Below are 57,671 nucleotides of genomic sequence, written 5' to 3'. Positions count from 1 at the left end.
TACATCATAAAATCTTTTCGCCCCACCTCGGAGAGAATATCCGTATTGTTCATAAACATGGGGACGACATAAAAGAATTATATAACACAACAGATATTTGCCTTTCTTCATTTAAGCACCATGAATATTGGGATTTCGCAATGGGAATGAAAAACTTCGAATATATCGCATATGGGAAGCCAATAATTGCGACAAGTAATACAGAAATCGGAGATTTCGTTACCAAAAATGATATCGGATGGACAATTTCGGACAATGCTGAAGAGGCTAGAACACTGTTCTCAAAATTATTAAAAGAACCCGAAAGCATTGCTCATAAAAAAGTAAATGTAGAAAAAATACAAAAAGAAAATCGCTGGATAAACAGAGCCAAGTCAGTTGTTAGGGCTTTAAATGGATAGCTTAAAATGAAGATATTAATCTTAGGAGATGCAAACTCCTCACATACGATCAAGTGGGTTAAGGGGCTTTCTGCCAATGGGGTGGAAATCGGGCTCTGGAGTATTTCAAAGCCCGCAACAGGCATCTATGAAAATATAAAGGATATAAAACTCTCATATGCAGGAAAGAGAATTAGACGGAACCGGGTCTTTTCTAAATTAACATATCTAACAGCTCTTCCTCAACTGAAAAAGTTTGCAAACTCTTTTAAACCTGATATTATTCACGCTCACTATGCCAGCAGCTATGGTCTGTTAGGATCACTCTTAAATTTTCATCCACTAATAACTTCGGTATGGGGTGGGGACGTTTATGATTTCCCTCGGAAGAATATTCTCTTTAGAGAACTGATCAAATATAACTTAAGAAAGGCAGATAAACTTCTCTCAACAAGCCATGCAATGGCTAGAGAAACTCAAAAGCTCACCTCAAAAAGGATTACTGTTACACCATTTGGAATAGACTTAGATGTTTTTAAGCCGCTGACCTTGAAAAGGGAAGAAACAAACATATTTACCATTGGCACTGTTAAAACATTAGAAGAAAAGTATGGTATTCGATATCTAATAGAGGCATTTTACCAACTAAAAAAGAAGTTTCCACATAAAGAATTAAGATTATTGATTGTCGGAGGAGGAAGCCAGGAAAATGAACTAAAGACTATGACCCAAAATTTGGGGATCAGTAATTTTTGCTCATTTACAGGAGCTGTTCCTTTTAGAGAAGTCCCTTATTATCACAATTTAATGGACATTAGCGTTTTCTTATCTATACTTGACAGTGAAAGTTTTGGAGTATCAGTTCTAGAGGCTTCATCAGTTGAAAAAGCCGTTGTCGTAAGCAATGTTGGCGGCTTACCAGAAGTGGTTGAAGATGGCACGACAGGATTAGTAGTTCCTGCTAAAAATGCAATTGCCGCAGCAGAAGCCATGGAAAAACTCATCTTAAATAGTGAATTAAGGGTTCAAATGGGTAAATCTGGGCGTAAGAGAGTAGAGCAACATTATAACTGGAAGGATTGCATATTGCAAATGAAAAATATATATAAAGAATTACTGTTATTAAATAAATAATCATGAAAATTATAACTGTACTTGGCGCACGGCCTCAGTTTGTAAAAGCAGCCGTTGTAAGTAGAGAAATTAAGGGGCATCAAAATATAGATGAGGTAATTCTTCATACGGGACAACACTTTGACTCAAAAATGAGCGATGTATTCTTTGAAGATCTTCAAATACCACATCCCAATTACAATTTAGCCATTAATAATATGGGGCATGGTGCAATGACAGGAAGAATGCTGGAAAAGATAGAAGAAATTCTTTTAAAAGAAGTACCTGATTGGGTCCTCGTATATGGCGATACAAATTCTACCATAGCCGGTGCTTTAGCTGCTAGCAAGTTACATATTAAGTTAGCTCATGTTGAATCAGGGCTAAGAAGTTTTAATATGAAGATGCCCGAAGAAATTAATAGAATCCTGACAGATAGAATAAGTGATAAATTGTTTTGCCCAACCCAAACAGCAGTAGAAAATTTGACTAAAGAAGGTTTTGAAAATGACAAAATTCGATTCGTGGGAGATGTAATGCTTGATGCTGTTCATTTTTATAGAGAGTTTGCCAAAAAACCATTAGTTGATCTTCCCCATAAATTCGCATTATGTACTTTACATAGAGCGGAGAATACCGATGATGCAAATAAATTAAATAATATTATAAAATCTCTAAATGAGATAAGTAATAAGCTTCCCATCATATTACCATTACATCCAAGAACAAGGAACAAGCTTTCTGATATCATAATAGATAAAAACATAATAGTCATTGACCCAGTAGGTTATTTTGAAATGCTGTACTTATTAGAACATGCAGAGCTGGTTTTTACCGATAGTGGAGGATTACAAAAGGAAGCTTTCTGGTTTAAACGCTTCTGCATTACTTTAAGAGAAGAAACTGAATGGGTAGAATTAGTCCAGCAGGGCTGTAATATCTGTGTAGGTGCGGAGCCGAAAAAAATCTTAGAAGCATTTAACCATTTTATTGAAAATAAACATAGCATAAACTATGACAAGTCACTATATGGCGATGGTAATGCAGGAAAGTTAATTATACAAGAATTAATAAATTCTCAATAGTTAAATTCAAAGTTTAATCGTCGGTAACGATAAATTCATATGGGAAAAAATATCTGGATTGTCAACCACTATGCAATCCCCCCCTATCTCCCTGGAGGGACTCGACATTACGATTTAAGTAAACGACTTGTGGAATTGGGGTATTCTGTAACAATCTTCTCTTCTAGCTTCCATTATCAAAAATTAAGAGATTTTAAAACATATAAAGATCAACAGTACTTTATAAAAGAACAATTAGATGGTGTAGAATTCATTTGGTTTAAGACAAGATCATATACTAAAAACAATTACAAGCGTGTATTAAACATGCTTTCTTTTGTACATCAATTCAAAAAATTCATAAATAATAAGCAGTATTCCAATAGCCCAGATATAATTATAGGGTCTTCCGTTCATCTATTTGCAGTGAGCGCAGCAGCAAAAGCCGCATCTAAGTTAAACGCAAGGTTTTATATGGAGGTAAGAGATATTTGGCCACAAACACTCATTGATCTAGGTGTATCGAAATGGCATCCATTAGTTCAGTGGCTTGGGAGAATAGAAAGAAAAATGTATAAAAAAGCGGAAAAAATCATTGTCTTATTACCAAGAGCCAAAGAACATATCCTAAAATTTGGAATACCTGCTCAAAAAATAACTTATATTCCTAATGGAGTTGATATCAAACCATATTCAGAAAATGATCTACCTTGTAATGAAAATAAAATTTTTACAATTGTATATGCAGGAGTTATAGGGCTAGCCAATAATTTAATAATTGCTGTTGAAACTGCAAAACTATTTCAAGATAAAGGCGAGCCAATTCATTTTAAAATTGTGGGTGAAGGGCAGGAAAAAAAGAAATTAATGAATTTGGCTAATAAGTATAAATTAAACAATATAGAGTTTGTCGGCGCTATCCCGAAAGCAGAAATTAAGTCGGTCTTACAAAGTGCTAATGCTTTATATTTTAACCTCATCGATTCTCCTGTTTTTAAATATGGCCTGAGTTCTAATAAGCTTTTTGACTATTTAGCATCTAAAAAGCCAATAATTTTTTCGTGTAAAGCTGGAAATAACCCCGTAGAAGAAGCAAAAGCCGGATTGACAATAGAACCCAATTCTTCAGAATCCCTATATAAGGCAATTAAGAAATTAAAATCCTACTCAAAGGATGAATTAATCCAAATGGGCGAAAACGGTTATAATTTTATAAAAGAACATCATTCAATGGAGGTGCTTACGAAGGATCTCGTTTCCGTGCTTGAGTAGCTTCTTCGATATTATAAACGATTGAAGAAAGCCTAAGATTATGTACGAAAATTGTTTTAAGCGTATACTGGATTGTATAATCTCAACTTTACTATTTATCTTCTTTTTTCCCCTATTCCTCTTAATAGCGGTGATATTATTCTTTTCCCTTAAAGGAAGTCCGTTCTTTACACAATTTCGCCCTGGAATAGAAGGGAAAATTTTTAAGCTTATTAAATTTAAAACTATGAATGACAGGAAGGATGCTCAAGGTGAGCTGCTTCCTGATATTGATCGTCTAACTCCTATAGGCAAATTCATACGTAAAACCTCATTAGACGAAATTCCTCAGTTATTGAACGTAATAAAAGGAGATATGAGTATAGTAGGTCCTCGTCCCTTATTAGTCGAATATCTCCCTTTATATAACAACTTTCAAAAGAGAAGGCATGAAGTAAGGCCGGGTATTACAGGACTGGCCCAAATAAACGGACGGAATGCTATTACGTGGAAAGAAAAATTTGAATATGATGTTTGGTATGTAGATCATATTTCACTGGCCTTAGATGCTAAAATTTTAATTGCTACCTTCTCAAAGGTATTTAAGTCTGAAGGAATTAGCCAGAAAGGACATGCAACAATGTCTAAGTTTACCGGAAATTGACGATATGGACCAATATCATAAGAACTCGAAAAAAAAAATGTTAAATGCCGAAGTATGCCTATACGGCGCCGGTGGGCATGCTAAGGTCGTTATAGATGTCCTCAAATCTACTAATAAAAAGATCATAGGGCTAATTGATGATAATGTATCCAATAGTTCCTTATGGGGCTATCCTATATATAGATCTATTAAAGACCTGAGGTCAACAATCGATTATTCGCTTATAATTTCAATTGGCAATAATCAGGTGAGAAAAAGAATCGCAGAGAACCTGACTGGCCTTTTTTTTATCAATGCCGCTCATATTAGCGCAGCTCTGTCTGATTCATGCATTGTGAAAGAAGGTACCGTAATCATGCCTAATGTAAGTGTAAATGCGGACGCCAAAATTGGAAGACATGTTATTCTAAACACAAATAGCTCAATAGACCATGACTGCATAATAGAGGATTTCGTCCATTTGTCTCCAAATGTTGCACTCTCCGGAAAAGTATATGTAGGCGAAGGTACACATATAGGAACAGGGGCCTCAGTCATCCCAGAGGTCAAGATTGGAAGGTGGACAACTATCGGTGCTGGAACAGTTATCATTCGAGATATTCCCGACTATGCAATAGTAGTCGGGAATCCAGGAAAAATAATTAACTTTTCAAAACCCAATACAAGCCAATAACGATAAGTTAAGTTAAAAATATTATATGCTTCAAAAAATATGGCTCTCTTCTCCTCATATGGGAGGGCGTGAATTTGAATATGTGAAGGAAGCTTTTGATACCAATTGGATCGCTCCTCTGGGCCCTAATGTAAATGGCTTTGAAAAAGATTTGGAAGCCTTTTTGGAAAATGACAGCAAGGCAGCAGCATTAAGCAGCGGCACTGCTTCATTACATTTGGCTTTAATTCTTTTAGATGTCAAACGAGGGGATGAAGTCATCTGTCAATCCCTAACTTTTTCGGCTAGTGCCAATCCTATTATTTATCAGGGTGCTACGCCAATATTTGTAGATAGTGAAGCAGATACCTGGAATATGTCCCCTGAACTTCTGGAAATCGCTATCAAAGATCGTTTAAAAAAAGGCAAAAAACCTAAAGCTATCATTCCTGTTCATCTATATGGGATGCCCTGCAAGATGCATGAGTTAATGAGCATAGCTCAAAAATACGATATTCCCATTATCGAAGATGCAGCAGAGGCTTTAGGTTCCAAGTATGAAAACCAGCCCCTTGGAACATTTGGCATAATGAGTATTCTATCTTTTAATGGTAATAAAATTATTACTACTTCAGGAGGGGGGGCACTAATATCAAAGAAACAGTCCTTAATAGATACGGCTCGTTTTCTGGCTACCCAGGCAAGAGATGCAGCCCCACATTATGAGCATTCTCACATTGGCTACAATTATCGTATGAGTAATATATGCGCGGGTATAGGAAGAGGCCAAATGGAAGTACTTGATTTGCGTGTCAAGCAAAGACGTGAGAACTTCGATAAATACCGTGAAATATTAAAAGATTTACCTGGCATATCTTTTTTATCCGAACCAGACGGCTTCTTTAGCAATCGCTGGCTGACAACAATATTGGTAAATCCGCATCAATCAGGGGGGATTACAAGAGAAGATATTCGTTTAGAGTTAGAAAAAAATAATATTGAATCCCGACCATTATGGAAACCTATGCATTTACAACCAATATTTAAAGATGCTCCGTTTTACGGGGATGGAACAAGTGAACAATTATTTGATCGAGGTCTTTGTTTACCTTCCGCATCCAATTTAAGTGTTTCGGACCAGAAAAACATAACAGATATTATTCAGAGAATTTTCAAGAAAAGTTCTTTAAGTTAGTATCAATGCATTAAGAAATAATATACTATTTTATTTGATAATTCAACCAATTACTGCGTCCGATTGTAGTTTATCATATAGAAGAATGAGACCATATCTATTTCCATCTGAAGACTATAATCAAAATTTTATGAAAAAGTGGAGGCTACTTATAAGCATTTTAACAGCTGTCGTCCTAGGCATATCAATATGGTTCTTCCTTCATCAGAATTCGGCAAACCCTCCCAGTAATATTTCAGGAGAAACTCACTTTAATCAAAAAGAAGAAAATTCAACTATTACAATAAAAGATAAGTATACGCATCAGGCGGTCTCTTTTGAAAGAGTAGAGAAATGGTACGATAATACCCCCATGAATGATGAAAAAATTGATGGTATTCTATACATAAAACAAGGAAACAGCTATTATAAACGAATGTTTTCCGGACCTGTACATGTAAAGTGGTTTGGCGCCAAAGGAGATGGGGTCACTGACGACACATATGCGATTCAAAAGGCGTTCGATTCCTTTTCGAAAGAAATCTACTTTGATTCAGGAACATACCTAACGCGAAAAAATGAAACTCTAACTGGTTTTCCCAATCAAGATCAACCTTGTCTATTGTTAAGAAAAAAAAATAGATTGGTTATAGAAGGAAACAATGCGGTACTCAAGGTACAAGAACATGCGCAAGGGATATTGGAACTCCAAGAATGCTCAAATGTGATAATAAAAAATTTAAAGGTTATCGGGCCGGGGAATTTTCCAAAGTTAGATGGGAGAACCGGAAGAGGAGAAAAAGGTATTGAAAATGCAGGTTATGCCACTGTCGGATATTGGGGATATTATAAAAACAATTGTAAAAATACAACTAAAGAGAGCCGGGGAGGATTTAACAGGAGATTTCCTCAGTTTGGAGGGGGGATAGCCTCAACCTGGGGGAAATGGAATGGGGGATTTATTGGAAATGTAGCCTACGGCATCTTAATCCATAATGCATGTCAAAAAGATACCTTAATGAACTGTTATGCCAGAGGGTTTAATTATGTGGGCATAGGCGTAGGACATAATGGGGACTATTTTCCTAAAAATCTGAACTATCCGTACTGTAAGAATATTGTATTTGAAAATTGTGCCGCTGATGGAAATTATGGGGCAGGATTCCACTCCATGGCTGTTGATGGATTTAATTTAACAGGAGGAAGCAGCACAAACTCAGGCCACCCCAACTCAACCCCATTAGATCAGGTTTGCGATCCGGGTTATGGATATACATCTAGAAGCTCCCCACATTATACTTTGAATGGTACAATTAGGGGAGTAACATTCAGAAATAATAAGAGGAAGGGTATAGATGCGCATTCAGGAGAAAAATTGACATTTATAAATAACAATGTTTCGGGAAGTCCGGTTTGTGGAATATTTGCTGCTTGGTCTAGTAGTACAGAAAAAACTATAGGAACACAAATCATTGGGAACACAGTAGAACATTGTGGATTTGGCCCAGGTAGCTTAGGGGCGATTTATGTAGGGGCTCATGGAGAATCACCTAAAACGGACAGAAACATTGACGCTCTAATTGAAAAAAATACAATTAGAGATTATAGTGGATCGGGTATAAGGGTGAGATATGGCAATAATGCTATTGTAAGAAACAATAGAATAGAAAACTCAATAAAAGGTAATTCCCCAAATTTGAGTTGTATCCTAATAGTAGGAAAAAACAAAACGGATAATGTTAATAATATATCTGTATATGATAATGTAATTATAGATCAAACCGCCAATATGCCTAGAGGAATACAGGCATCTTTTGCTGATAATTCAAAGATTTTAGGCAATACAATTGAATTCGGTAAGGATATAAATGTTGGTTTATATACTACGCAATGTAAAAGGGTTGATATTACTAATAATAAAGTGAATCTGAGAGGAAAGGGATTACCTATATCTGTTTCCCAAACTACAGGCAAAACCTTTTCAAATATTGGGAAGGGAGGAAAATAGCATCCTAGAGAACTATTAATAACGACTTTTATATCTTAAATTTTCGTTTCCGGAATCTCTACTCTTCTCTAAGAATCGAATCAATTGTCTTTACTAATCCTTGTTTCAAGGAATAATGTGCCCTATACTTACATTGAGTCACAAACTTACTTTTATATTGTGTAGTTGCACAAAACTTCCTTACCCTGATTGAGCTTATCGAAAATTTCTTACCCGTTATCCTGGCTAAAATATCAAATATCACACCACCAAAATATCCGATAAAATAGGGTATTCTTACAGCCGACAGCTTTTTCCCCAGTGATCGCTCAGTGACATTTACAAACTCATTCATGTTCAAATCCGGCTTATCTACATAATTGAATACCTGATATCCTGACATATCAGTATCAATACAATACTTTAAAAATCCGGTTATATTTTCCACATAGGCCATGGATTTCCTATTCCTTCCATCCCCGATCATCAGAAATCTACCTGAGATAATCTGCTTCAATAAGTTATATACATTCCCCCGATTTCCGGGACCAAAAACAACGGTAGGTCGCAGTATAATTAAAGTACGATTGTCAGGATCTGAAAAATACCACTTCCTAAGCGCCTCTTCTGCCTGCCATTTACTTTTACCATAATCATTAAAGGGAGCCGGAGGATAATCCTCGTCAGGATTAGGTTTGTTCAGACCATAAATGGCAACGGAACTGGTAAAAATAATCTTATTGGTTCCTCGCTCCTCCATTACATCAAGGACATTTCCAGTACCGCGGACATTTACATCATAATAAAGGGAAGATGGGGTAACATCGTCCCGGTGTTCCGCAGCCAAAAGGACGCACCAATCGGCTGGTTGTAGCTTCTCAGCAAGCTGCTCCTTATTTCTGATATCAGCAATCTGGGTGATATTAGCATTAGGTGAAGAGTGTGCTTTATCTATGTTTATTAATTGATAAGTTACGTCCTTCGAAAGGATAGAGATCAGGTTAGTGCCAATAAAGCCAGATCCACCTATAATTGAAATTTTCATCTTTACTGATTAGAAGTCGCAAATAAACCAGCTTTACGCTTAATAATAGCCGAAAAGGCGTAATGAATAAAATAATAAATACTACGTGTTAACCCTATCTTTTCAACATTTCTATAAATACTCCACTGCCATCTGGCTGCTTTAAGCTTATTTGAAGATATAGAATTGCTTAAAACTCTATATTTAGCTAAACTTTTACCTACATTCATCGCGACAAATCCTTCTCTTAAAATAGATAACCATAAAATATAGTCTTCATGCCCATGTGCTATTAAATACCGCTTTCCAAGTAGTGCGACATTATAGGTAGCAGTCAGGCAGCCGATATAATTAGATTTGAGTAGCGATCTATAACCAATATATTTCGGGCCACGAATAAATTTATTTACGCTCCTTCCATGCACATTAATATACTCATAATCAGAAAAGACGATTGCACAGGAGCTATTAGCTTTATACACTTCCAATTGTTCTTGTAACTTATCTTCATTCCATATATCATCACTATCCAAAAAAGCTATAATGTCTCCTGAGGCTTTACTAATGGCTAAATTTCTCGCTAATACAGGTCCTGAATTCTGCGCTTGCTTATATAATTTGATCCTCGGATCGGTCAAAAACTTCTCTATTACAGCAACACTTCTATCGGTTGAGCAGTCATCCACGATAATCATCTCCCAGTTAGCGTATGATTGAGAGATAACAGATTGTATAGCATCAGCTATATAGTGACGAGAATTATAGCAGGGCGTAATAACAGAAACCAAATAATTCATAAATCACGCATTTATTGTATCCGGTTTGTTCCACGTAAATAGTTGCTGCAATTTAGATTCTTCATCTTCCCAAAAAGAACGTTCTCCCGACCTAAACATATTTTTCTGTATGTTGATTGCAACTCGGCTATTTTTAATATACTGATCTATGACACCTTTAGCAGTTTTAATATCATAAGGGTCAATAACAAGTCCTATTTTTCTCTCCCCTACAAATTCACCCAATTTTGATCCCTGCGAAAAAATAGCAGGTTTAAGCAGTACCATACTTTCAAAAAACTTATTTGAGATCGCATACTTAACATTATGATCTTTAACAGGATAAGCTGCCCAAATCAAATCCGCAGAAGCATAAATTTCCGGAAGATTATTATAGTCATATTTTCCAAAAAAATGTATATTATCCATTCCCTTACTATACTTTTTTAAGCTACTCTCCTCGGCTCCTTCTCCAAAAAACAATATTTCAATATCTAATTCACTTCCTATATCTATTAAAGTCTTCATGATATTAAAATACCTAATCGTACCGATGAACGCAATTTTAAACCTCTTACTCTCATAATACAGATGTTTAGGAGGGCGTGCAATAGACTTATAAGGCCGGTTTTCTATCAATATCTGGGTAGCGTTAAAAAACGAATAATGTGGAAGAAAAAATCTAGAAGCGTGAATTATTGCATGAGTACGTCTCAATGCAATTCTTTCAATAGTTTTCAATATAATCAAAAGAAAATTGCTCTCGGAAGTGGGCATATCCAGGTTTTCATAAATTAACTTCTGATGCTTCCCCTTTATCATAGAACATATCCACAACACTTCCCAATGAGATGCAATTAAATAATCAGGATTATATGTTAAATTAATCTTTCTGACGTAATTTCTAAATTCTACCAATGTAGATAGCTTTCTTCTTAAATTGCCATAAGGAGCGCACTTATTAAAAATGAAAAATTTTTCATCTCCCGGCGTTAATGCACGATTATCACGGTTCCATGCGATGTAACTAATCGCAATATTATTGTCAAGAATCGACCTTAAAGAAGCGAGAATTCTCCGGCTCCTTGTATTAATCGGATAAGTACTTTCAACCAATAAAAGCTTCATTTCCTCTCCCTAAATATTTTCCTCCAATATATCAGCAATCCGAGATGCGGCACTTCCATTACCATATGGATTATTCCCTTCTGCTTTAAACTTACCGGCAAGGCAACTACTTACCTCGTTTACTATTTTATCCGGATCAGTCCCTACTAAGCGGATAGTCCCGGACTCAAGTCCTTCAAGACGTTCCGTAACCTCCCTCATCACCAAAACGGGCTTTCCCAAACTCGGAGCTTCTTCCTGAACTCCACCAGAGTCGGTTAGAATAATATCAGATACACTCATTAAGTAAACAAAATTCTGATAGTCCATAGGAGGAATTAAATAAATATTCTTCTCCTCCCCCAGCATTTCGTTTACAATAGTAGTAACATTCGGATTAGGATGGACCGGATATACAATAGCGGTATCAGGATTTTGGATAGCAATAAAACGTAAGGCATTACAGATATTTTCAAACCCTTTTCCGAAGCTCTCTCTTCTATGGGCGGTTACCAAGATCAGTTTCGCATAATTGTAAGACACGATATCCCTTATAACAGTATTGCCGGAGAATTTACCGGATTTAATTTTATCCATGGTCCAGAGAAGAGCGTCAATAACGGTGTTGCCGGTGACAAAAACAGATCCGACAGGAACACGCTCCTGCAGCAAATTGGCCCGGTTAGATTCGGTTGGCGAAAAATGGAAAGAAGCCATTCTACTGGTCAGCTGACGATTAATCTCTTCAGGATAAGGAGAATACATGTTATGCGTACGTAATCCGGCTTCAACGTGTCCCACGGGTATCTTCATATAAAATGCAGCCAGTGTAGCTGCTGTGCTGGTTGTTGTATCGCCATGCACCAAAACCACATCCGGCCTGCTTTTCGATAAAACCTTACGCATTCCCAGAAGCGCACTAATGGTTATGTCAAACAGGTCCTGGGAATGCTTCATAATATTCAGATCATACTCGGGAACAATTTCAAACCATTCCAGGACCTGATCCAACATTTCACGATGTTGCGCCGTCACACAGACAATACAATCGAAGGAATGTTCTCTTTGCCTTAATTCATGAATTACGGGAGACATTTTTATAGCCTCAGGTCGTGTGCCGAATACAACCAATACCCTCTTTTTTCCCTTAACCATATCAAATTGAATACAATTAATCGCTTATCCTTCCCTTATATTTCCTATACATAAACAAATACAATCCTATATTAACCTTTATCAAGAGTAATCCAATTCTATCTCTATAGGAAATACACTTATTTAACAGAAATTTCTTATAAAATCTTTTCGTATCGCCGTCTGCAATAATACTTTTTGCCAGTTTATTTTTTTCAAAGTTTCCATACAGTGCAATCTGGTTAATTAATTGTAAAACATAGGTATTCAGGAAAAAAAACTGAAATTCCTGAGTTAACTGATCTGATATCAATGGAATAAGCTTCAAATCATTAATGACTGCTATGATCAGTGACTTCTTATTAAGCATGCATGGGTGAGTAGATTTCATAATTGAACCGGGACGCTGACGATAATTATAAAACGGTCGGTCCACTATGGCTATAGATTTAGCCTTAACAAGTAAAACAGTAAGCGGAATATCTTCGTACCATTTTCCGATGGAAAATTTAAAATTTTCAGATTTTAGGAATCCCAACCTAAAAATCTTGTTGCATGCAGAGGTTGGTATCTTTAGAGATAAAAGATATTTTGAAATTCTCAAAGGATCGTCAAGATAAAGCTCTTTAATATTTGCTCCCTTTATCGTTTCAACATACGAGGGATATACCTTTCTATAATTACAAATTGCCACATCAGCTTTATCCGCCGAAGCAATTGTATACATTTCCTTCAACATGTCAGCATCGATCCAATCATCACTGTCTACAAACGAAATGTATTCGCCTGTTGCATTAATGATGCCGGTATTTCTCGCTGCGCCTAATCCCTCATTGGATTGCCCAACCAACTGGATATTTACATTCTTATGTGCTACAATAAATTCGCTTACTAATCGCTCCGTGCCATCTATAGACCCATCGTTTACAACAATTATTTCTATATCACTAAGAGTTTGATTCACAATTGAATCAAGGCATTTTATTATATAAGGCTCGACATTATATGCAGGAACTACGACACTCATCTTTACCATATCGTACCCTTATTTTGAAATTATTTCCACTAAATAATTTTTATATGGCAAAAACTGGCTTTCTATAACGGCTCCGTTTTTCTGTTTACTTCCCTGTAAAAAAGTCACTCCTCGAATAAAAATAATTCCGGCGATAACAATATATATTCCAGCCTTAAAATAACGTTCTTTAACCTTTCCCAGAACAAAGGGATATAAAAAGGTTGGCCCAATTATAAACAAAACACCAATCCGTTCCACAAATATTTTAAGATCATTAAATAACAAATAGATAGCCAGATATACTAACGTACAATTAAGAAAGATATTAAAATACCGGAATTTGGAAGTCAAAAAACCTCTATGGTATAAGCAAAACAAAAATACAACCAGAAACTCTATAAAACGGGTGCTTAAGCCTGCAGCTCCATCAGATTGGAATCTATTTGCGGTTACAATGAATTTTTGAAGAACAATATTCCCACCTGTAATCAAATTTAAGAACACTTCTATCCAGTGCAATCTGCTTAACACAAATGAAAAAAGTAAAATCAGAATATAGCACAACTTTTTCGGCCTTCTATTCAGAAAAAAATATAGTGGCAGAGTTAATATTGCCGACGCATGAAATAAAAATCCCAGTAAAACACAAAAACTATATCTAAGAAAACTCCCTTCCTCAATATAGCGTAGAGAATATAAAAAGACCGCTGCCACCAGTCCTTGTCGTATATAGGAAAAATTAAGGTAATAAAAATTAAAAAGATATATTAGCAAAGTAATAAAGACATATGGTGTGTATTTCGGTAGGGACTTATAAACCAATCCTATTGACACAAAGGAAAAAGCCACAAATACCCAATGGATATTCCCTCCTGCTATTTTAATGAAGAAATTAAAAAAAGTATATCCTATTTCATAATTGTTAGACGGAGATTGTGCAAATTGTATGAGTTTAGTTACTTGTTTAGGAACATATTGAAAGAAGTGAGTATAATTTGGCCAATCCCATCCGGTTTGATATCGAAATCCGGAAACAAAAAAAAGGGAAAAAAAAGTAAAAAGAAACAAGAACAGGCTAACAGTCTTATGTTTTTTTATAAAATCATAAAAACCGCCAACAAACATTATCGTATACAAATACAGATATATCACTGAAGTAACCCTATTCTAATAGATTTCTGAGTAAGTAATGTGTTCATAAAATCTAATCGCTTCTGTTCCTTTCCCGCATAGCCAATCAGTCGTTCTACTCGTTCACGGGAAATACGATGACCTTTCCATGCATTTATAAAATTCCTTATTTTCTGAATATTCCTAGTAATCGTATCTTCAGTATTATCAATTTCTAAAACGAAGTCCTGCCCTGATAGATCAACATCCTTATAAGCAAGAATAACAGGAAGTCCAAAAGCAAGATACTCTCTTACCTTCAAAGGAGATGCTTGAGTTAAGTTATTTCTGTGAAAGGCTAACGTACCAACTCCAATATCCATTTTCGAGTATAATTCAAACAACTCATTTTTTGAAAGATATCCGTGTTGAATAAAATTGGGACGTTGCTTTTCATAATAAGGGCCGACAAGGTGAAAATTCACATCTTCTAGGTATTCTGACAACTCAAAAAGTTTATCTATTCCATGCCATATCATACCTGGAGAAGATACAAAAATTAATTGTGAAGGTGATCTTTTTCCTTCTCCTTTATGAATTCCATGCGCTGAAACTTGTCCCAAATCATATCCATTCCCTACTGTAATCCCAGGCTTATTATAAAGGGTAGTATAATACTTCGTAATCTCATCTGTCACGCCTACTATTCCTTTTATACAATCTGCTAGTCTTCTATTACCAAAACTATGCATCAATCGGACACGAGATTTAGAAGTAACCTCTAATTCCTTCTCCAATAAAGCATTGTATTCAATAATAGAGGGAAATTTAGAGAGTATTCTATCTAATCCGGGATACCAGGTTGTGCTTCTTTCATAAATTATATCCGGGGAGAATCTTCTTAATGATTTTATAACTGCGTTAACAACAAATATTTTTCGAATATAAGCTGCAAATCCCTTTTTAAAAAGCCGCGCCAATTTTGTATCAAATATTTCATAATTTTCACAATCAATTTCAAACGCTGCATCCGGAATTCTTTCAACATGTGGAATACAAAATATTTTTGCCGTATGACCATATCTGTTCCATGTAGCTACCTGCATTAAGTGCTTCTGCCTTACACCTGAATTGATCCACAAATCGATATCCGTTAAATAAGCTATTCTCATATAAAACAAAAAGTCAACCTCAAGTTATTTCATTTTTTCTACTATTATAGCTGCAGAAAACTGCAATTTAATTGCTATAAAATTCTGAAATTGCGTTCACAAACAGGAAGAATAATTGAATTAGATCCAATGGAGACCCGATTACCATTTTAATCTCTCATTACTTGTTGGTAGATCATTCTCATTAATAATATCAGCACAGCAAGAAACCCTAGCACAAATCCGCCCAGAATAATTCCCTTCAACCAGCTGAGTCTCATTTTCTCCAGTGGCAACCTCGGAGCATCCACGATCTGTATGACCGGCGTTTGCTGTACCAGGGATATCTTGGCAATATTCAGGTTCTTAACCAGCTCTCCATAGGTGGTCATTAAAATGGACTGATCCCGGGCAGCCAGTTGTGCCGGCACGGCAGTAATACTACGTGCAGGGTTCAGATTCATATCCTGCGTGGCAGCAGTCGTTACCGTCTTTTTATTCAGCAGCTGCAGTACCGAATCTGACTGTTGCTGCAGCCTGTCAACGCTTTCCTTGATTTGTTTTGTCTTGGTGTTCACGTAAAAGTCCGTAGCCTCCTTCATCAGCCGCTCGGTAAAGAGCTTCGAAAACATTTCTTCCGGACTGGTACAGGTCACTTCTATAAAGCTTAAATCCTTATCAGGCTTAACAATCTCCAGCCTGTCGTCAATGATATTCTTGTAAACAGATCGCATTACCTTATTCTGCTCCAGCGAAAACTGATCCCGTGAAAGTCCTATGGGAAAATGCACTGCTTTTAGCACAGGATCCTTCTTCAGCTTCTTCCCCAGACTGCTCCAGCTCAGGAAATTATCTGCCAGCGTGGTTTCTTTCCCGCCGAAGCTGCCGCTCGTCATCAGGGCGTTTTCAATCATCAGCCGCGACTGTAGAAACTGGATGATATTATCCCCTTGAAAAAGGCTTCCGCTGCCGGCGTTGCCCAGGTTGACTCCAAACTGGCTGGCCAGCCCCGCATAGGAAGAAAGTGTGCTGTTATCATTTTCATCGAGGACAAAGGTCAGGGAAGCTTTGTATTTTACGGGGCTCAGTACAGACCATAACAGCCCGGCCACTGCCCCCAGAATGACGACCAGGAGTATCAGCTTCCACCTGCCCAGCAGGTAACACCACCATTCTCCTACCTTTAGAAAGAGCTCTTTTAAGGATATCTCGTCGGCCTGTTTTACGGGCTTTGCAGGAGAATCTGGCTGTCCGGCTCCGTTCATGCTAAGGCTATTTCAACAGGTTGGCAATAGTGATAATAATGGCGGTCAGCGAGGCGGCTCCGCTGGTAATACCAATGATTTCCTGCGGTGTCATCCGGTTCTTCCGCTCCGGCTTTTGCGGTACGAATATCTCTGCGCCCGGTTCCAGCCGCGGATAATTCCGGAAGAAAAGGATATGGCGGGTACTTCTTACAAATCCGTTGGCGTAGACCACGTACACTCTTCCCTTTTTGGCATTCTCCGAAAAGCCGCCGCCCTGGGAAATATAGTACCGGGCATGACGGCCGGGACGATAAGCCGCGGTAACCGGGTACATCACCTCCCCGGTCACCTTCACCGTCTGCAGCTGTCGGGGGATTTTTAGCGCATCCCCTTCCTGCAGGATCAAGTCGTTCCGCTCGCCGGGATGTTCCATGATCTTATCCAGGCTGATGCCCACATAATCGTTGTAATATATCTGCTGCCGGAGGTTTTCCATCAAGGCGCTGCTGTCCGTTGCTCCCGGATTGGCCAGGGATTGCTGATATTGACCGAAACGGTTCAGCTTTTCCTGTTCGCTGATCCCCATGGCGGAGGTATCGGCGACCCGTTTGAGGGATGCGCCGGGGACATACGCCAGCGCAGTAAAGCCACCCGCCCGTTTGATGAGGTCAGATATCCGTTCGTTTTTGCGTTCCAACGTATAGGTACCGGGATAAAGCACCTCCCCTTCGATCTTGACCTGCTTTTGTTCCTCGTATCCCGGTATCTTCCTTACCATCACGATATCATAGGGATGCAGGGTAAACCGGTCGGCGCTTATTTCCAGGTCTTTTGTCGTGTTGAGCTGGAACACTTTGGCGAGCGGAGCTGTTGTGCTGTGCGGATCCAGCGAGTCGGTGATCCGCCGGGATACCTCGATATGATAAGGTGTGGCCGCCTCCGTAAAACCGCCCGCCTGCTGAATCAGCTCCTTCAGACTCATGCTGTCGGCATAGACGAAGGTACCGGGGCTGCGCACCTCTCCCGTGATCTGCACGTTGTAAGCATCCCGAAGGTCAAAGATAGAGGATACGTTTATCTGATCTTCCCGCTTTAAAGGAATATCCGGCGCCTCTCCCTTTAACACCTTTGCTACGTCAAACTCCACCACCGAGGTCGACAGGTCCGGGTTGAGCCGGGTAATATAGCCCCGGGGCAGAAAGGCGTCTTCCCGGAGACCGGCGGCATTCCGGATCAGCTGCCCGACGGTCAGTCCTTCCTTCAGGGCATAAAATCCCGGGCGATAAACGGCGCCACGGATCATGACGCGGTTAGCATAACGAGCCAGGAGCGTGTCTACCGTATACTGATCCCCGCTCCGGGGTATCGCTGTAGCAAAATCCTGTTCGGCGATATCCAGCACCTTCCGCTCCCGGTCGGTGTACCGTATCGCCCGGATACGGGCCCGGTAGGCCGTGTCGGTAAATCCACCGGCATAGGTTAGCAGGTCACTCAGGGATTCGCCCGAAAGGAGTTCATAGATGCCCGGCCGTTTTACCTGCCCTTCTATGGAAACCTGCTTCTGGTATACCGGCACGCGGATCACATCCTGGTCCTGCAACCGGACGTTCTTGCTTTGATCTCCCTTCATGAGGAAATCATACACATCCAGCTTTTCCAGCACCTTGTTGTCCCGGATCACTTCAATAGTACGGAAGGAGCCGTTGTTGGCCGGTCCTCCGGAGGCGTACAGCGCATTGAATACGGTAGCGAGGGAGGGCAGCGTATAGGTACCCGGACGGTTGATCTCTCCGGTCAGCGTCACCTGTATGCTGCGGATCTGGCCCAGACTGACCTTCAGCTTGGTATTTCCGTTGCGAATGCCGCTGTATATTGTAGCGAGCCGGGAGCGGATCCTTTCGGTCGCTTCTTCCATCGTCAGGCCGTTTACATAGATTATGCCTACATAAGGGATATTGATGCTCCCTTCATTACCGACCGTAAGCTGGTAACTGGCTTCGGAATATCCATAGATATCGATAACCATTTCATCATCCGGACCAATCCGGTAATGCTGCGGCGTGGGTATACGGAGGTTCGGCACAAAAGTCATGTTGGGGTTATTAAAGAGTTTTGCGCCGAATATCTTAGGGTTGGTCAGCGGCCCCTGTGGGACGGAATCAGCGGTCGTATCCACGGAAGGGATATAATTGCCGCCCAAGCTGTCGACCCCTACTCGCGTGCGCTCGGGGAAAGGCCGGGAAGACAACCCGTGCTGTATCCTGCCTATCCGCGCCTTTAGCTTGGCCAGCTCATCAGAAGACATGCCGCGGGCTGCCGCCATTCTCTCCGCCTGTTCGGCCGAATATCCCTTTTCTTTCATCTGCTGCAGATACTCCCTGATCTGGTCGTCGCTCAGGTCGTCTACGTGCAGGGCACTCAGATTGGCCTGTGCATTGAGGGTTTGCGCAGTCGAAGAAATAGTTCGGAAAATACCTCCGCAGATCAGGATAAAAATAATAGCGAAGCGAGGCAGATATGATTTTTGCATGTTTATTTTATCAAAGATTCTCCTGCGGGCCAACCTTGACAGAAAGCGCTTCAGATAGGGCAAACGGCCCAGTCAGGTCCTGCGCCGTATTATTGTCCTTATAAAAGAGCGCCGCCATTTTTTCCCGTTCCTTTCTGTGCTTATAACTCAGCAGGTATTTCAGTCCCAACACGGTCAGACCAGCCATCAGGAAAAGGACAAGTATGCCCCAGGTAGGGTTCTGTCCGGTCATAATAAAAGCAATGGCAATAAACAGCACATTGATGGCCAGAAGGGTCATGCTGGCCCGGGTATGGCTGAGCCCCAGGTCCAGCAGCAGGTGGTGGATATGCTGCCGGTCTGCTTTAAAGGGAGACCGGCCGTGGGCAATACGGTTGATAAATACCCGCAACGTATCGAAAACAGGCAGGATGATAATGGAGACCATCAGTACCAGGTTATTGGTCATCCCCGGGACGTCCGGCATCTGCAGTTTGCCGTTCTCCGCAAAGCGGATCGCCAGCACCGCCACCAAAAACCCGATCAGCAGAGATCCTGTATCGCCCATAAATATCTTTGAGGGAGATATATTATACCTAAGAAAGCCGAGTACTGCACCCACCATGGCAAAAGACATATATGCCGCTCCGGTCTTGTCTCTTGAAGCAAAATAAGCCCCGAAAAAACAGAAGGCCAGCAGGGCCAGTCCCCCGGCCAACCCGTCGATACCATCTATGAGGTTATAAGCATTGGTCAGAAAGATGATCCCGGTCATGCTCAGCACCATGCTTACCCCGTAAGGCAGCGCGTGTATACCGAACAGCCCGTGAAGGTCCGTCAGACGGACATTAGTATAATACACGATGATAAAAGCGGCGGCCAGCTGGGCCCCGAACTTCTTCAGCGGCACCATGCCTATCAGGTCGTCTTTCAGACCCGTGGCGAACAGGATCAGTCCCGAGGCAAATACATAGTTCCAAGAGGCCCATTGCCGGCCCGTATCGAACAGCTCCATGCAGAAAGCCCAGGCGCAGAACATGGCCACACCGCCCAGGTTCGGAGTCCGTGCAGTATGGAGCTTTCTGAATTCGTCGGGCTCGTCAAAAAGCCTTTTTCTGAAGGAGACAAAAATGACCACAGGAGTGGACAGCGTTACAACCGTATAAGCCAGACCGACAATGAGCAGATACTGTAACAGGGGTACATTTAGGTTCATAACAAAAATAGGTATATAGGGAGCGAAGTTAAGGTATTATTAACTTTTCCAACACCCGGTCATCATTTTTGTTCCTGCATGGATTTCCGCCCGTACTATCCCTCTTTTTGGGGTGTATAGCCGATTTTATTCCCGAAAAAATCGCTTTTCCCACTCTATCGAAAAGGAAGTTAGCTAATCAGATATAAATTTTAACATATATTATACTCTCTCCGGAAGCCGTTGATAAAATATTTTTATCGCCGTGCAACAGGCAGGCCTGGAAAATTGTCTATCAGAAAACAGGCGCTGCCTGTTACATCTTTGGCATTAACCTGTTTTATGAAGGAAAAGATATTCAAATGGGGGTTGCATATCCTGCCCTGCGTGGTGGGCCTGCTGGCCGGATGGCAACATATCTCCCTGCAGTATCCTCGGGAAGCGCCGGTATCCATTGCAGATAAGGGAGCGGCTCCGCAGAGTGATCTCCGGTATGTGGCGGCGTACCCTCCATTAAATGCAGATACCCTTTCTCCGGCAGAAACGCCAAAGGTTGTTTTCCCTCTATTGAATACCACATCCTCATTTTTATTTTCCCCGGCCTTGCTGAGAGACCGGGTGCTGATCAGATAGCCGTCTCATTTTTTAGGCTGTAATACGGCTACCGGAAGCTCAGCTTTTAGTCTGATCCCCAGGGAATCGATATACAGGATGGCCTTGCTGCCCTGTATAGCTACCAGCGTTCCCTCCTGTTCCCGGAAGGGGCCCGTGGTAATACTCACCTTTTCCCCCTGATGAAGCTCTACGGTGATCTCGCTTCCGGTATGCTCCATCAGGAAATGCCGGATAGCCTGTATTTCGGTATCCCGCACCACACCGGGCTTGCCTAACCACCATAGGAATCGTACCGCACCCGGGGTCATCAGTACCGGGACGCTCTCCTCCTTGTAATGATCCAGCCGTACAAAGACATAGGAGCGAAAAACCGGCAGCTTTACCTTTTTCTTCCGGTCGCTCCACTGCCGGACCTCTTCCTGTAAAGGACAGTATACTTCTATGCCCTTACGGGTAAGCAGCTCTGCTACTTTCTTCTCGTTGCGCGACTTGGTATATAAGACGTACCAGGACATATGGATTGATTTATAATGCTTTACTCCTCTTTTTCCCATAGCAGCAGGAAATGATCCCTGCCCGGATTTACCGGATACTTCGTGCTCCATTCCTGCTCTTCATAAGTCAAAAAGCGTACCTTTCGTTGAATAAGCGGTTCCGCTTTGTCCACGAGACTGCTCAGATAATGTCTGTCCACCCTCCCGACCAATATAAGATCAATGATACCGCTGTCCCTGCCGGCAGCATAGTCTCCCGTGAGATATACCCGTAATACATCCCCCAGACGCCCGATGACCTCCTCAATAATATGATCTATCCCCACATATTTCAGCAACAGCCGGTGGATATCCTTATAAAAAGGATGCTGTATATTGGCCTTATAGATTCTTTTGTTACCCTGGCTTTCAGACACCAGCATGCCGGCATCGGTAAAACGGTTCAGCTCAATCCGTACGGCATTGGAGCTTTCCTCAAATTCACCGGCCAGCCCGCGCAGATGAGCCGTGCTTCCCGGATTCAAAAACAACCGCAGCAATAATTTCAGGCGGGTACGTGAAGAAATAAGCGTGTCAAGCATGGATACAAATTACCGGGTAGTGACTGGTCCGCCTGCATTTGAATTATGGCTTCGCCGTTGTCAGTCCCGTAGGCGACCAACTTCGGGTAAAAATATTACCCGTTTATAAATCAAAAATAGGAAATAGTTACTTTTGCCCGATATTTAATGCTATGATTTCTACGCTCATCCTCGTACAGTGCCCGGATCGGACGGGATTGGTAGCCCTGATCGCCCGGGTATTGGCGGCGCATCAGCTCAATATTATTGCCATGCGGGAGTTCGTAGACGAAGCGGCAGCCCGCTTTTTCGCCCGTATCGAGTGCAGCGGGGTTTTAGCTGACGATGAACAGCTCCGGCAGGAGTTGCTGGCCCAGCTGCCCGGTGATACCACGGTCACGGTCAATCCTCCCCAGCCCAAAAGGATCGCCGTGCTGGCCACCCGGGAATACCATTGCCTGGGGGATATCCTGGTCAGTCATTTCTTTCGCACCCTCGATGCAGAGGTCGCATGCGTCATCAGTAACCACGATGATCTCCGCGCCTTCACCGAGGGTTTTTCCCGGCCCTTTCACCACGTTCCGCATGAAGACCGGTCCCGGGAGCAGTTCGAAGCAGCGTTGCTGGAAAAGTTGTCGGATTATAGCCCTGACTACATCATCCTGGCCAAGTTCATGCGCATCCTTTCCCCTGAATTCATCGCCCGGTACCCGCAGCGTATTCTCAATATCCACCACTCCTTTCTGCCTGCCTTCGCAGGTGCCCGCCCCTATCGGCAGGCCTTTGAGCGGGGTGTGAAGCTGATCGGGGCGACGGCGCATTTCGTAACCCATGAACTGGATGAAGGTCCCATCATTACCCAGCAAACCATCGCTGTAAATCATACCTTCACCGCCGCCCGGATGGTGGAAGCCGGTCGCGAAGTGGAGAAGAACGTACTGAACAAGGCCATGAGGCTGGTCTTCCGCGACCAGGTGTTCATCAGCGGCAACAAGACGATCGTGTTTGAATAGAAGTGTATTTTTGTGCCGGATAAAAAGTAACCGTCAAAAATGAAAGCAATCGTAGTAGGGACAGGATACGTGGGACTGGTGACAGGAGCCTGCCTCGCCGATGTGGGTATCCATGTCGCCTGTATCGACATAGATCAGGAAAAGATCGACAGGCTGAAGCAAGGCATACTGCCTATCTATGAGCCGGGTCTGGAAGAGATCGTTCATCGCAACGCCGAAAAAGGCCGCCTGCAGTTCAGTACCCGCCTCGATGAACATATTGCCGGGGCCGACGCCATCCTGATCGCCGTCGGTACTCCCCCGGATGAGGACGGCAGCGCCGACCTGAAGCACGTCCTGAATGTAGCGGATGAAATAGGAGAAAAGCTGCAGGATTACGCCGTGATCGCCACCAAGAGCACCGTGCCCGTGGGCACTTCCCTGAAGGTAAAAGCCGCCGTGGAAGCTGCCATGAATCGGCGGGGACAGCATATTCCTTTCGATGTGGCCTCCAATCCCGAATTCCTCAAGGAAGGGGCCGCCGTCAGGGATTTCCAGAGCCCTGACCGCGTTGTGATCGGAACCGAAAGCGAGCGGGCCCGGAGCGTCCTGGAGCAGCTCTACAAGCCTTTCCAGCTGAATCGCCACCGGGTCATCTACATGGATATCGCTTCGGCGGAAATGACCAAATATGCCGCCAATGCCATGCTGGCCACCCGCATCAGCTTTATGAACGATATCGCCAACCTCTGCGAAGCGGTGGGGGCGGATATCAACCAGGTCAGGAGCGGCATCGGCGCCGATCCCCGCATCGGCAGCAAATTCCTCTATGCCGGCGCCGGCTATGGCGGCTCCTGCTTTCCCAAAGACGTAAAGGCGCTGATCCATACCGGGCGGGAGCACGGGCAGAGACTTCGTCTCCTTGAGGCGGTGGAGGCCATCAATAACGACCAGAAACAGCTCTTGTTCAAAAAGCTGCAGGCAGCGCTGGGTAAAGATCTTCAGGGAAAACAAATCGCAGTATGGGGCCTCGCCTTCAAACCTCAGACAGATGATGTACGGGAAGCTCCTGCCCTGTCGCTTATCGACGCGCTGATAAAAGCAGGCGCAATCATACGGGCCTACGATCCCGTGGCCGTCGAAGAAGCATGTAAACATATCCCCCACCCCGTTACCTATACCCGGGATGAGTACGAGGCGCTGGAACAGGCCGACGCCCTGCTGCTGCTGACCGAATGGCCCGAATTCCGGCTACCGGACTGGGAACGGGTAAAAAGCCTGATGCGGCGGCCGCTCGTGCTCGACGGCCGCAATATCTATAATCCCGCCCAGCTTCGTCAACAGGGATTTGAATATCACGGTATCGGTATTCCTTTACGGTAAGTTAATCTCCCTTTTCCGCTTTTCTGCGCGGTTCGCCGTATATTTGTCTGCCGAAAGGCGGCAATTGGAATCATGTTGCAGCCCGGAGGTCTTATTCACATCTTTTTGTGAACAATGTGTGAATAACGATATATTTTTGTATCTTCGTCCTCTGATTTTGTTTGGAATGATTCTTGTTTGAGGGAGACGTCATTTATCTGGACGGTAAATGACACCCGAAATACATAGAGCAATCATTCTATGTATATGACGGGCTTAATTATATATTATCGAAACCCTAATATTTAATTAGCCAGTATGTTGCCAACATTGTACCAACTGAGGGTGGTCCCCCGCTGGATCATCTTCGTGATCGACCTTGCCTGCATGTACGCAGCCCTGTGCTGCGGTTTCCTGCTCCGGTTCAATTTCAACTTTCCCGAAATCTTCCGGTTCGACTGGTCCGGTATCCTTGTCGCGGTGCTGGTCGTAAACGGCATCGTTTTCACCGCGCTGCGGACCTATTCCGGCATCATCCGCCATACCAGCATGCAGGACGCCTGGCGCGTACTGATCGCCGCAGCGGCTTCCTCGGGGGTATATTCCCTGATCAACGTAGGAAAGTCCTACAATGAAGGGGACACCTTCATCCCCTATTCCGTAATCCTGATCGGTTTCTTGTGCGCTTTTGTGCTGATGCTCTTCTACCGTTTGCTCGTCAAGGTAACTTTTGACCAGCTCAACAACGGACGCAGCATCCGTACTCATGTGGTGATCTACGGGGCAGGCTATGCCGGCACCGTCACCCGGAATGTGCTGCAAAGCCAGGTCCATCAGGAGCAGCAGGTTCCCCTGGCCAAGGTGGTGGCTTTCATTGAAGACGATCCCCATAGCTGGGGAAAACAGCTGGAAGGGGTACCCATCCACCCGGCCTCGGTAAAAACGTTGAACAAGCTGCTGCGCCGCTACGGCTTCCGCCAGCTGGTCATCACCGATGAGCTGCTGAACAGCCCCCATAAAAATGCCATCGTAGACTGGTGCCTGGCCAACAAGGTAAAGGTCCAGCATATTCCGCCCATCGCGCAGTGGATACAGGGTGGCCTCCAGGCCAAACAGATCAAGGATATCCGCATCGAGGACCTGCTGAACCGCAACGTGATCCGGCTGGACAGCAAGGCGATTTCCGCCCAGCTTACCGGAAAAGCGATCCTCATCACCGGCGCCGCCGGCTCCATCGGCAGCGAGCTGGTCCGCCAGATCGTTCATTTCAAACCGCTTAAGGTCATCCTGTGCGACCAGGCCGAAAGCCCCCTGCACGACCTTGCCCTCGAAATAAAAGAGCTGGCCCCGCATGTCGAGATATGCTCCTTTCTCGGAGACATCCGCGACAACCGCCGCATCGCACAGCTGTTTGATGCCTTCCGGCCCCAGGTGGTCTTTCATGCTGCCGCCTACAAGCACGTCCCCATGATGGAGCTCACGCCGGATACGGCCGTGCTGAACAATATCATGGGCACCATCAACGTAGCGGAACGGGCGCTGGAATACGGCGCGGAAAAGTTTGTGATGGTATCCACGGATAAAGCCGTGAACCCCACCAACGTGATGGGTGCTACCAAACGTATCGCCGAGATCTATATCCAGGCGCTCAACAACTTTATCCATACCGAGGCCGGCGCCACCAGCCGGACAGCCTTCATCACCACGCGTTTTGGAAACGTGCTGGGGTCCAACGGCTCTGTGGTGCCCCACTTTAAAAGGCTGATCGAAAAGGGCGGCCCCATCACGGTGACTCATCCGGAGGTTACCCGTTACTTCATGACCATACCCGAGGCCTGCCAGCTGGTGCTGGAGGCCGGCACCATGGGCAACGGCGGGGAAGTATATGTGTTCGACATGGGCGAGCCGGTCAGGATTACAGACCTGGCCGTAAAGATGATCCAGCTGTCGGGGCTTACGCCGGAAAGGGATATCCGTATCGTCTATACCGGTCTGCGCCCCGGGGAGAAGCTTTATGAAGAGCTGCTGGCGCACGATGAAAACGTCCTCCCCACCCATCATCATAAGATCATGATCGCCCGCGTGGCGGAGTACGATTTCCTGATGGTAAAAAAGCAGATCCGCGAGCTGATCCGCCTCGCCCAGGAAGGAAAAAGCTGGAAAACGGTACAGCATATGAAGATGCTGGTACCCGAATACAAAAGCAACAACTCCGTATTCGAAGAGCTGGATGCGGCCAATGCCGGCCAACCGGCAACGGTGGTAGCCTGAACAGGTACGGCACCTGTTACGCTTGTTTTATGTTAACCTGTCTTTTTAACCGCCGGCCCGGCCCGGGGGTGACGAATACTTGATTATGCCGTTTTTTTCATCCCGGAAGACAAAAAAAAATATTGCCCATAGCCCAGTGGCGGCGGATTATGCCTTCCTGGGCACCGACCTCCATTCCCACCTGCTGCCCGGTATCGACGACGGCGCCCCGGATCCGGACGCTTCTCTTCTGCTGATCCGGGAACTCATGGCCCTGGGCTTCAACAAGCTGATCACCACCCCGCATGTTATTCACGACCTGCACCCCAATACCCGGGAAACCATCGCTGCGGCCATGGAGCGGCTGCAGGCGGTCCTGGAGCGCGAAGATATCCGCATCCCTTTCCGGGCAGCAGCCGAATATATGGCCGACGAGTATTTTGAAAAGCTGCTGGGGCAAAAAGCCCTGCTGACGCTCGACGACGAGCAGAAGGTCCTGATCGAATTTTCCACCATTGCCCCCCCGCTCGACGCCCCCCGCCTGCTGTTCGACATCCAGATGAAAGGTTACCTGCCCGTACTGGCGCATCCCGAACGTTACCGCTACTGGCATAAACATCCCTCGGAACTGGAAAGGATCAAGAATGCCGGCGCCTTCCTGCAGGTCAACCTGACCTCCCTGGCCGGTTTTCACGGCAAGTCGGTAGAAAAAACAGCCTGGTGGCTGGTGCGGCAGGGATGGGTGGACTTCCTGGCTACCGATCTCCATCACGAACGGCATCTTCAGGCCCTTCGCGCTTTCCGCAAAGACGGCGGCTGGCGCGAGCTGCAGCAACACGGCTTCCTGAATAAAATGCTGTAATCATTTAAAATGCCTTTCACCTTTCACCTTTCACCTTTCACCTTTTACCTTTTACCTTTCACCTCATCCCCCCTTTAGGGGGTTAGGGGGTTTACCTTTTACCTGACTTAGGGTGGGCTTGTTCGTAGACCTTGCGTAGCTGCTCGATGGTATTGTGGGTATAGACCTGGGTGGCCGCCAGGCTGGCGTGCCCCAGCAGCTCCTTTACGGCATTGAGGTCCGCGCCGTTGTTGGTGAGATGGGTGGCAAAAGTATGACGCATCACATGGGGACTCCGTTTTTCGAGGGTGGTCACATACCCCAGCTGCTCCCGGACCACGCGGTAAACATACTTGGGATACAGCTTCTTCCCTTTTTCATTCACCAGCAGGTACTGCGTATCTGCCTCCGGAAGGGCCGACTTCTGTTCCAGGTAGGTCCGGATATGCCCGCACAGCTCCCCGCTGACCGGGATGATCCGCTCCTTGCCGCCTTTCCCCAGCACCTTGATGGTATGTCCCGAAAAATCTACATTTCCCGTTTTTAGACCGGTCAGTTCGGAAAGCCGGATACCGGTATGGTATAAAATTTCCAGCAGCAGCCGGTGCAGGGTTCCGGTAAAAGTGGCCGGAAATTCCAGCTGGTGGAAAAGACGGTCTGTCCCCTTCCGTTCGACGAACACCGGCAGGCGCTTTCCGGCTTTCGGGGCGCTGATCTGGGTCATGGGATCGGCGTCCACTACCCCCTGCCGGAGCTGGTATTTGAAAAAAGACCGCAGCGCGGCGATCTTGCGGTTGACCGAGCGGGAAGAAAGACCTTCTGATTTCAGGGCAGCCAGCCATGACCGGATCATGACCGCGCTGATATCGCCGGGCTGATTTCCGGCCTCCATGGTTTTTAGGTAGGTAAAAAAAGTATACAGGTCGGCGGCATAAGCCGTCACCGTATGAGGAGAATAGCGTTTCTCAAACTGAAGATAAGCAAGAAAGGAGGCGATAAAAGGCGAATCCGTTTTCAAGAGAGAAAGGTTTTGGCTCCGCCCGTCGCGGAGCTTATTTCTCAATCTTGCCGCTGGCCACCTGCTGGCGGTAAACGGCCTTGAGCACCATATTGCGGTGCTTTACCGAGGGCTTGGTATAAGACTGGCGTCCACGGAGCTGCAGGAGTACTTTCGCTTTTTCAAACTTTTTCTTGTACTTCTTCAGCGCTTTGTCAATGTTTTCGCAATCTTTGGAATCAATGATCAGCATGTATCAATCCTTTTTTTGGCCTACAAAGATAAGAAAAAATACATTTCCCTAACTTTGCCCTGCCGAAAATTTTTCAAAATGTTCACAGGAATCATCGAAGCGCAGGGACAGGTCCGGCATATCGCCCGGGAAGGGGGAAACCTCACCCTGACGGTGGAGTCGCCGGTATCGGCGGAACTGCAGGTGGATCAGAGCGTGTCGCACAACGGCGTCTGTCTCACTATTACCGCCGTCAGCGGCCGTACCCACAGCACCGTTGCCGTAGCTGAAACCCTGCTCAAATCCAACCTGGGCGGGATACGGGAAGGCGATTTTATCAACCTGGAAAGGGCCATGAAGCTGCAGGAACGGGTGGACGGTCACCTCGTGCAGGGACATGTGGATACCACCGGCACCTGCCTCGGCCGGGAGGACCGGGACGGCAGCTATGAATACCGCTTCAGCTACCCGGAACGATTTGCCCGCCTGCTGATCGAAAAAGGGTCCGTCTGTCTCAACGGGGTGAGCCTCACCGTCTACGACCTCAGCGGTACCGAATTTTCGGTGAGCATCATCCCGTATACCTTCGCCCATACCAACCTGCAGCATCTGCAGGCCGGCGACAGGGTGAACCTCGAGTTCGATATGGTCGGCAAATATGTCACGCGGTCGCTGGACCTGGACAGGTCTAAAGTCTGAAGTTCCGTAGCGGGCAGACAACCTTAGACGGACTTTAAACGTAAAATGCCTTTAACCTTTCACCCTTAACCTTTCACCTTTCACCTCTACCCCCCTTTAGGGGGTCAGGGGGTTCAACCTTAACACATGAATCTGATCGAAGAACTGCGCTGGAGGGGTATGATCCAGGACATCATGCCCGGAACGGAAGAGCAACTGCAAAAAGAACCTACGGCCGGATATGTGGGCTTTGACCCCACGGCCGACAGTCTCCATATCGGCAGCCTGGTGCCCATCTTTCTGCTGGTACATCTGCAGCGGGCCGGACATACGCCTTGCCCCCTCGTCGGCGGCGCCACCGGCATGATCGGCGACCCCTCCATGAAAAGCGAGGAGCGCAAGCTGCTCAGCGAGGACGAGCTGCAGCACAACGTGGCCGGCATCCGGCGGCAGCTGGAAAAGTTTCTCGACTTCGACCCGTCCCTCCCCAACGCCGCCCGGCTTTTTAACAACTACGACTGGTTCAGGGACGTCTCCTTTATCGAATTCCTCCGCGATACCGGTAAACATATCACGGTCAACTACATGATGGCCAAAGACAGCGTGAAGAAACGGATCGAAGGGGATACCGGTATCAGCTATACGGAGTTCGCTTACCAGCTGATGCAGGGATATGACTTCTATCACCTGTATACGCAGCACAACTGCAAGCTGCAGATGGGCGGCAGCGACCAGTGGGGCAACATCACCACCGGCACCGAGCTCATCCGCCGCAAGGCCGGGGGAACAGCCTTTGCCTTTACCTGCCCCCTCGTCAAAAAGGCCGATGGCACCAAGTTCGGCAAAACCGAGAAAGGGAATATCTGGCTGGATCCGGAAAAAACCTCGCCTTACGAGTTCTACCAGTTCTGGCTAAATACCAGCGACGAGGATGCCCGGCAATGGATACGGACCTTTACCTTCCTGCCGCCGGCCGAGATCGAAACGCTTACCGCAGCGCATGAAAAAGACGCCGCAGCGCGTCTCCTGCAGAAGACGCTGGCCCGGGAGATCACCGTCTTTGTCCACGGGGAGGAAGGCTTTCAGAAGGCTGTCGCCACCACGGAAAAGCTTTTCTCCGGGCAGCAGGCGCCGGCGGAAAGTCTCTCGGCGGAAGACCTCGAAAACATGGAAGGGGTGGTCCGGTTTGCTTACCCCGCGGCCAGGCTGGATGCCGGGGTGGACATCGTTTCCTTCCTGGCCGAAACGGGCGTTTTCCCCAGCAAGGGCGAAGCCCGCCGCATGCTGCAGCACGGCGGCGTCAGCATCAACCGCAAAAAGGTGGAGGACCTGCAGCTCAGCGTTTCCTCCCCCCTGCTGCTCCACGGCAAATACCTGCTGCTGCAGAAAGGGAAGAAATCTTACTATCTCGTGGTGGCGGAGTGATTATTATCAGGTGATAGCAAGTTATTGCCGGCAAAAGAAGGCCTTGGGAGAAAAAAGCTGGACCGGTGCAACGGCTTAATATCGTACTTTTGTAAAAAGCAGGATATGAAGTACGATTATTCAGCAATGCTAAAAGCCATCATCAAGGAACGTATCCCTGAGGATGAGTATATCGTATTTTTGTTTGGCAGCAGGGCAGCTAAAAACAACAAAGGAACATCCGATATAGACATCGGCATATGGGGAAGGAAACCGCTTCCAATACGAATAAAGTCCGATCTCAAAGCCGCAATAGAAGAAAGCATTATCCCCTATTTCGTAGACATAGTGGATTTCAGCCGGGTAAACGAACAGTTTAAAAGGGAAGCATTGCAACATATCGAATTATGGAGCTCGCCGAAAAGTTTAAACGGACTCTTGAAAGCCTGATACAGGCTGTGGGGTCTTTTGCCCAAAGTCTGGACCGGAATTTTCCCGGACTGGATTCAGTTGGTACGGACTTAATTAAAAATGGAAGAATCCAAAAATTCGAGTACAGTACGGAGCTGGCATGGAAAACCAGCAAGCTTTTTGCTGAGCTTCAGTTGGGCATAATCAGCAACTCTCCCAAAGGAACTTATCGAGTTTTATTCCAGGAAAATCTAATCGATGAAGACCTGTTCCTTGCTTTGCATAAAGGTATTGAAGATCGCAACCAGCTAAGCCATATTTACCGGGAAGAGATGTATGATCTTGTTTATGCAGATCTGCCGGGCCATTTGATTGCCTTGCAACGTCTTCTGACCGTCTTGACCATAATCCCCAGCTAATGTGCAGATAAAGCGATTTGATAGCATTAATAAACAACAATGATATCTACAATGAACAGCAAACCTTCAAATAAAATAACGCCACTTGTACAATCCCTTTCCGGTATAATAACCCTTCCCGAAAATTATGATCTAAAGGAAGATTATACCAGTTACCTGATGAAGAAATATCAGGCCGATTACCCCGCGCCGGAGGCCCCTGCCCCCCTCACCAATCATCTGTCCGGAAAGGGGCCACAGGAAGCCCGTCCGTGCTGAACAGCGTGCCTACTGCCCAGGCCTTGAAGACATAACGCACCGCTACCGGATGGGGTACGGCGTCGCTGCGGACCACTACGGTCGACTTTACAACGCGGGCCGTAGCGGGATGAAATTCCTTATCAGCCCCGGCCACTTCGAAACCGTCCAGGGGCTTGCCAAAGGTGGTGAGCCCGCCGGGAATATCGCTGAAGACGATGACAGCGGAGTCTCCCGCAGTCTTTATGCCCCGGTAAGCCGGCGTTTTATAGGCGATCCCCTTTTGCCCGTAGGTGTCTCCCAGCGCCCAGTAGAGCAACCGTCTGGCAATGGTGGTCTTGTCCGGCGGGTGAATGGTGGTCTTGCTGCCCACATCCATGCTCACCACCATGCCCGAATGGGGAATGTCCTGCGAAGCCCTGTACTGCGCTTCCCGGAGCAGGGCCACGCCCTCCTGGTGGTCCGGGTAAGCCCAGGGCGCGATCTGCACAAAATAGAAGGGCAGCGTTCCTCCGCCCCAAAGCTGCCGCCAGGACTGCACCATGGCTGCCATCAGGCCCGCATAGGTCCCGGAACGGGAGCGGTTGGCCTCACCCTGGTACCACAAAAAGCCTTTGATGCCGTAGCCGGCAATGGGGTTGATCATGGCGTTAAAAAGATCGGTGGGCGAATGGGCGCTGGGCTTTGCGCCGGCGGCCGGCAGCTTCACCTGCGGAAAACCCTGCAGGCTCTGCCGGTTCATCCACGCTTCTATGGGGGTGCCGCCCCAGCTGCTTTCGATGATCCCTACCGGCACATGCAGCGTTTCCTGCAGCATTTTGGCAAACTGGAAGCCCACGGCGCTGAAACCTGCTGCCGCTTCGGGCGCAGACACGGCCCAGCTGCCGCCGGCATCCTCCAGCGGCGTATGGGAAACGGCACGCTTCAGGTGGAAGAGACGCAGCTGCGGATTGCCGGCATGCGCGATGATATCGTTGCCGTTCAGCACCGGCTGGTTGGCATATCCCTTCAGCGAAATTTCCATATTGGACTGCCCGGAGCAGACCCATACCTCGCCGATCAGCACATTGCTGACGCGGAGGGGCTCGCCGTCGCTGAAGACGATCTCATAAGGTCCTCCGGCAGCGGGGGTGGCTATCTCCGTCTTCCATTTCCCCCCAGCATCCGCACGAACGGTATAGCGGTGATGGTCCCAGGAAGTGGTGATGCTCACGGTGGCGCCTGTACGCGCCGTTCCCCAGAGGGGAACGTTGGACTGCTGCTGCAGCACCATATTATCGCCGATCACGGCGGGCAGCCTGACCGTTGCGCCGGCATGCAGCGTAAAGGCCAGCAGGGCGATGATGCCCGGAAAGCGGAATTTCATACGTCGGTTATTTTGTTTTTCCGGAGAGCGGATACCCGCCATTCAGGATACATATTTCAGGTTCTCGTCCCGCGGCGTCATCTTGGGCATGATCAGGTGCACGGCCAGCAGCAGCACCAGGTACAGCATACCCGCGCAGAGAAAGGCCACAAAATAACCGCCTTTCCCCGTGTTATCCAGCACCCGTCCCAGGCCGAGATTGGCCCCCGCGCTGGCGAGAGCGCCGATCATGCCGCCGATGCCCACCACCGAGCCGGTGGCTTTCTTGGGAAAGACGTCGGATACCAGGGTGAAGATGGTAGCCGACCAGGCCTGATGACCACCCGCGGCCAGGCCGATCAGCAGTACGGCGATCCATTCGTTGCTGGTCTGGGTGGCAAATACCACCGGCAGGATCACGATGGCGCAGATCAGCATGGTCGTCTTCCGGGAGCGGTTGATGCTCCAGCCTCTTTTGATAAAGTAAGAGGACAGCCATCCGCCGGCAATGCTGCCCGCATCGGAGATCACATAGATGGTGATCATCGGCAGGGCCAGTCCTTTCAGCTCCAGCCCGAACTGGGCATGCAGGAAGAAGCTGCCCCAGAAAAGATAAAACCACCATACGGCATCCGAAAGCTTGGCGGTGGCAAAGGCCCAGGTCTCCTTTTTGGGGAGCACGCTGGCCCAGGGAAGGCGTTCCGCATTTTCCACGGCGGTATCGCTGAGGATATGATCCAGCTCTCCCTTGGTGACCCTCTTATGCCGCTCGGGCTTCTGGTAGGTGCTGAGCCAGATGGCGAGCCAGATGGCGCTGAAGACAAAGGTGATACAAAAAGCATATTGCCAGTGCGTACCGTCGTTGGCCACGATCAGCGGAATGACCAGCGGGGCCAGGATGGCGCCCACGTTGGTGCCCGCATTGAAGATGCCGGTGGCAAAGGCCCGCTCCTTTTTGGGGAACCATTCCGCCACGGTCTTGATACAGGAGGGAAAGTTGCCGGATTCCCCGATGCCCAGCCCGAAACGGGCCACGGCAAAGCCTACCCATCCCATAGCGCGGGTCACAAAGGCGTGGGACAGGCTGAAAAGACTCCAGATACCGATGGATACTGCATATCCGAACTTGGTACCCAAGCGGTCCACCAGGCCGCCCATAAACAGCATCCCCACCGCATAAGCGATCATAAAGGCGGCGTTGATATTGCTGTACTCGGTATTGGTCCAGTGGAATACATGGTCTTTCAGCGTGGGGCCCAGCACCCCGATAATGCTGCGGTCCACGTAATTGATCGTGGTGGCCACAAACAGCATCGCCAGGATGCGCCAGCGATAGCGGCCAACTTTTACTTCCGGCATGTTTATGTTTTTTGGATGGACTGAATAATTTGTAATGTTTTTACGGTCAGGTCGGTGATTTCTCCATAAGCGCCCTGCTCCAGCAGCGGTTTGCTGATGAGCTTGCTGCCCATTCCTACCGCACATACACCAGCCTTAAACCAGCCGCTGAGGTTGGACTCGCTCACGTCTACCCCGCCCGTCGGCATAAACAGCAGGTTGGGAAAAAGGGGTTTGATGGCGCTGACAAAGGAAGGTCCCAGCAGGTTCCCCGGGAACAGCTTGATCATCTTCGCGCCGAGCTCTTCTGCGGCAATGATCTCGGAGGGAGTCATGCAACCCGGCACCCAGAGCATATCCGCCTCATCGGCCGCTTTTACCACACCTTCCACCAGGCCGGGGCATACGATAAAATCCGCGCCGGCATCGATAAAGGTCCTGGCCGCCGCTTCGCTCTTGATCGTGCCGATGCCCAGGTAAAAATCCTTCAGCTCGGCGTCGCAGAAACGGCGCATTTCCTTAAAATTCTTCAGGGCGGCCTCGCCGCGGTTGGTATATTCCACCGCCCGTATGCCCGCTGCATGCAGGGCCTTCAGCACGGCTATGCTCACCTCCGGATCTTTATGAAAATACAGGGGCAATACGCCCTGTTCCGGTATCAGCTGAAAAATGGCTGTTTTTTTATCCATAAATCTTTTTCTTTTTGACGCTGTATGATTTTAACGCTGTACCCTCCCCGAGGCGTCGCCTTTCATCAGGGCGCTCACCTCTGTTAGGGTGGCGTGGTTCAGATCGCCCGGAATGGTGTGTTTCAACGCTGATGCGGCTACGCCGAATTCGGCGGCATCCTGCATCTTCATGCCCGTTACCAGGCCGTAGATGAATCCGCTGGCAAATGAGTCCCCGCTGCCCACGCGGTCCACGATACGCACCTCATATTGCCGGGTATGGTGAAAATCATTGCCGTCAAAAGCCAGCGCGCTCCATCCGTTGTCGGATGCGCTGTGGCTTTCGCGCAGCGTCGAGGCAATGTATTTAAAGCCGAAACGTTCCTTCATCTGCCGGAACACGTCCTTATATCCGTCGAGGTTCAGCTGTCCCTTGGTGACGTCGGTATCCTTGCTTTTAAAGCCCAGCGACATCTCAGCATCTTCCTCGTTGCCGATGCATACGTCCACATATTCACAAAGCCGGGTCATCACCTCCCGTGCCTTTTCTTTGGTCCACAGCTTCTTCCTGAAGTTCAGATCGATGCTGGTGGTAACGCCTTTGGCGCGGGCGGCCTTCAGCGCCGCTTCGGTAAGCTCCGCCGCCTTATCGCTCAGTGCAGGGGTGATGCCGGTGGTATGGAACCAGCTGGCGCCGTCCAGGATGCGGTCAAAATCAAATTCGCCCGCTTCCGCTTCCGCAACGGCAGCATCCGCACGATCGTATATCACCTGGGAAGCCCGCATGGATGCGCCGGTTTCCAGGAAGTAAATGCCCAGCCGCTTTCCGCCCCGGGCAATGTGTTGCGTATCCACACCATAACGACGCAGGTGGTTGATGGCCGCCTGACCCAGCGCATTCGAAGGCACCTTGGTTACAAATGTACCCTGGAGCCCGTAATTACAAAGCGCTACCGCAACATTGGCCTCGCCGCCGCCATAGGTGACATCAAAGCTGTCTGCCTGTACAAACCGTTCAAATCCGGGCGTGGAGAGCCGCAGCATGACCTCTCCCAGCGTTACTACTTTTTGCGACATGATTATTTTTCGTTTTAATTTTTCTTAGATAAAATCGTGTTTTATGACCTGGCTTATTCCCAGCCAAAATAATTTCTTGCATTGTGATAACAGATGTCCTGCACCATGCCGCCCAGCCAGGCAGTATCGTCTGGCACAAGACCCTGCTCCACATCGCTGCCCAGCAGGTTACACAGGATACGCCGGAAATATTCGTGACGCGGGTACGACAGGAAGCTCCGGGAATCGGTGAGCATGCCTACAAAACAGCTGAGCAGCCCCATATTGGAAAGCGCATTCAGCTGTTTTTCCATGCCGTCCTTCTGGTCGAGGTACCACCATCCGGAGCCAAACTGCATCTTACCCTTGATCCGCCCGTCGTTATAGTTGCCCGCCATGGTGGCAAAAACCTCGTTGTAGGCCGGGTTCAGGTTATACAGGATGGTCTTGCAAAGCTGATCGCTGCTGTCCAGTCGGTCAAACAGACGGTATAACGGGTACGCCTGTGTGTAGTCTCCGATAGAATCAAATCCGGTATCCGGACCGATCGTCCGGAGGGCCCTGCTGTTGGTATTACGCAGGGCGCCGAGATGAAACTGCTGCGCCCAGCCTTTCGCATGATACATCCTGCCCAGCTCATACAGTACATAACCGGCATAGGTCTCCTCCTGCGCAGCGGCCCCGGTATCATCGCCCTGCAGCACCTGCCGGAAGGCTTTTTCCATCTCCCCGTGCTTTTCATCCTCGTAGAGGGGAATGGCGCTCAGACCGTGATCGGCAAGCCGTCCGCCGTGGTCATGAAAATAATCCACCCTTTTCTGCAGCGCCTCCAGCAGCGTGGCCAGGTCCTTTATCTCCACACCGGCAGCAGCGGCGAGACGTCCGATCCAGGACCGGAACCCTCCTCCCCCGTTCAGCTGCAGCGCCTTATCGGGACGAAAGCAGGGATATACCTTTACGGCGAAGTCGTCTGCTGCGATCTTCCGGTGGGCGGACAGGTCGTCGCAGGGATCGTCCGTAGTGACCACTACGCTTACCTTAAAGCCCTGGAGCAGCCCGCGGGGGGTATATTCCGGTTGCTGCAGCAGCGCATTGCAGCGGGCATAGACAGCGTCGGCGCTTTTTTCATCCAGCAGCTCCCTGACGCCAAAGGGGTTTTTCAGCTCCAGGTGCGTCCAGTGGTACAGCGGATTCCGGAGGGTATAAGGTACCGTGGCCGCCCATTTCCGGAACTTTTCCTCGTCGCTCGCATCCCCGGTAATATAGCGTTCCGCCACGCCCGCAGCCCGCAGGGCGCGCCACTTGTAATGGTCTCCCCGGAGCCAGGCGTCCGTGAGGTTGAGGAAATGAGGGTTATCGGCAATGGTCTGCGGAGACAGGTGACAATGATAATCGATGATCGGCATCTGCTCGGCATAGTCGTGGTACAACTTGCGCGCCGTCTTGTTCTGCAGCAAAAAATCTTCGTGAAAAATATAACCCATGACGGATTTTTGATTTGATGATTTGATAATTTGGTGATTTGATGATGAGGTAATCAACACATCATCAAATCTCTAAGTCATCATGCTTAAAACGCCTTTTACCTTTCGCCTTTTACCCTTCACCTCCATTTCCCCCTTTAGGGGGTCAGAGGGTTCCCGAGATCCCCAATTCCAGGCCGCGCAGTTCGGCAAGACCGCGAAGCCGTCCGATAGCGGAATATCCCGGGAAAGTTTGCTTTTTCAGATCGTCCAGCATCTGGTGCCCATGATCCGGGCGGAAGGGGATCGGCTCGCTGCGCCGCTGTTGAAATTCAAGCAGTGTCTTCATGATGGTATACATATCGTTATCCCCGTCCAGGTGATCGGCTTCATAAAAGCTGCGATCCTGCTCTTTCTTTACATTCCGGAGATGCACAAAATACACCCGTTCGCCCACCGTTTTCAGGATGCTCACCAGGTCGTTGTGCTTCCCGGCCCCAAGCGAGCCGGTACAATAGCAGATGCCGTTCGGCTTACGATCCACCCGCTTCAGCAGCCAGCTAAGGTCTTCTTCCGAGCTGACCACGCGGGGCAGGCCCAGGATGGCAAAGGGCGGATCGTCCGGGTGTATGGTCATGCGGATGCCCTGCTCTTCGCAGGTATCCATGATGGACTCCAGGAAATAAGCCAGGTTTTCCCGCAGACCGTCGGCCCCGATATGCTTATAGGTCTCGATCCGGCGCAGCAGCTCTCCGGGATCTGTGCCCGATTCCCCCGGAATACCCATCAGCACGTTTTCAGACAGCAACGCCCGTTGCGATTCGCTGTATTGCTCAAACCGTTGCCGGGCCCGTTCCAGCACCTCGGGCTCGTAATCGGCTTCGGCGCCCGCTCTTTTCAGCAGGTACACGTCGAATACCGCCAGGTCGGTCCAGTCGAACCGCAGCGCTTTGGAGCCATCCGCTACCTCGTAGTCGAGCTGGGTGCGGGTCCAGTCGAGTACCGGCATAAAGTTATAGCAGACGGTGCGGATGCCGGCGGCCCCGAGGTTGCGCAGGGTCTGCCGGTAATCTTCCAGCAGGGCCTCACAGTTGCCCGTACGGGTTTTGATGTCCTCGTGCACCGTTACGCTTTCCACCACGCTCCATACCAGCCCGGCATCTTCGATGATTTTCTTGCGTTGCTGTACTTCTTCCAGGGGCCATACCGCGCCGTGCGGGATATGGTGCAGGGCGCTGACAATGCCGGTGGCTCCGGCCTGCCGTACATCCTGTAGGCTCACCCCGTCCCGGGGGCCGTACCAGCGCCATGTCTGTTCTAATCGCATAGTTTCCGTTATTCTTTTTTCTGTTTATCTCCCGCCGCCTATAAATAGTATATCCGGCAGACAAAAATATGCCGTTGATGCGAAATTTTATCCGCAACGCTTCTTTAAACGCCGGAAAAAGCGTTAAAGCCGCCGTCCACGAGGATTACAGCGCCGTTCACAAAACGCGAGGCATCGCTCAACAGCCAGATGACGGTGCCGGTCAGCTCTTCGGGGTCGCCCAGCCGGCCGAAAGGGGTATTGTCCACAAACAGCTGCGCCCGCTCACTGTAGGAACCGTCCGGGCGGAGCAGCAGCCCCCGGTTTTGTTCGGTAAGAAAGACGCCGGGAGCCAGGGCGTTCACCCGCAGCCCGTCGCCATAACGCTTGGGCAGCTCGATGGCCATCCATTGCGTATATCCTTCCACGGCGGTTTTGGCGAGGCTGTATCCCATTACCCGGGAAAGCGGACGCTGGGCAGACAGGGAGGAGATATTGATGATGGAGCCCTTTTGCTGACGGGCCATTACTTCGGCAAAGCACTGGGTGGGGATAACGGTACCGTATATGTTCAGGTCCACTACTTCCCGAATGGCCTCCGTGCGGACGCTGAAGAGGTCTTTATCCGGCGGTACCACCGCCCCGGGGGTATTGCCCCCGGCGGCATTCACCAGGCCGTCCACCCTGCCCCACTGATCCAGGATGCGGTCGCGCGCTTCGCGGACCTGCTTTTCTTCCAGCACGTCGGCGATAAGGTCCATGGCTTCCCCGCCTTTTTGCCGGATATCGGCCACTACGGCGGCGGCCTTATCGCGGTTTCTGCCGATGACGGCCACGCGTGCGCCTGCCGCGGCAACGGCCCGGGCAAAGGCGCTGCCCAGCACGCCGGTGCCGCCGGGGATAACAATTACTTTTTCTTTTAATGAAAACTGTTCCAAGGCCTGCATACAAATATTTTGATCGTTAAGCGGGGATCAAAGTAGTAATTTCTTTTTAATTATGGAAACGTTTGCATATTTACCGGAAAGCATCGGGGGTTTGAGGAGCCGGCCGGCCGGTATCGTTCCCGCAAAATCAGCTGCCGGCCATCCGTCCGCCGGTGCTGGCTCTTACCACCAGCTCCACCGGCGTAATAATGGGCGGCATTGTCTTTTTGAGCTGGGTTTTTTTCCGGATCAGCTCCACCACGGCATCCGCGGCCTTTTCCCCCATGACGGCAGGAAACTGCTCCACCGACGTGAGCGCCGGGTCGATGATCTCGGTGCGCGGGTCGTTGGAATATCCGAGGATCTTAATGTCGCCGGGGATTTTCAGGCCGGCCTCCCGGGCATATTGTTCGGCTACGATGGCCGTGGTATCGTTGGTGGCAAAGATGGCGTCGGGCCAGGGCTTTTTTGAGAAAATACGCTCGCAGGTCCGGCGGGCGTTTTCGAGGGTAAGCTCGTGAAAAAACAGGTTCTTCTTCGGCAGGGGCAGCTTATGGCGCTGCAGGGCGTCTTTGAAACCGGCATAGCGGTCCTGGTAGAGGTTACAGGTAAGCGGACCGCTGATATACACGATCTGTTTGCAGCCCCGGCTGATCAGGTGCTCGGCCCCTTCCGTCCCGCCCCGGTAATCGTCGCCCCGGATCACCTGGGCGGGATAGCTGCGGGGTACACGGTCGTAAAACACGAGGGGTATGCCGCTTTTGGAGAAAATATCAAAATGGGAAAAATCTTCGGTATGCAGGGTGCAGGAAGCGATCAGCCCTTCCACCCGCGAGGCATACAGGGCATTGACCACCTGCTTTTCAATTTCGTAGGAGTCGTTGGTCTGGCAGATCACCAGGCTGTAGCCCGCCTCCTGGACCTTTCGCTGTATGGCCGTTACGATAGACGACTGGAAATACATGGATATACGGGGGCAGATGAGCCCGATGGTATTGGATTTCCGGTTGCGCAAACCGGCGGCGAGGGCGTTGTGCCGGTAGCCCATCTTGGCCGCCTGCTTTTTCACCCGGTCTTTTGTAGCTTGGCTGATGTAAGGGTGATCCTTGAGCGCCCGTGATACCGTAGAGGGGGAGATATCCAGCGCCCGGGCAATATCCACAATGGTATTGCCGGTATTCTTTTTACTGATCATGGATTTGTAAGGTTAATCACGAAGCATACCATGGTTCGTCCTACGAAGATAACGTTCTGATATTTTTTTCACCGTAAAAAATGATATTGAAAAATATTTTTCGACTTTTGTTCCAAAACAAGCCTATGCCAGGAGAACGCGATCCGAAGATAGTGCTGCAAAAGATCCTCGATACCGGCATCGTTCCCGTTTTTTACCACGACGATCCGGAAGTCTGCAAAAGCGTGCTGAAGGCCTGCTATGAAGGGGGCATCCGCGTTTTTGAGCTCACCCACCAGGGGTTCCGCACACAGGAAAACTATATTCTGCTGAAAAAATACGCCCAGCGGCAGCTGCCGGACCTGTATCTCGGCGTGGGCGCGGTCTGGAATACGGAGACTGCCGCTACCTTTATCAATTATCAGGCTGATTTTATCGTGGCGCCGCTCACCATGCCGGAAACCGGCGCGTTGTGCCGCGAAAAAAACATGCTCTGGATCCCGGGCTGTATGACCCCCACGGAGATCGGCCTTGCAGAGAAAGCCGGTGCAGCCCTGGTAAAGCTGTTCCCGGGCGAATTGCTGGGGCCGGAGTTCGTACAGCTGGTCCGTCCGCTTTTCCCCAACCTGAAGTTCATGCCCGCGGGCGGCGTGGAGGCCACTACCGTAAGCCTGACCCACTGGCTGGAAGCCGGCGCTTCGGCCGTAGGGATGAGCGGCAGCCTGATCAGTCCCGATCTGGTCGCCGCCAAAAAGTACGCCTTGCTAAAAGAAAAGGCGCAGCTGGTACGGAAGATCATCGACCGGTACCGGGCGGTTTGATTTGATAATTTGACGATTTGATGATGTGCTGATTATTTTATTATCAAATTACCAAATCATCAAATCGTCAAATCAAGTTCACTGATACGTCATGCGTACAATACGGTTGGCCGTCCGGTAGTCAAATTTGGTAAAGCCGCCGACCATGATGAAGGCGTGGTCCGACGGCAGCGGTACTATTTTGGTAATCAAACCCAGGGAACCGGAATTGTCCAGGTTAATGCCCCCGTTGGTATTGTAGGTTTCATGGATGCTTCCGTCGGCATTCAGGACAATGAAATTATTCCGTTCTATATTGCCGTAGGTCCGGAAAAGGCCGCTGACGATGATCTCTCCTCCCGGCATCACATCGGCGCGGCGGAGAAAGCCGTCGGCCGTACCGGCCGTATGGAAGGTCGGATCGAGGCTGCCGTCCGCGTTGATGCGTACCATCTGCTTCTGGGGCTTTCCGTCATAGGTGTTGAAGGCGCCCACCACCAGGAACTTTCCGTCCGGCTGTTCCGTTAGGCTGATGATCGGCAGATCCGCTCCCGGTGAGCTCTTAAAGGTAGGATCGAGACTGCCGTCGGGGTTCAGCCGGGCGATGCGGTGCACCTCTTTACCGTCGTACTTGGTAAAGCTGCCTGCGATCAGCAGCTTGTCGTCCGGCAGCAGTATGGAGGAATTGATGGAGCCGTTGATCGTTTCCTTCCCCCGGTGATTTACCAGGTCGTAGTGATAAGAAGAGTCCAGGGTGCCGTCCTGGTTCAGGCGGGCAATATAATACATCAGCGTAGAGTCGAGGTGGGTGGAGTCCTGGCCGAGCTCGGAAGTCAGGTCGTAATTTGTGGTCACATAATACCGGAAGGGGCCAATCACCATCATCTTGCCGTCGGACTGTACATGCATTTCGCTGATCCCGCCGGCCACGCCGCCCCTGATGGCAGAAACCCATTGCTTGTTGCCGGAAGGCGGGGTCACCTGTACGGTATCCAGCATTCCGTTCCCATTGATCCGGGCAATGCCCGAGATGTTGGAATGAATGCCGTAATTCAGAAAGCTGCCCGCGATCAGGTATTTCCCGTTGTTGAGGGAAATGACACGGGAAACGCTGCCCATCGCGCCCTGTGCGCTGCCATACTTAAAATTGTTACGGTCTATGGTGCCGTCCCGGTTGATCAGCGCAATGTGATTGATATCCCCGGCGATATTGGCATTGTCATAGTTCTTAAAATCACCCGCGATGATGAACTTGTTGTCGGTAGTAGGACAGATATCCAGGATGCTGTTGTCTGCCCCTCGAAAGCTGGGGAAAAGCGTATCCATCGACAGCGGACCCAGTATCCGGAAAAAGGGCCCGAAGAAATACTGGTCTTCCACCCGGGCCGCAATAGCGCCGGTGCCGGCCAGCTGCGGCACCTTCACCCGTACGGAAGAGTCGCTCACCTCCAGGATCTCGGCCGGTTGGTTATTGAACAAAATGGAGAGCTTGTCCTTGTTCTTTGCAAAGCCGGCGCCAAAGAGCGTCACCTCCTGGTTCACTGTCGACTGGGTCGGGGTTACGCCGTTTTCTTTGAACTTGAGCGCCGGCGACACCGTGTCCTTGTAAGGGTCTTCCCCGTTAGTGGAAACCGCACTTTTGGTACAGGCGCTCCAGCAGGCGCAGCAGCACAACACAAAACCGAGAATGTAAGCCGTTTTATTCATAGCGATCTGTTGAAAAATACTAAAATGATTTGCCGGGTCTATTTTCCCCTTGCGACAAGATTCTGCTCCGCCACCCGCGCAAATTCGCCACCCCGGAAGCCAAAAATGTTATGGTTGTTCAATACATGTAATACACCGTTGACCGGCTGTATGTCCGAGGAGGCGACCCGTATGGAGCTGTTGTTCCGGAAATTGGTGGGGTCATAAGTAATATCGGTCAGCTGCAGGATCCGGGCGCCCACCGCTTCCACACCGTTATAGTCCTGGTACAGCAGCCCGATGTTCATGACATAGCCGTTATACATGACGTAATTGATCCCCGGATAGGCGTAGATGTTCAACGGATCCACCCGTGCAAAGTCCTTCGCCAGGTGCCGCCCCCGCATGATATACATGCCCAGGAAATGATCCCATACCTCCGGCGGGATATCTTCGAGGTGCACCGAATCCTCCACATTGTAATACCGCACATCATTCAGGTCGTCCATGGCCTGCCGGATGGCATCGTCGGTAAAGGAGAAAAAGGTGACGCTGTCTTTTTCCAGTATCTCCTTATAGCTGGAATGCGCCACCACCCAGGCCACCGTATCCAGGTAGTAGGGATTGTTGGCCAGGTAGTCGTAGATGCTGCCGTCGTAATGCGGATCTGCCGTGCCGCCGTTTACAAAATAATCCTTGGTGCAGCTGCCGCCCAGCAACAGTATCCCGAACAGAAAGGGCAAGGCGTATTTTTTGGTTATATCCAGAGGCTTCATTGCCGTAAATTTTACCATTACCATATTTTTATCATTCCGAAAAAAGCGCATTTGCAAACTCGTCGTTACTTGGCCCAGTAAGGGTTCTGGCTGACCAGCGGGTTATCCTGGATAGAGGCGGTGGCAATGGGCCAGGTCCAGGCCTTTTCCTGCATCTCCTGCTGGGTCAGATGGGTTTCACACCATTTTTGGTCCGTGATCCGGCCGGTCCGTATAAGGGTATACCAACGGTCTCCTTCCCCCATCAGCTCCTTCTCGCGTTCGAGGAAGATGGCGTCCTGGAGCGCCGGTCCCCCGCCCCCGACATAGGGCGGGGTGTTGGCCCTTTGCCGGATCATGTTCAGCAGCTCGATCGCCGGACCGTTGTCGCCCAGATCGGCGAGGGCCTCTGCCCGGAGCAGGATGAGCCCCGCATAGCGGAACAGGATGAAATTGGCATCGTAGTCCCGGGTGCTGGGGTTGGATACGGCGGAGAACTTCAGGAACATCGCAGACTGCGGATTTTTGGTCGAATAGGGATCGTCGAACCAGAGGGTAAAGCGGTCGTCGGGAATGCCGGAAGGATACAGCTGATCCAGGAACTCCCGCTTCGCAGTGATCTCGCTGCCATACCCGCCGTAAACGGCGCCGTTGCTGTGAATGATCGGTTCGTGCAGCACCCACTGCGCGATCAGGCCGTGAAACTGCTCCCCGTAGTTGATGTCCAGGGAAAGCTCAAATATTCCTTCCTCGGAACGGCCCTTAAAGATATCGGGAAAAGTTTCCTTGGTATAGGGCACCAGCCGGTAAGCGCCGAGGTCCATGACCTGCTTGGCCAGATCGGCGGCCTTTTGCCAGTATGCCTTCTGATTGGCCTTGTCAAAGCCCGCCTTCCACATATAGATATTGGCCATCAGGGTAAGGGCCGCGCCCTGGGTAGCCCTTACGGCCCGGTTGGTGGGGTCGGTATAGGATACCGGCAGGTCGTTTTTGGCTGTTTCCAGATCGGCCAGGCAGGTATCCAGCACAGTCAGCATATCCACCCGGGGCTTTGGACTGGTATCATAGGGATCCAGCTGCAGCGGCACATCCGAGTACAGCCGGACCATATAGAAGTAGGTAAAATCCCGGATAAAGCGGGCTTCGGCCACCAGCGCCCGTTTGTCGCCCTCGCTGAAGCCCGGATCGTCAATCCCCGGGATACGGTCGATGGCCAGGTTGCATTCGGCGATCGACTGGTAAAAGACGGACCAGTCCAGGATTGCCGAGGCGTTATCCTGCAGGTTGATATCCGGGTTATTGAGGTCATTGTCCGCAATGGTCATCAGGTTTACCTTGGCAAACCAGTTCCAGTTGCCCGGCCGGAAGTCGCCTACATTGTACATGGGCGCCTGCGTAAATTTGGCCAGCAGCAGACTATAAGCTCCGGAGATGGCATGCAGGGCATCTTCCTGGGTCTTCCAGAAATCGTTCCCGGACAGGCTGTCGATCGGCTTTACATCCAGGAACTTCCGGCAGGACACGATCCCGGTCAGCAGCACGATACCCAGTCCGATTTTATAGATTAGCTTCATATACATATCATTTTCCGGGTTTAGAATTCAGTGGACAATCCTATGGTAAAGGAGGCGGCGGAAGGATACCCGCTGATATCATCCCTGCCGAGGTCCGTTACGGTTTCCGGGTTCGGCCCGGAATAGGGTGAAAAGATGCCGATGTTGTATGCCGTCACATAGGTCCGCAGCAGGCGCATGCCCCAGCGCTTCATAAAGCCGAAATCCCTGAAATTGTAGCTGAGGGTGATCTGGTTGATCTTGAAATAGGAACCGTCTTCCTGGAACAGGGTCTGGTCCAGACGGTAATTGATCGGTCCCAGAGAATGGTAGTACTGCTCCAGCGCGGGATATTTGGCATTCACGCTGCCGGGTTTCCAGTAGTCGATCAGGCTGAGGTCGTATACATTCACCGGGCCTTCGGCGGTACCGGTGATCTTCAGCTGGTCCGGGGACTGCATACGGCGCATACGGCCGGCCAGGGCATTGTTCAGGATGCTCCGGTCCAGCACATAAGAGCAATAGACATTCAAAGAAAAGTTACGATAGTTGAAGGTATTGGAAATACCGCCGGTCACCAGGGGCTCTGCGGGGCGGCCGGTGGGGATGTTATCGTCCCGGTCGTCGAGGGCATAGTCCCCGTTGATGTCCAGCCAGTTGACATCTCCTGCCTGGAAGTACTGGTTGGTGCCGTTGCCGCGGAAGGCCTTGTACCGTACGCCCCTTACCGGGTCCACGGGCACGTCGTCGGTCGACTGGAAAATGCCCAGCGTTTTGTAGATATAGTTGGCGATCACATTGTTCCCGACCTGCAGCGCAAATTCCTGGTAGGTGGGCGCGCCCTGTTCCTGGCGGTAGAACTGGAGATCGCCGGGCAGGTGGGTGAGCACGCCCCGGTTATACGCGCCGTTCACATTGATCGTCCACTGGAAGCCTTTGGGATCGGGGGATACAATGGGTCGGCCGGTAATGGTCAGCTCATGGCCGAAGTTGGCGATGCTGGCCCCGTTGAGCTGGATCTTGTTGAAGCCGGTAACATTGGGCAGATACAGGTCCCGGACGATGTTAAAGGTCTTTTTGAAATAGGTGTCGTAGATGATCTCCAGCCGGCTTTTAAAGAGCCCGAGGTCCACTCCGAAATTGTACTGATAAGATTTCTCCGGTTGCAGGAAGGGATTCGGCAGGATATCCGGGTTCGGGATGATGGCGGGAATATTGTTGTAGCTGGTAGAGGTCTTAAAGGAGCCGAGCGAATTGACGAGGGTAGCCGTAGCGCGACTGTTCTGTCCGTAGGTCAGACGGAACGATCCGAAGTCCAGCCAGTTGAACTGGCTCATCCAGTGCTCCTTGTTGAAGTTCCAGCGGAAGCCGATGGAGGGGTTTACGGTATAGCGGTTGTTCACACCGGCGGCAGAGTTGCCGTCCAGCCGGTATGCCAGATCGATATTGTATTTCGTCTTGTAGTTATAGGACAGGGAAGCCGCCCAGGAAAGTGCGTGGTACAGGTTGGATACCGAGGTGCCGTTGTCGTTGATGCCGGCGGCGTCATTCCAGGGGTTACCCGGGTAAAACCGGGGAGAATATCCCCGCGGCCCCCAATAGTAATCGCTGGGACCGTTCCGTACATCGCGGATATGCTGGTTGTCGGTCTTTACGTTGATCTCGGTAAAAAGGCTGGCATACACGTTATGTCCCCCTTCCGCATTGGTCTTGTCGCTGTTGAAGTTATAGTTGATGCCGTTCCGCGAGTTGAGCTCATCCCGCCGGCCCACAAAACCGTAGAGCTGGGTCTGGTTGTTGTTGGCAAAGGCCTGGTTAAAGCGGTCGCGGGTATCGGTGTAATAGTCATAAGAGGTGGTGGAGTTGATCCGGAAGTTGGGGATGAACTCGTAATCCAGGTCTACGAAAGCCCGGATATTGACCGTATTGTTGTCGTCCATGTTGTTTTCATAGCCTTCGAACTGGGGGATGCCGACGAAATGCGCCGGTCCCGGCAGCAACGAGGAGGTAAAGGCATCCCCGGCCCCGTTGCCGGTCAGCCCGCCCCCGTTGCCGCGCTGCTTCTGGCCCAGCGCGCCGAACAGCTGGGTGCTGATACGGAGGTTTTGCATGGGCTGCATGTTCAGCTGCATGTTCAGGCTGTACTTGTTAAAGCCGGTATTCTTGATCACACCCTGGTTCAGCTGGTAGGACAGGTTGGCCTTGTAGTTGAGCTTGGGATTCCCGCCGCTGATCTGGACATTGTTGTTGGTATTGATGGTGGTCTGGTAAAACAGGCCCTGCCAGTCGGTGGCGTTGTTGTAAAAGGGGTTGAGGCTGTCGGTCAGGAACTGGGCGCCGTCGGCCGCCAGCATATTACGCGCCGTCTGCAGGTCTTTACTGTAGTTCAGGATACTGTTCACGCGGTACCAGCGCTCGAGGTTGCCTCCCCAGGTAGGCCGCAGCTGGGGCGGGAAGTTGACGAATACGCTGCTGTTCACATCAATGATGGGGGTAGGCGAGTTTCCTTTCCGGGTGGTGATGATGATCACGCCGTTGGCCCCGCGGGAACCATAGAGCGAGGTGGCCTGGGCATCCTTCAGCACTTCTATGGTCTCGATATCTTCCGGGGGGATCAGCGCCAGCGGGCCGGTAGCAGCGCCGGGTTGCAGCATATCCTGCGAAAAGCCGCCGTCGTAATCCACCGGCACGTTGTCGATCACCAGGAGGGGGTTGTTGGTGGCAAGATAGCTCTGGTCGCCGTTGCCAGAAATGCTCAGCTGGGAGATGCCGCGGATGGACACCGTACCCCGGAATCCGGGCGCACCGGTATTGTTCTGGATATTCAGACCCGCCACCTTACCCTGCAGCAGGTCCTGTACATTGGCCACGGGCGCATCCTGGATCTGGTCGTGGCCGATCACCGATACGGCGCCCGTGAGGGTCTCTTTCGTCTTCCGCTGATAGCCCACGATCACCGCTTCCTTCAGGGAACGGTCGCCCAGCTCAAGGGAAATGTTGACCCTGCCGGAAGCCGCCTTCACCGTCTTGGAACGGTAGCCCACAAAGCGGAACTGGATATTGGTGCCCGCAGGTATCGAGATGCTGTAATTGCCGGCAGCGTCGGTTACGCCCAGCCCCTTGTTGGTTTTCGGGTTCCACACGCTTACGCCGGGGAGCGGCTGATGCGACCGGGCATCCACTACCTTCCCGGTAACGGTAACCTGGCTTTGCTGCGCATGCACCATACCGCCGCATACCAGCAGGGGCAGCAGCACTACCATCCATATCTTAAGGTAGCTCTTATTCATGGTACTAAAAATTTTACAAACGAGAAGAATGGCATTCGGAAACATTTATTTTTCTCAATGGCTCAGTCATCATCAAATTTTGGATTCTTGTGAAACTGGAAGATCACATCCCAGTTGCCCGGCTCATAAATGGAAAAGGAGAACCCCAGTCCGGCATCCACCCGATGGTTAAAGGATATCCGGTTATACGAAAAATCGATGTGCGCAACATCCCAGTTGGTAGATACATCGGCCAGCACCGGGAACGGGTTGGTGATGTCAAAGGTCACCTTTGTGCTGTCGGCATTCATTTTCCGGTTGAAGCCGAAATACACATCGGCATCGGCCATGTTGCTGTGATACTTCAGACTGTCCCATTTGGTGGTATTGAAATGCGACAACGAGATGGGCACGGAGTCCTGGTCCAGGAAGATAAAGCTGACGGTATTGGTCTTCCCCGTACCCGTTTTCCGGAAGCTGATGTATACGCTGTCCGCAGGAAGCGGGCGGCTGAGCTCATCCACCATGCCGTAAGACGTGGGATGGGTCACCCCGCCGTCCTTGATCTCTTTTCTTTCACCGGTGATGTCGTCAAATTCATACGGATCGTAAGGATGGGGGCGCCGTACGCTGAGCACGAGGTTATGAAATACCTTTTCCCCGCCGTGGTTTTTTACCCGCACATCGAAATAATAAGTGCCGGGCTTCACCTTCGACGAATCCGTATTCCAGAAAAACAGCTCGCCAGAATGCGGGCGGATCTCGAATATCGGCTTCTTTTCGGTATAGCGTTTGGCTTCGACCTCCGCAAGCGTCTTTTCATTGCCCTGGTAAAAGGTCTTCCACTCGCGCGCATCGACCTGCTGCAGCAGCTCGGGCGCCGCGCTGCTGTCCTCATGCCGGACATTCTCAATGGTGAAATCCAACGGCTGGGTGGAATAGTCTGCATTGAAGATGTTGATAAAGACATTGGTCCTGCCGAGTATGGCCGTAAAGCTCGTTACGCTGTAGTTGGCGTTTGCGCTGAAGTAATCCTTTTTGTCCGGTACAAACCTGTCGTAACAGCCGGTGGACAGCAGTCCGAGCAGCAGGACGACGGAAACACCCGCGACAACTCTTCCTGGTTTATGCATCATCATCATATTTTCAGTGAAAGGTTATTTTAATACCCGGCTTATTGTTTGGTAAAGATGAAATTGTGCAGGTTGTACCCGCTGTTTTCCAGGAAGAACCGCATTACATGCCGTCCCGCCGTAAGCTCCACGGTAGCCGTGACGCCCGTCCAGTTCTGATAGCCTCCCGTATTGGGCACGATGAGCGTCCCGGTCTGGTTCACCCCGTCAAATTCGATATGGAACCTGCCGGCATCTCCGGGCGAAGCCACGCGGGTCTCTACCTTGTAAGTACCGGTCTCGGCCACATTTACGGTATAGATCAGCCATTCCCCGGCTACGGTCCAGCCGATATCATGGCCGCCTTCCGAGGCGTTTTCTATATCCACGCCTTCGTCGGTCCGGTATACGCCGGGACCGGTGTTGGCCGGGTTATCGTCGTGATAGGCAATGCCTTCCCCTCCCTTGTCGTAATCCGCCGCCTCAAAGGTGCCGGGGATGGCCGCAGGCGTCCCGGAATAAGGGGCGGGCAGCGGTTCGGCAAGCTTGGTAAAGGTCATCTTGGTGGCGTTGTACGCCCCGGTATCCTCGAAGAACTTCAGGATGTGCTTGCCTTTGGTCAGGTGTATCACGCGGGATACGTTCGTATAGCTTTGGTAGTTACCCGTATTGGGCACTTCCATGGAACCGGTGACATCCACCCCGTCTACTTCGAGGTGGAAATTGCGGCCCCCGTTCGGGGAGGCGATACGCACTACCGCCAGGTAGTCGCCGGTCTCCGCTACATTCACGGTATAGGATATCCATTCGCCCGGCGCCGTCCAGCCCACATCGTAATCTCCTTCGGAAGATACTTCCAGGTCGACCGATTCGCCGCGGTACTGGTTGCCGTTGTTGGACACGTCATTGTCGTGATAGGCCAGCCCTTCCCCGCCGAGATCGTAATCGGCCAGCTCGATCACGCCGGGAATGGCGCGGGGCTCGCCCTTATAGGGTATCTGGGGCAGCGCCAGCCGGATAAAGGAATTAAAGCCGAAGATATGTTTGGTATCCAGCACGTGGATCTCCCCGTTCTGCGTCTTCAGGTCGGCGGTCTGCGTGGTGGCGGGCACCCAGTCCCGGATAAAGCGGGAGTCGTTCATATCGTTGTACTGGATCAGGATGGGTCCGCCGTCCTCGATACCGGAAGCATTCACATGTACGGTACGGGCATTCATGGCATGGCCGGCCAGCGTGTTCAGCGTTACCCCATCGGCCAGATCAACCGAATCGGAGTTGATGATCCCTTTTACGAGGTAACGGCTCAGCAGGGTATCCCATACGGCTGCCGGGATGCTGTCCAGGGTCCAGTTGGGTTGCTGGCCGCGTTGTTTCCGGTTGTAGTTCAGGTTGTCCATGGCCGCAAAAATGCTGAAGTCCTGCGGCACGAAAAAGGTAACGGCTTCCTTTTTCACCTGCTCGTCCAGCCCGGTCTTCCGCAGCAGGTAAAGCAGCGTGTCGTACAGCCCCTGCTGCTGGCTGAGGAAGTCGTATGAATTCAGCCCCACCTCCTGCACCGGCTTGGCATTCCGGAACTCATTATCTTTTTGGCAGGCCTGCAGGGCGAGCAGACAGATCCCCGCGAGCAGGAGCAGCTTTTTGCTTATCGATTGCGTAACCATAGTCAGGACTTATTTCCAGTAGTTAGATTGTACCAGCAATTTATTCTGCGTCAGGGCTTCCTGGCTGATGGGCCAGTAACCCGCCCCATTCTGCACATCGGTTTCGGAAAGGGTGGAGAACTGGGGCACCTTTCCAAAATGCACGAGGTCGAACCAGCGCCAGCCTTCCCCGATCAGTTCCCGGCGGCGTTCCTGCAGAATAGCATCCAGCAGCGCATCGCCGCTCAGGGATCCGTCCACGGCATGCAGCTTACGGCGGCCGCGCATATCGTTCAGCGCCCCGATGGCATCCCCGTTCTGCCCCAGCCGTGCAAAGCATTCGGCACGCAGCAGGTACAGCTCTTCATACCGGAATATGACAATGGCGGAGGAGTAGCGTCGCAGGGTCGGGTTCTTGACTTCGGCATTCAGCTGCTTGACCTTATAGAATACCGGGTCGACCGTTTCCATCTGGGTAAAGAAGAAGCTGGGCCGTTCGTCGAAAGGCTCGTTGTAGATGGCGAGGATACTGTCTTTGGAGACATAGATCTCAGACTGCGTCTTGGGGATATCCGGCTCGCGGAGGGTCCAGTCTTCCAGCTGGCCGGTGGTGGATATTTCCGCATGGTCGAAGTTCATGTCTACCTGGAAAATATTGCTGAAACCGCGGCCCCGGAAGGTGCCGTCGAGCCGGCTGAGATCGGAGGTGGACACGAAGCCGTACCCGGTAAGGCTCTGGTTGTTGATCACCTGGTTGATATACAGGAGGGCTTTGTCGTATTCTCCGTTCTCGGCATAGATATGCGCGGCCAGGGTATAGGCCATGCCTTTGGTGATAAAAATGCTGGCATGATGACTTACGCCCTGTCCGCGATAGTCGCCGGGGGCTTCGGGGAAGGTGCCGTCGTATTTCCAGGGCAGCCCGTCCGCGCAGTCCAGCGCCTCCCTGGCGGCGAAGTCCAGCACCTTTTTCCGGTCTTCCCGGGCTTTGGGCTGAAAGGTACCGTCGGAGGGCTCGGTGATGAGGGGAACATCGCCCCATACGCGGGTGATGTAGTAATACAGGAAGGCCCGGATATACCTTACCTGGGCCAGGTCCAGCTCCATGGCGTTGACCGAATACCGGTAATCCCGCTCCGGCACCTCGGGCAACCGGGCTATGGCCAGGTTACACTGCGCTATGGCGGCATAGAAACGCCGCCAGTCGCGCCACTGGCCCATGGCCGGGTAGCTGGACTGGAGGTTGTTCTCGGTCACATCGCGGAGATCTTCCCGGCTGGTGACGGTGAAGTCGCCCGCGCGCAGCTCTCCGTATACCCAGTAAGCATTCTCGTTGAGCAGGGCGGCGCGCATCATGGCATAGCACCCGGCGGTAGCGGCCAGGGCATCATTTTTATTCTGCCACATATTTTCTTCGCTTACCGCACGCTTGGATGGGACATCCAGCATCTTGTTGCAGGAACAGACCATCGCCGTCAGGATCAATCCTATGGTCAGGGCGGAAAGGTTACGCATGAGCTGCAATTTTTGAACTAAAACTGAAAATTAAAACCAAGGGTAAAGCTGCGGGGGGCGGGCATATTGTAATAGCCCTGATCATACCCGAAAAAGTCAACCGCTTCGGGATCGCCGCCGCTGTATTTGGAACCGGTCCACAGGTTGTTGGCCGTGCCGTACACACGCAGGCCCTCGATGCCGGAGCGCTGCAGCCAACGGCTTTTGCCAAAGTCGTAGGTCAGCGTTACCCCGCGGAGCTTTACAAAAGAAGCGTCCTCAAGAAAGAGGGTCTGATCCGCCTGGTAGGGATCCACAGGACTCCAGGGATTATAAAGCGGGTACAGGCTGTAATCGCCTTCTTTGGACCAGAAGTTGACTTCCTTAACGCCGCTGATATCATCCACGCCTTCCCGGTTGACAAAGTCGAAGCGGTCGGCCATATACTGGTTGATCACCTTCCGGTCAAAAGCATAGGTAAACAGCAGGTTCAGCTGAAGCTGACGGTAGCGCAGGGTAGTGCTGAATCCGCCCATCACCGCGGGAGAGAGCCTGCCGCGCATCACGCGGTCCTGGTCGTCGATGACATAATCGCCGTTCAGGTCCTGCCATTTCGGGTCGCCGGCCTGCAGGGGAATGCCTTTATAAGAAAGTCCTTTGCCGGTTTGCGGGTTCACCGGAATATCGGCGTCGCTATTATAGATGCCCTCATTGATCAGCACCCAGTAACGGTCCACCGGCTTACCCACGAGTAGCCGGTGCCCGTCTACCACCAGGTCGGTCAGCCCGCCGGGCAGCGCCTTCAGCTCATTCTGGTTGGAATAGGCAGTCAGGGAAGCATCCCAGCCAAAGTCGTCGCCCTGCACGAGGCTGCCACTCAGGGTGACTTCATAGCCATAGTTGCGTATCGAGAGGCCGTTTTCGATGATCCCGGTATAGCCCTCTTCCTCTACAGTAGGCACCTTCAGCAGCAGGTTATGATCCGTTTTGGAATAAAAATCCACCTGTACGCCGAGCCGGTCATGGAAGAAGGAGGCATCCAATCCTATATTACCCTGCTCCACATAAGCCCAGGTAATGTCCGGGCTGACATAGCCGGTGCCAAAGGCGGCATTTATGGCCGGGAATGCATTGTAGGTAGAGATGTCCGGAGTGCCGTCCCAGCCTACGTCCACATTATAGATGGGTCCGTCCTTGTAGTATTCGTCGAGGAAGGTGCGGCCTACCCGTCCCCAGCTGGCCCGCAGCTTCAGGTTGCCGACCAGGGGGTTGTCTTTCAGGAAATCCTCGCTGGATATCTTCCAGGCTGCCGACACGGTGGGCGAAAACAGCCAGCGGTTGGCTTTGGGCACATTGGAGCTGCCGTCTTCACGCAGGTAAACATCGAGAAAATATTTTCCCTGGTAATTATAAGCGATGTCGCCGTAGAAGGAAGCGAGGATATTCTGCGTATAGTCCTTATAGTTGGCCGTGAGCCGGAGATTATTGGAAGCCCCCTGGTGGTTGTCGTTATTTCCCGGCTGGTATATCTTGATATAATCGCTGTTGCCGCGGTAAGCTTTCCCGAAGTCGTAGCGCCATTTATCCCACTGGTCGTACTGGCCCAGGGTCACCTGGAATGCATGGCCGTTGTTTGTCTTCTTCGTATAGGCAATACTGTTATCAAGCGTCAGACGGCGGTTCAGCCCGTCGAAGTTGGATACGAAATTGTTTCCGTCGCTGATGGTGGTGGGGATGAAAAGATCGCGGAAGTTTTGTCCGTAATCGATCCCCAGGCGGGAGTTGATCATAAACCCGCCGGCTATGCGATACTGGGCGTTGGCCAGGGCGCGCACGGAATTGTTGCGGTTATTGTTAATGCCGTTGCCCACGTTCTTATAATACTGAGACAGGAAATCCTTGTTGGGAGAAGGCGGGTTTTCCAGGTTCAGCAGGTAATCCTCATCGCCGATACGGTCACGGATCCAGCGGCTGCGGTCCTGGTGCACGGTGGCCGCCGCAATATAAGTGGTCAGCAGCAGGTTGCGCACCGGCATGATGTTGATGCCGAAGTTCAGCCCGTAACGCTGCATGCCGGTTTCATCCGCTACACCCTGCTGGGCGGCATGGTTCAGGCTGAACCGGAAATTGGCCAGGCGGGTACCGCCGTCCACAGAAGCCTGTATGCCGTTGCTCCAGGCATTGCGGTAATAAAGATCGTCCCAGTTGGCCGGTCCGAAATAGGCCAGCTTGGTGGAGTCGGAAAGGTAACGGGGGAAAGCGCGCAGCTGGTCGTCGGTAGCATATTTCTCATAGAACTGCTGCCGGAAATCCCGTTCGAATTTTGCATTGACCGGCTCTATCTGGGGTTTTAGGGAATACCCGATATAGCCGTTTACCGATACGTGCATTTTGCCCGAACGGGGACCTTTGGTGGTAATGTTGATGACGCCGTTGGCAGCGTTGGGTCCGTACTTGGCGCCGGCGGAAAAGTCTTTCAGCACTTCGATGCTTTCGATATCATTGAGGTCCAGGAACGACAGCAGGTTGATCTCGGTTCCAAGCCGGTTGAAGTCGTATCCCTGTATATCGTAGGCAAAGGGGTGGTCGAGGATCATGGGCACCCCGTCTACCACAAAGGTGGGCTGGGCATAGAACAGGTCGCTGTTTTTAAACAAAAGCCGCGAGGTCCCCCGGACAAAAACGCTGACACGCTTTCCCGGCTCCCCGGTATTGTTCCGTACATCCACGCCGTTCACGCGGCCTACCAGCATCTGGTCCACACTGGTGTAGGGCATCTTGTCCAGCTCATTCATATCGGCTTTGGAAACCGCTCCCCTGCTGTGCAGAAACAGCTCGTTGTTCGGAAAATAACCGACGGTATCCCGTTCCTGCAAGGGAATTTTTTTCAGCCACTTGAGCGTATCCGCGGCCTCGGGGGTCTGGGCGGTATCCGCCGCAGATTCATTCTGCTGGGCAAAGAGCGTCCCCTGGGCCAGGAGGCACAGCGCAAAGGGCAAAACCATCTTGGTGCGGAGAAGGTAAAGGAATCGCATGCATGTGTTTTTTAGCAGCAGCGGCTTAGCATAAGCATCGCTTCCGCGTACAACTTTTACCAGATATAGTTAGTGCTGTTCTTTATGGACCGGCTATGCTTCAGCCTGAGCCGGCAAACCGGGATACATTACCCGGCGGATGCACCTCCGGAAAGGTCTACAGATAATAAGAAGAATTCATGGGGAGCACGAAAGCGAGCCGGTGTTTCCGGGAGGCCTGAGCGTGTTGAAGAAGCGTTGTGAAAAAGCAAAACAGGGGAACTCCTGAATACACGAGCACGGGGAGTAAAGCTGGCATTTCATGGATCGAGATTTCGGATGAAGAAAAAGCTTTTTACATCAATGGTCAAAGCATTTCATATTCACTCGTTTTTCAGATAGGCAGCACTTGTATTCCGCCACATGGGTTGATGAGCATGTTCCGGAAATCAGCTGCTCCATCTGAAAAAACAATCGCCTTAAGACGATCATGCAATCAAATATAGAATGCTAAATCGATTTCTCATAACTTTTTTTCTTCTTTTTCTTAAAAAGGGGCCGGAAGTCGTTGCTGGCTGCTTAAAGAAAATTTTCAGCAACCCGTCCCGGTACGTCTGTGTATTAAACGACGGTGACGCAGAAGTCATTTCCCTCCCAGCGGTTGGCTTCCGGCCAGAAAAAGGTAAAAAAGATTTCCGTTCCTTTCTCCAGCTCGGCGGTAGGGATGTCCACATAGTATCTTCCCCAGCCGCTGTCCGTACCGGGCGTATCCCGGGGATCGAGCCATGCGTTCACGCTCCAGTGCAGCTGCAGGGGAGCGCCCGCTTCCACCCGCAGTATCTTTCCTTTCTCCACCCGGGTTACCGGGTAGCGGAATCTCCACAGGGTATGGAGCGCTTTCTGCCCTTTTTCCAGATAGCGCCGCCGGGTTTGCTCGGGCAGGTCAAACACGCGGCCGTCGCGCAGCGAGCGGACCAGCTTTATATATTCGCTGTGCGCCCACACGAGGGGCATGGCAGAACCG

General features: G+C 49.8%; 49 protein-coding genes (2 of these 49 only partly in view). 18 read left to right on the top strand and 31 right to left on the bottom strand.

Annotated features, from left to right (window positions below):
- The 8 genes from ABD851_RS10475 to ABD851_RS10440 form a co-directional block, all read left to right on the top strand.
- On the top strand, positions 1-401 hold the final stretch of the coding sequence (locus ABD851_RS10475; RefSeq protein WP_344978934.1) for a glycosyltransferase. 736 nt of this gene lie to the left of the window's left edge; only the last 401 of its 1,137 coding nucleotides appear in the window; the start codon falls outside the window, past its left edge; the stop codon is at positions 399-401.
- A gap of 6 nt (positions 402-407) precedes the next feature.
- Positions 408-1,514, top strand: coding sequence for a glycosyltransferase (locus ABD851_RS10470; protein WP_344978932.1), 1,107 nt, complete (start codon positions 408-410; stop codon positions 1,512-1,514).
- A gap of 2 nt (positions 1,515-1,516) precedes the next feature.
- On the top strand, positions 1,517-2,578 hold the full coding sequence (gene wecB / locus ABD851_RS10465; RefSeq protein ID WP_344978930.1) for a non-hydrolyzing UDP-N-acetylglucosamine 2-epimerase: 1,062 nt from the start codon (positions 1,517-1,519) through the stop codon (positions 2,576-2,578).
- A 39-nt stretch (positions 2,579-2,617) separates the two neighbouring features.
- Positions 2,618-3,829: a glycosyltransferase family 4 protein gene (locus ABD851_RS10460; protein ID WP_344978928.1), complete on the top strand. Its 1,212-nt coding sequence runs from the start codon at positions 2,618-2,620 to the stop codon at positions 3,827-3,829.
- Positions 3,830-3,869: 40 nt separating this feature from the next.
- Complete coding sequence (locus tag ABD851_RS10455) at positions 3,870-4,472, top strand: sugar transferase (protein ID WP_344978926.1); 603 nt, start codon at positions 3,870-3,872, stop codon at positions 4,470-4,472.
- Positions 4,473-4,476: 4 nt separating this feature from the next.
- Positions 4,477-5,145, top strand: a complete 669-nt coding sequence (locus ABD851_RS10450) for an acetyltransferase (RefSeq protein WP_344978924.1) — start codon at positions 4,477-4,479, stop codon at positions 5,143-5,145.
- 25 nt (positions 5,146-5,170) lie between these two features.
- Positions 5,171-6,319, top strand: a complete 1,149-nt coding sequence (locus ABD851_RS10445; RefSeq protein ID WP_344978922.1) for a DegT/DnrJ/EryC1/StrS family aminotransferase — start codon at positions 5,171-5,173, stop codon at positions 6,317-6,319.
- A 130-nt stretch (positions 6,320-6,449) separates the two neighbouring features.
- On the top strand, positions 6,450-8,306 hold the full coding sequence (locus tag ABD851_RS10440) for a right-handed parallel beta-helix repeat-containing protein (RefSeq protein ID WP_344978920.1): 1,857 nt from the start codon (positions 6,450-6,452) through the stop codon (positions 8,304-8,306).
- Between the two features lie 58 nt (positions 8,307-8,364).
- Here ABD851_RS10440 and ABD851_RS10435 read toward each other — a convergent pair whose 3' ends face one another.
- From ABD851_RS10435 to ABD851_RS10390, 10 genes are all read right to left on the bottom strand, one after another.
- Positions 8,365-9,330: an NAD-dependent epimerase/dehydratase family protein gene (locus ABD851_RS10435; RefSeq protein WP_344978918.1), complete on the bottom strand. Its 966-nt coding sequence runs from the start codon at positions 9,328-9,330 to the stop codon at positions 8,365-8,367.
- Between the two features lie 2 nt (positions 9,331-9,332).
- The gene (locus ABD851_RS10430) at positions 9,333-10,106 is read right to left on the bottom strand and encodes a glycosyltransferase family 2 protein (protein ID WP_344978916.1); all 774 of its coding nucleotides are present in this window, start codon (positions 10,104-10,106) and stop codon (positions 9,333-9,335) included.
- Positions 10,107-10,109: 3 nt separating this feature from the next.
- The gene (locus tag ABD851_RS10425; RefSeq protein WP_344978914.1) at positions 10,110-11,213 is read right to left on the bottom strand and encodes a glycosyltransferase; all 1,104 of its coding nucleotides are present in this window, start codon (positions 11,211-11,213) and stop codon (positions 10,110-10,112) included.
- Positions 11,214-11,222: 9 nt separating this feature from the next.
- Entirely contained in the window at positions 11,223-12,347 is a 1,125-nt protein-coding gene (gene wecB / locus ABD851_RS10420) for a non-hydrolyzing UDP-N-acetylglucosamine 2-epimerase (protein ID WP_344978912.1), read from the bottom strand.
- A 16-nt stretch (positions 12,348-12,363) separates the two neighbouring features.
- Positions 12,364-13,353, bottom strand: a complete 990-nt coding sequence (locus tag ABD851_RS10415) for a glycosyltransferase family 2 protein (protein ID WP_344978910.1) — start codon at positions 13,351-13,353, stop codon at positions 12,364-12,366.
- 18 nt (positions 13,354-13,371) lie between these two features.
- Positions 13,372-14,481, bottom strand: coding sequence for an EpsG family protein (locus ABD851_RS10410; protein WP_344978908.1), 1,110 nt, complete (start codon positions 14,479-14,481; stop codon positions 13,372-13,374).
- Positions 14,482-14,492: 11 nt separating this feature from the next.
- Positions 14,493-15,626 (bottom strand): glycosyltransferase family protein, encoded by a 1,134-nt coding sequence (locus ABD851_RS10405; RefSeq protein ID WP_344978906.1) that lies wholly within the window; start codon positions 15,624-15,626, stop codon positions 14,493-14,495.
- Positions 15,627-15,775: 149 nt separating this feature from the next.
- Positions 15,776-16,870: a Wzz/FepE/Etk N-terminal domain-containing protein gene (locus tag ABD851_RS10400; protein WP_344978904.1), complete on the bottom strand. Its 1,095-nt coding sequence runs from the start codon at positions 16,868-16,870 to the stop codon at positions 15,776-15,778.
- A 7-nt stretch (positions 16,871-16,877) separates the two neighbouring features.
- Complete coding sequence (locus ABD851_RS10395) at positions 16,878-19,382, bottom strand: SLBB domain-containing protein (RefSeq protein WP_344978902.1); 2,505 nt, start codon at positions 19,380-19,382, stop codon at positions 16,878-16,880.
- 10 nt (positions 19,383-19,392) lie between these two features.
- Positions 19,393-20,577: an MraY family glycosyltransferase gene (locus tag ABD851_RS10390; protein WP_344978900.1), complete on the bottom strand. Its 1,185-nt coding sequence runs from the start codon at positions 20,575-20,577 to the stop codon at positions 19,393-19,395.
- 321 nt (positions 20,578-20,898) lie between these two features.
- On the opposite strand from ABD851_RS10390, the gene ABD851_RS10385 reads away from it, so the two are divergent.
- Complete coding sequence (locus ABD851_RS10385; RefSeq protein ID WP_344978898.1) at positions 20,899-21,189, top strand: hypothetical protein; 291 nt, start codon at positions 20,899-20,901, stop codon at positions 21,187-21,189.
- 5 nt (positions 21,190-21,194) lie between these two features.
- On the opposite strand, the gene ABD851_RS10380 is transcribed toward ABD851_RS10385, so the two are convergent.
- Both ABD851_RS10380 and ABD851_RS10375 read right to left on the bottom strand, forming a co-directional pair.
- On the bottom strand, positions 21,195-21,686 hold the full coding sequence (locus ABD851_RS10380) for a UpxY family transcription antiterminator (protein ID WP_344978896.1): 492 nt from the start codon (positions 21,684-21,686) through the stop codon (positions 21,195-21,197).
- A gap of 20 nt (positions 21,687-21,706) precedes the next feature.
- Entirely contained in the window at positions 21,707-22,246 is a 540-nt protein-coding gene (locus ABD851_RS10375; protein ID WP_344978894.1) for a hypothetical protein, read from the bottom strand.
- 152 nt (positions 22,247-22,398) lie between these two features.
- On the opposite strand from ABD851_RS10375, the gene purU reads away from it, so the two are divergent.
- The 4 genes from purU to ABD851_RS10355 all read left to right on the top strand — a co-directional run bounded on the left by purU (position 22,399) and on the right by ABD851_RS10355 (position 27,691).
- The gene (purU, locus tag ABD851_RS10370; protein ID WP_344978892.1) at positions 22,399-23,238 is read left to right on the top strand and encodes a formyltetrahydrofolate deformylase; all 840 of its coding nucleotides are present in this window, start codon (positions 22,399-22,401) and stop codon (positions 23,236-23,238) included.
- Positions 23,239-23,277: 39 nt separating this feature from the next.
- The gene (locus ABD851_RS10365) at positions 23,278-24,600 is read left to right on the top strand and encodes a UDP-glucose dehydrogenase family protein (protein ID WP_344978890.1); all 1,323 of its coding nucleotides are present in this window, start codon (positions 23,278-23,280) and stop codon (positions 24,598-24,600) included.
- 297 nt (positions 24,601-24,897) lie between these two features.
- The gene (locus ABD851_RS10360; RefSeq protein ID WP_344978888.1) at positions 24,898-26,850 is read left to right on the top strand and encodes a polysaccharide biosynthesis protein; all 1,953 of its coding nucleotides are present in this window, start codon (positions 24,898-24,900) and stop codon (positions 26,848-26,850) included.
- 85 nt (positions 26,851-26,935) lie between these two features.
- Positions 26,936-27,691 carry a tyrosine-protein phosphatase gene (locus ABD851_RS10355; protein ID WP_344978886.1) on the top strand — a complete coding sequence of 252 codons (756 nt, stop codon included), beginning with the start codon at positions 26,936-26,938 and terminating at the stop codon, positions 27,689-27,691.
- A 91-nt stretch (positions 27,692-27,782) separates the two neighbouring features.
- On the opposite strand, the gene ABD851_RS10350 is transcribed toward ABD851_RS10355, so the two are convergent.
- Together ABD851_RS10350 and rpsU are read right to left on the bottom strand one after the other, a co-directional pair.
- The gene (locus tag ABD851_RS10350) at positions 27,783-28,688 is read right to left on the bottom strand and encodes a tyrosine-type recombinase/integrase (protein ID WP_344978884.1); all 906 of its coding nucleotides are present in this window, start codon (positions 28,686-28,688) and stop codon (positions 27,783-27,785) included.
- Positions 28,689-28,722: 34 nt separating this feature from the next.
- Positions 28,723-28,920, bottom strand: coding sequence for a 30S ribosomal protein S21 (gene rpsU, locus ABD851_RS10345; RefSeq protein WP_344978882.1), 198 nt, complete (start codon positions 28,918-28,920; stop codon positions 28,723-28,725).
- 78 nt (positions 28,921-28,998) lie between these two features.
- Here rpsU and ABD851_RS10340 point away from each other — a divergent pair, with 78 nt between their 5' ends.
- The 4 genes from ABD851_RS10340 to ABD851_RS10325 all read left to right on the top strand — a co-directional run bounded on the left by ABD851_RS10340 (position 28,999) and on the right by ABD851_RS10325 (position 31,811).
- The gene (locus ABD851_RS10340; protein WP_344978880.1) at positions 28,999-29,598 is read left to right on the top strand and encodes a riboflavin synthase; all 600 of its coding nucleotides are present in this window, start codon (positions 28,999-29,001) and stop codon (positions 29,596-29,598) included.
- A gap of 126 nt (positions 29,599-29,724) precedes the next feature.
- A complete protein-coding gene (tyrS, locus tag ABD851_RS10335; protein WP_344978878.1) occupies positions 29,725-31,002 on the top strand; it encodes a tyrosine--tRNA ligase in 1,278 nt (425 codons plus the stop codon).
- Positions 31,003-31,107: 105 nt separating this feature from the next.
- Entirely contained in the window at positions 31,108-31,431 is a 324-nt protein-coding gene (locus ABD851_RS10330; RefSeq protein ID WP_344978876.1) for a nucleotidyltransferase family protein, read from the top strand.
- Complete coding sequence (locus ABD851_RS10325) at positions 31,389-31,811, top strand: nucleotidyltransferase substrate binding protein (RefSeq protein ID WP_344978874.1); 423 nt, start codon at positions 31,389-31,391, stop codon at positions 31,809-31,811. Before ABD851_RS10330 ends, ABD851_RS10325 begins: the two co-directional genes overlap by 43 nt.
- A gap of 208 nt (positions 31,812-32,019) precedes the next feature.
- Here ABD851_RS10325 and ABD851_RS10320 read toward each other — a convergent pair whose 3' ends face one another.
- From ABD851_RS10320 to ABD851_RS10285, 8 genes are all read right to left on the bottom strand, one after another.
- The gene (locus tag ABD851_RS10320) at positions 32,020-33,414 is read right to left on the bottom strand and encodes a sialate O-acetylesterase (RefSeq protein WP_344978872.1); all 1,395 of its coding nucleotides are present in this window, start codon (positions 33,412-33,414) and stop codon (positions 32,020-32,022) included.
- Positions 33,415-33,456: 42 nt separating this feature from the next.
- Positions 33,457-34,752 (bottom strand): MFS transporter, encoded by a 1,296-nt coding sequence (locus ABD851_RS10315; RefSeq protein WP_344978870.1) that lies wholly within the window; start codon positions 34,750-34,752, stop codon positions 33,457-33,459.
- A 2-nt stretch (positions 34,753-34,754) separates the two neighbouring features.
- Positions 34,755-35,420 carry a bifunctional 4-hydroxy-2-oxoglutarate aldolase/2-dehydro-3-deoxy-phosphogluconate aldolase gene (locus ABD851_RS10310; RefSeq protein WP_344978868.1) on the bottom strand — a complete coding sequence of 222 codons (666 nt, stop codon included), beginning with the start codon at positions 35,418-35,420 and terminating at the stop codon, positions 34,755-34,757.
- Between the two features lie 30 nt (positions 35,421-35,450).
- A complete protein-coding gene (locus ABD851_RS10305; protein WP_344978866.1) occupies positions 35,451-36,476 on the bottom strand; it encodes a PfkB family carbohydrate kinase in 1,026 nt (341 codons plus the stop codon).
- 53 nt (positions 36,477-36,529) lie between these two features.
- A complete protein-coding gene (gene uxaC, locus ABD851_RS10300) occupies positions 36,530-37,939 on the bottom strand; it encodes a glucuronate isomerase (protein WP_344978864.1) in 1,410 nt (469 codons plus the stop codon).
- A gap of 145 nt (positions 37,940-38,084) precedes the next feature.
- A complete protein-coding gene (uxuA, locus tag ABD851_RS10295; RefSeq protein WP_344978862.1) occupies positions 38,085-39,245 on the bottom strand; it encodes a mannonate dehydratase in 1,161 nt (386 codons plus the stop codon).
- Between the two features lie 104 nt (positions 39,246-39,349).
- Positions 39,350-40,171: an SDR family oxidoreductase gene (locus ABD851_RS10290; protein ID WP_344978861.1), complete on the bottom strand. Its 822-nt coding sequence runs from the start codon at positions 40,169-40,171 to the stop codon at positions 39,350-39,352.
- Between the two features lie 127 nt (positions 40,172-40,298).
- On the bottom strand, positions 40,299-41,345 hold the full coding sequence (locus ABD851_RS10285; RefSeq protein ID WP_344978859.1) for a LacI family DNA-binding transcriptional regulator: 1,047 nt from the start codon (positions 41,343-41,345) through the stop codon (positions 40,299-40,301).
- 125 nt (positions 41,346-41,470) lie between these two features.
- Between ABD851_RS10285 and ABD851_RS10280 the strand changes: the two genes are divergently transcribed.
- Complete coding sequence (locus ABD851_RS10280) at positions 41,471-42,145, top strand: beta/alpha barrel domain-containing protein (protein WP_344978857.1); 675 nt, start codon at positions 41,471-41,473, stop codon at positions 42,143-42,145.
- Positions 42,146-42,223: 78 nt separating this feature from the next.
- On the opposite strand, the gene ABD851_RS10275 is transcribed toward ABD851_RS10280, so the two are convergent.
- The 9 genes from ABD851_RS10275 to ABD851_RS10235 all read right to left on the bottom strand — a co-directional run.
- Positions 42,224-43,831: an IPT/TIG domain-containing protein gene (locus ABD851_RS10275; protein WP_344978855.1), complete on the bottom strand. Its 1,608-nt coding sequence runs from the start codon at positions 43,829-43,831 to the stop codon at positions 42,224-42,226.
- A gap of 38 nt (positions 43,832-43,869) precedes the next feature.
- The gene (locus ABD851_RS10270; protein WP_344978853.1) at positions 43,870-44,586 is read right to left on the bottom strand and encodes a hypothetical protein; all 717 of its coding nucleotides are present in this window, start codon (positions 44,584-44,586) and stop codon (positions 43,870-43,872) included.
- 65 nt (positions 44,587-44,651) lie between these two features.
- A complete protein-coding gene (locus tag ABD851_RS10265; RefSeq protein ID WP_344978851.1) occupies positions 44,652-46,139 on the bottom strand; it encodes a RagB/SusD family nutrient uptake outer membrane protein in 1,488 nt (495 codons plus the stop codon).
- 20 nt (positions 46,140-46,159) lie between these two features.
- Complete coding sequence (locus ABD851_RS10260) at positions 46,160-49,408, bottom strand: SusC/RagA family TonB-linked outer membrane protein (RefSeq protein ID WP_344978849.1); 3,249 nt, start codon at positions 49,406-49,408, stop codon at positions 46,160-46,162.
- Between the two features lie 62 nt (positions 49,409-49,470).
- Entirely contained in the window at positions 49,471-50,523 is a 1,053-nt protein-coding gene (locus tag ABD851_RS10255; protein WP_344978847.1) for a DUF5007 domain-containing protein, read from the bottom strand.
- A 38-nt stretch (positions 50,524-50,561) separates the two neighbouring features.
- Entirely contained in the window at positions 50,562-52,160 is a 1,599-nt protein-coding gene (locus ABD851_RS10250; protein WP_344978844.1) for a carbohydrate-binding protein, read from the bottom strand.
- 9 nt (positions 52,161-52,169) lie between these two features.
- Positions 52,170-53,654, bottom strand: a complete 1,485-nt coding sequence (locus ABD851_RS10245) for a RagB/SusD family nutrient uptake outer membrane protein (protein WP_344978842.1) — start codon at positions 53,652-53,654, stop codon at positions 52,170-52,172.
- A gap of 17 nt (positions 53,655-53,671) precedes the next feature.
- The gene (locus ABD851_RS10240; RefSeq protein ID WP_344978840.1) at positions 53,672-56,668 is read right to left on the bottom strand and encodes a SusC/RagA family TonB-linked outer membrane protein; all 2,997 of its coding nucleotides are present in this window, start codon (positions 56,666-56,668) and stop codon (positions 53,672-53,674) included.
- Positions 56,669-57,268: 600 nt separating this feature from the next.
- Positions 57,269-57,671: the 3' portion of a glucan 1,4-alpha-glucosidase gene (locus ABD851_RS10235; RefSeq protein WP_344978838.1), read on the bottom strand. 2,000 nt of this gene lie beyond the right edge of the window; only the last 403 of its 2,403 coding nucleotides appear in the window; its start codon lies off the right edge, out of view; its stop codon occupies positions 57,269-57,271.

The organism is Compostibacter hankyongensis (assembly GCF_039541075.1).
GTDB classification, from domain to species: Bacteria; Bacteroidota; Bacteroidia; order Chitinophagales; family Chitinophagaceae; genus Compostibacter; species Compostibacter hankyongensis.
The sequence above is the reverse complement of the archived record's forward strand: the minus strand, read 5'-3'. Positions and strand labels throughout refer to the sequence as shown.

What these genes read in the sequence shown, in the direction of transcription:
- ABD851_RS10440 (WP_344978920.1), top strand. Translation starts at nt 6,450, where the DNA reads ATGAAAAAGTGGAGGCTACTTATAAGCATTTTAACAGCTGTCGTCCTA.
- ABD851_RS10270 (WP_344978853.1), bottom strand. Translation starts at nt 44,586, where the DNA reads ATGAAGCCTCTGGATATAACCAAAAAATACGCCTTGCCCTTTCTGTTC.
- ABD851_RS10400 (WP_344978904.1), bottom strand. Translation starts at nt 16,870, where the DNA reads ATGAACGGAGCCGGACAGCCAGATTCTCCTGCAAAGCCCGTAAAACAG.
- ABD851_RS10315 (WP_344978870.1), bottom strand. Translation starts at nt 34,752, where the DNA reads ATGCCGGAAGTAAAAGTTGGCCGCTATCGCTGGCGCATCCTGGCGATG.
- ABD851_RS10360 (WP_344978888.1), top strand. Translation starts at nt 24,898, where the DNA reads ATGTTGCCAACATTGTACCAACTGAGGGTGGTCCCCCGCTGGATCATC.
- ABD851_RS10390 (WP_344978900.1), bottom strand. Translation starts at nt 20,577, where the DNA reads ATGAACCTAAATGTACCCCTGTTACAGTATCTGCTCATTGTCGGTCTG.
- ABD851_RS10265 (WP_344978851.1), bottom strand. Translation starts at nt 46,139, where the DNA reads ATGAAGCTAATCTATAAAATCGGACTGGGTATCGTGCTGCTGACCGGG.
- ABD851_RS10255 (WP_344978847.1), bottom strand. Translation starts at nt 50,523, where the DNA reads ATGATGCATAAACCAGGAAGAGTTGTCGCGGGTGTTTCCGTCGTCCTG.
- ABD851_RS10320 (WP_344978872.1), bottom strand. Translation starts at nt 33,414, where the DNA reads ATGAAATTCCGCTTTCCGGGCATCATCGCCCTGCTGGCCTTTACGCTG.
- tyrS (WP_344978878.1), top strand. Translation starts at nt 29,725, where the DNA reads ATGAATCTGATCGAAGAACTGCGCTGGAGGGGTATGATCCAGGACATC.
- ABD851_RS10450 (WP_344978924.1), top strand. Translation starts at nt 4,477, where the DNA reads ATGGACCAATATCATAAGAACTCGAAAAAAAAAATGTTAAATGCCGAA.
- ABD851_RS10275 (WP_344978855.1), bottom strand. Translation starts at nt 43,831, where the DNA reads ATGAATAAAACGGCTTACATTCTCGGTTTTGTGTTGTGCTGCTGCGCC.
- ABD851_RS10310 (WP_344978868.1), bottom strand. Translation starts at nt 35,420, where the DNA reads ATGGATAAAAAAACAGCCATTTTTCAGCTGATACCGGAACAGGGCGTA.
- ABD851_RS10280 (WP_344978857.1), top strand. Translation starts at nt 41,471, where the DNA reads ATGCCAGGAGAACGCGATCCGAAGATAGTGCTGCAAAAGATCCTCGAT.
- ABD851_RS10330 (WP_344978876.1), top strand. Translation starts at nt 31,108, where the DNA reads ATGAAGTACGATTATTCAGCAATGCTAAAAGCCATCATCAAGGAACGT.
- uxaC (WP_344978864.1), bottom strand. Translation starts at nt 37,939, where the DNA reads ATGGGTTATATTTTTCACGAAGATTTTTTGCTGCAGAACAAGACGGCG.
- ABD851_RS10245 (WP_344978842.1), bottom strand. Translation starts at nt 53,654, where the DNA reads ATGCGTAACCTTTCCGCCCTGACCATAGGATTGATCCTGACGGCGATG.
- ABD851_RS10290 (WP_344978861.1), bottom strand. Translation starts at nt 40,171, where the DNA reads ATGCAGGCCTTGGAACAGTTTTCATTAAAAGAAAAAGTAATTGTTATC.
- ABD851_RS10365 (WP_344978890.1), top strand. Translation starts at nt 23,278, where the DNA reads ATGAAAGCAATCGTAGTAGGGACAGGATACGTGGGACTGGTGACAGGA.
- ABD851_RS10425 (WP_344978914.1), bottom strand. Translation starts at nt 11,213, where the DNA reads ATGAAGCTTTTATTGGTTGAAAGTACTTATCCGATTAATACAAGGAGC.
- rpsU (WP_344978882.1), bottom strand. Translation starts at nt 28,920, where the DNA reads ATGCTGATCATTGATTCCAAAGATTGCGAAAACATTGACAAAGCGCTG.
- ABD851_RS10240 (WP_344978840.1), bottom strand. Translation starts at nt 56,668, where the DNA reads ATGCGATTCCTTTACCTTCTCCGCACCAAGATGGTTTTGCCCTTTGCG.
- ABD851_RS10445 (WP_344978922.1), top strand. Translation starts at nt 5,171, where the DNA reads ATGCTTCAAAAAATATGGCTCTCTTCTCCTCATATGGGAGGGCGTGAA.
- ABD851_RS10405 (WP_344978906.1), bottom strand. Translation starts at nt 15,626, where the DNA reads ATGAGAATAGCTTATTTAACGGATATCGATTTGTGGATCAATTCAGGT.
- wecB (WP_344978930.1), top strand. Translation starts at nt 1,517, where the DNA reads ATGAAAATTATAACTGTACTTGGCGCACGGCCTCAGTTTGTAAAAGCA.
- ABD851_RS10250 (WP_344978844.1), bottom strand. Translation starts at nt 52,160, where the DNA reads ATGGTTACGCAATCGATAAGCAAAAAGCTGCTCCTGCTCGCGGGGATC.
- ABD851_RS10305 (WP_344978866.1), bottom strand. Translation starts at nt 36,476, where the DNA reads ATGTCGCAAAAAGTAGTAACGCTGGGAGAGGTCATGCTGCGGCTCTCC.
- ABD851_RS10430 (WP_344978916.1), bottom strand. Translation starts at nt 10,106, where the DNA reads ATGAATTATTTGGTTTCTGTTATTACGCCCTGCTATAATTCTCGTCAC.
- ABD851_RS10380 (WP_344978896.1), bottom strand. Translation starts at nt 21,686, where the DNA reads ATGTCCTGGTACGTCTTATATACCAAGTCGCGCAACGAGAAGAAAGTA.
- wecB (WP_344978912.1), bottom strand. Translation starts at nt 12,347, where the DNA reads ATGGTTAAGGGAAAAAAGAGGGTATTGGTTGTATTCGGCACACGACCT.
- ABD851_RS10455 (WP_344978926.1), top strand. Translation starts at nt 3,870, where the DNA reads ATGTACGAAAATTGTTTTAAGCGTATACTGGATTGTATAATCTCAACT.
- purU (WP_344978892.1), top strand. Translation starts at nt 22,399, where the DNA reads ATGATTTCTACGCTCATCCTCGTACAGTGCCCGGATCGGACGGGATTG.
- ABD851_RS10395 (WP_344978902.1), bottom strand. Translation starts at nt 19,382, where the DNA reads ATGCAAAAATCATATCTGCCTCGCTTCGCTATTATTTTTATCCTGATC.
- ABD851_RS10460 (WP_344978928.1), top strand. Translation starts at nt 2,618, where the DNA reads ATGGGAAAAAATATCTGGATTGTCAACCACTATGCAATCCCCCCCTAT.
- ABD851_RS10285 (WP_344978859.1), bottom strand. Translation starts at nt 41,345, where the DNA reads ATGATCAGTAAAAAGAATACCGGCAATACCATTGTGGATATTGCCCGG.
- ABD851_RS10260 (WP_344978849.1), bottom strand. Translation starts at nt 49,408, where the DNA reads ATGAATAAGAGCTACCTTAAGATATGGATGGTAGTGCTGCTGCCCCTG.
- ABD851_RS10435 (WP_344978918.1), bottom strand. Translation starts at nt 9,330, where the DNA reads ATGAAAATTTCAATTATAGGTGGATCTGGCTTTATTGGCACTAACCTG.
- ABD851_RS10375 (WP_344978894.1), bottom strand. Translation starts at nt 22,246, where the DNA reads ATGCTTGACACGCTTATTTCTTCACGTACCCGCCTGAAATTATTGCTG.
- ABD851_RS10355 (WP_344978886.1), top strand. Translation starts at nt 26,936, where the DNA reads ATGCCGTTTTTTTCATCCCGGAAGACAAAAAAAAATATTGCCCATAGC.
- ABD851_RS10340 (WP_344978880.1), top strand. Translation starts at nt 28,999, where the DNA reads ATGTTCACAGGAATCATCGAAGCGCAGGGACAGGTCCGGCATATCGCC.
- uxuA (WP_344978862.1), bottom strand. Translation starts at nt 39,245, where the DNA reads ATGCGATTAGAACAGACATGGCGCTGGTACGGCCCCCGGGACGGGGTG.
- ABD851_RS10385 (WP_344978898.1), top strand. Translation starts at nt 20,899, where the DNA reads ATGAAGGAAAAGATATTCAAATGGGGGTTGCATATCCTGCCCTGCGTG.
- ABD851_RS10470 (WP_344978932.1), top strand. Translation starts at nt 408, where the DNA reads ATGAAGATATTAATCTTAGGAGATGCAAACTCCTCACATACGATCAAG.
- ABD851_RS10415 (WP_344978910.1), bottom strand. Translation starts at nt 13,353, where the DNA reads ATGAGTGTCGTAGTTCCTGCATATAATGTCGAGCCTTATATAATAAAA.
- ABD851_RS10325 (WP_344978874.1), top strand. Translation starts at nt 31,389, where the DNA reads ATGGAGCTCGCCGAAAAGTTTAAACGGACTCTTGAAAGCCTGATACAG.